The organism is Pedobacter kyungheensis (assembly GCF_000812965.1).
In the GTDB taxonomy this organism is placed as follows: Bacteria; Bacteroidota; Bacteroidia; order Sphingobacteriales; family Sphingobacteriaceae; genus Pedobacter; species Pedobacter kyungheensis.
Genome location: NZ_JSYN01000042.1, coordinates 1 through 57,671 on the forward strand (window position 1 = coordinate 1; position 57,671 = coordinate 57,671).

Annotated in this window: 47 protein-coding genes, 1 tRNA gene and 1 other RNA gene (1 of these 49 running past the window's edge); 20 read left to right on the forward strand and 29 right to left on the reverse strand. The window is 39.2% G+C overall.

Translation table 11 applies throughout. The features are described from left to right. Positions 1-293: 293 nt before the first annotated feature. Both chrA and OC25_RS24910 read right to left on the reverse strand, forming a co-directional pair. Complete coding sequence (gene chrA, locus OC25_RS24905) at positions 294-1,511, reverse strand: chromate efflux transporter (RefSeq protein WP_039482571.1); 1,218 nt, start codon at positions 1,509-1,511, stop codon at positions 294-296. Between the two features lie 35 nt (positions 1,512-1,546). Further along, complete coding sequence (locus OC25_RS24910) at positions 1,547-1,882, reverse strand: tetratricopeptide repeat protein (protein ID WP_039482573.1); 336 nt, start codon at positions 1,880-1,882, stop codon at positions 1,547-1,549. A 62-nt stretch (positions 1,883-1,944) separates the two neighbouring features. On the opposite strand from OC25_RS24910, the gene OC25_RS24915 reads away from it, so the two are divergent. From OC25_RS24915 to OC25_RS24935, 5 genes are all read left to right on the forward strand, one after another. Next, entirely contained in the window at positions 1,945-2,682 is a 738-nt protein-coding gene (locus tag OC25_RS24915) for an electron transfer flavoprotein subunit beta/FixA family protein (RefSeq protein ID WP_039482575.1), read from the forward strand. Positions 2,683-2,781: 99 nt separating this feature from the next. Continuing rightward, positions 2,782-3,750, forward strand: a complete 969-nt coding sequence (locus OC25_RS24920) for an electron transfer flavoprotein subunit alpha/FixB family protein (RefSeq protein ID WP_039482578.1) — start codon at positions 2,782-2,784, stop codon at positions 3,748-3,750. A gap of 56 nt (positions 3,751-3,806) precedes the next feature. After that, positions 3,807-4,421: a bifunctional nuclease family protein gene (locus OC25_RS24925; RefSeq protein WP_039482582.1), complete on the forward strand. Its 615-nt coding sequence runs from the start codon at positions 3,807-3,809 to the stop codon at positions 4,419-4,421. Between the two features lie 172 nt (positions 4,422-4,593). Beyond that, positions 4,594-5,973 (forward strand): nucleoside permease, encoded by a 1,380-nt coding sequence (locus OC25_RS24930; RefSeq protein WP_039482586.1) that lies wholly within the window; start codon positions 4,594-4,596, stop codon positions 5,971-5,973. A 21-nt stretch (positions 5,974-5,994) separates the two neighbouring features. Continuing rightward, positions 5,995-7,125, forward strand: coding sequence for a DUF3667 domain-containing protein (locus tag OC25_RS24935; RefSeq protein ID WP_039482589.1), 1,131 nt, complete (start codon positions 5,995-5,997; stop codon positions 7,123-7,125). Positions 7,126-7,291: 166 nt separating this feature from the next. On the opposite strand, the gene OC25_RS24940 is transcribed toward OC25_RS24935, so the two are convergent. The 12 genes from OC25_RS24940 to OC25_RS24995 all read right to left on the reverse strand — a co-directional run bounded on the left by OC25_RS24940 (position 7,292) and on the right by OC25_RS24995 (position 21,123). Beyond that, a complete protein-coding gene (locus OC25_RS24940) occupies positions 7,292-8,581 on the reverse strand; it encodes a citrate synthase (protein ID WP_039482592.1) in 1,290 nt (429 codons plus the stop codon). Positions 8,582-8,713: 132 nt separating this feature from the next. Continuing rightward, the gene (locus OC25_RS24945) at positions 8,714-9,244 is read right to left on the reverse strand and encodes a DUF3347 domain-containing protein (RefSeq protein WP_039482595.1); all 531 of its coding nucleotides are present in this window, start codon (positions 9,242-9,244) and stop codon (positions 8,714-8,716) included. A 97-nt stretch (positions 9,245-9,341) separates the two neighbouring features. Continuing rightward, complete coding sequence (locus tag OC25_RS24950) at positions 9,342-9,887, reverse strand: porin family protein (protein ID WP_039482598.1); 546 nt, start codon at positions 9,885-9,887, stop codon at positions 9,342-9,344. 150 nt (positions 9,888-10,037) lie between these two features. Then, positions 10,038-10,541 carry a hypothetical protein gene (locus OC25_RS24955; protein WP_039482601.1) on the reverse strand — a complete coding sequence of 168 codons (504 nt, stop codon included), beginning with the start codon at positions 10,539-10,541 and terminating at the stop codon, positions 10,038-10,040. 119 nt (positions 10,542-10,660) lie between these two features. After that, the gene (miaA, locus tag OC25_RS24960) at positions 10,661-11,590 is read right to left on the reverse strand and encodes a tRNA (adenosine(37)-N6)-dimethylallyltransferase MiaA (protein ID WP_052266440.1); all 930 of its coding nucleotides are present in this window, start codon (positions 11,588-11,590) and stop codon (positions 10,661-10,663) included. Continuing rightward, positions 11,590-12,372 (reverse strand): hypothetical protein, encoded by a 783-nt coding sequence (locus tag OC25_RS24965; RefSeq protein ID WP_052266441.1) that lies wholly within the window; start codon positions 12,370-12,372, stop codon positions 11,590-11,592. Before OC25_RS24965 ends, miaA begins: the two co-directional genes overlap by 1 nt. Before the next feature lie 53 nt (positions 12,373-12,425). Continuing rightward, positions 12,426-12,788, reverse strand: a complete 363-nt coding sequence (locus tag OC25_RS24970; protein WP_039482605.1) for a hypothetical protein — start codon at positions 12,786-12,788, stop codon at positions 12,426-12,428. 51 nt (positions 12,789-12,839) lie between these two features. Next, complete coding sequence (locus OC25_RS24975; RefSeq protein WP_039482608.1) at positions 12,840-13,934, reverse strand: MBL fold metallo-hydrolase; 1,095 nt, start codon at positions 13,932-13,934, stop codon at positions 12,840-12,842. A gap of 147 nt (positions 13,935-14,081) precedes the next feature. Continuing rightward, positions 14,082-15,638 (reverse strand): SusD/RagB family nutrient-binding outer membrane lipoprotein, encoded by a 1,557-nt coding sequence (locus tag OC25_RS24980; protein WP_039482611.1) that lies wholly within the window; start codon positions 15,636-15,638, stop codon positions 14,082-14,084. Between the two features lie 26 nt (positions 15,639-15,664). Then, positions 15,665-19,033 carry a SusC/RagA family TonB-linked outer membrane protein gene (locus OC25_RS24985; RefSeq protein ID WP_082018714.1) on the reverse strand — a complete coding sequence of 1,123 codons (3,369 nt, stop codon included), beginning with the start codon at positions 19,031-19,033 and terminating at the stop codon, positions 15,665-15,667. Positions 19,034-19,235: 202 nt separating this feature from the next. After that, entirely contained in the window at positions 19,236-20,390 is a 1,155-nt protein-coding gene (locus OC25_RS24990) for a FecR family protein (RefSeq protein ID WP_039482614.1), read from the reverse strand. 145 nt (positions 20,391-20,535) lie between these two features. Next, positions 20,536-21,123, reverse strand: a complete 588-nt coding sequence (locus OC25_RS24995) for an RNA polymerase sigma factor (RefSeq protein WP_052266442.1) — start codon at positions 21,121-21,123, stop codon at positions 20,536-20,538. A 680-nt stretch (positions 21,124-21,803) separates the two neighbouring features. Between OC25_RS24995 and OC25_RS25000 the strand changes: the two genes are divergently transcribed. Next, positions 21,804-22,820, forward strand: coding sequence for a LacI family DNA-binding transcriptional regulator (locus OC25_RS25000; RefSeq protein ID WP_039482617.1), 1,017 nt, complete (start codon positions 21,804-21,806; stop codon positions 22,818-22,820). Positions 22,821-22,846: 26 nt separating this feature from the next. Here the strand turns inward: OC25_RS25000 and OC25_RS25005 are convergent, their stop codons facing one another. After that, positions 22,847-23,779, reverse strand: coding sequence for a helix-turn-helix transcriptional regulator (locus OC25_RS25005; RefSeq protein WP_039482621.1), 933 nt, complete (start codon positions 23,777-23,779; stop codon positions 22,847-22,849). A gap of 173 nt (positions 23,780-23,952) precedes the next feature. Between OC25_RS25005 and OC25_RS25010 the strand changes: the two genes are divergently transcribed. Together OC25_RS25010 and OC25_RS25015 are read left to right on the forward strand one after the other, a co-directional pair. Beyond that, positions 23,953-26,031, forward strand: coding sequence for a TonB-dependent receptor plug domain-containing protein (locus OC25_RS25010; RefSeq protein ID WP_039482624.1), 2,079 nt, complete (start codon positions 23,953-23,955; stop codon positions 26,029-26,031). A 21-nt stretch (positions 26,032-26,052) separates the two neighbouring features. Beyond that, positions 26,053-27,108 (forward strand): HmuY family protein, encoded by a 1,056-nt coding sequence (locus OC25_RS25015; RefSeq protein WP_082018715.1) that lies wholly within the window; start codon positions 26,053-26,055, stop codon positions 27,106-27,108. Positions 27,109-27,502: 394 nt separating this feature from the next. Here the strand turns inward: OC25_RS25015 and OC25_RS25020 are convergent, their stop codons facing one another. The 4 genes from OC25_RS25020 to OC25_RS25035 form a co-directional block, all read right to left on the reverse strand. Beyond that, complete coding sequence (locus tag OC25_RS25020; protein ID WP_039482627.1) at positions 27,503-27,682, reverse strand: hypothetical protein; 180 nt, start codon at positions 27,680-27,682, stop codon at positions 27,503-27,505. A gap of 184 nt (positions 27,683-27,866) precedes the next feature. After that, positions 27,867-28,451 carry a biliverdin-producing heme oxygenase gene (locus OC25_RS27145; RefSeq protein WP_052266444.1) on the reverse strand — a complete coding sequence of 195 codons (585 nt, stop codon included), beginning with the start codon at positions 28,449-28,451 and terminating at the stop codon, positions 27,867-27,869. A gap of 76 nt (positions 28,452-28,527) precedes the next feature. Then, the gene (locus OC25_RS25030) at positions 28,528-28,947 is read right to left on the reverse strand and encodes a response regulator (RefSeq protein ID WP_039482706.1); all 420 of its coding nucleotides are present in this window, start codon (positions 28,945-28,947) and stop codon (positions 28,528-28,530) included. Position 28,948: 1 nt separating this feature from the next. Beyond that, on the reverse strand, positions 28,949-31,162 hold the full coding sequence (locus OC25_RS25035; protein WP_039482631.1) for an ATP-binding protein: 2,214 nt from the start codon (positions 31,160-31,162) through the stop codon (positions 28,949-28,951). Positions 31,163-31,309: 147 nt separating this feature from the next. On the opposite strand from OC25_RS25035, the gene OC25_RS25040 reads away from it, so the two are divergent. Beyond that, positions 31,310-31,687 (forward strand): response regulator transcription factor, encoded by a 378-nt coding sequence (locus OC25_RS25040; protein WP_039482634.1) that lies wholly within the window; start codon positions 31,310-31,312, stop codon positions 31,685-31,687. On the opposite strand, the gene OC25_RS25045 is transcribed toward OC25_RS25040, so the two are convergent. From OC25_RS25045 to OC25_RS25050, 3 genes are read right to left on the reverse strand one after another with little or no spacing between them, the layout of a single operon-like run. Continuing rightward, positions 31,684-32,490: a mechanosensitive ion channel family protein gene (locus tag OC25_RS25045; RefSeq protein WP_039482637.1), complete on the reverse strand. Its 807-nt coding sequence runs from the start codon at positions 32,488-32,490 to the stop codon at positions 31,684-31,686. The genes OC25_RS25040 and OC25_RS25045 overlap by 4 nt on opposite strands. A gap of 16 nt (positions 32,491-32,506) precedes the next feature. After that, positions 32,507-32,659, reverse strand: a complete 153-nt coding sequence (locus OC25_RS28045; RefSeq protein ID WP_156131577.1) for a hypothetical protein — start codon at positions 32,657-32,659, stop codon at positions 32,507-32,509. A gap of 17 nt (positions 32,660-32,676) precedes the next feature. Beyond that, positions 32,677-33,045, reverse strand: a complete 369-nt coding sequence (locus OC25_RS25050; RefSeq protein ID WP_039482640.1) for a SpoIIAA family protein — start codon at positions 33,043-33,045, stop codon at positions 32,677-32,679. 135 nt (positions 33,046-33,180) lie between these two features. Between OC25_RS25050 and OC25_RS25055 the strand changes: the two genes are divergently transcribed. Next, the gene (locus OC25_RS25055) at positions 33,181-34,299 is read left to right on the forward strand and encodes an alpha/beta hydrolase (RefSeq protein WP_039482642.1); all 1,119 of its coding nucleotides are present in this window, start codon (positions 33,181-33,183) and stop codon (positions 34,297-34,299) included. Between the two features lie 147 nt (positions 34,300-34,446). Beyond that, complete coding sequence (locus OC25_RS25060) at positions 34,447-36,717, forward strand: glycosyltransferase family 4 protein (RefSeq protein WP_039482645.1); 2,271 nt, start codon at positions 34,447-34,449, stop codon at positions 36,715-36,717. A 121-nt stretch (positions 36,718-36,838) separates the two neighbouring features. Here the strand turns inward: OC25_RS25060 and OC25_RS25065 are convergent, their stop codons facing one another. Continuing rightward, positions 36,839-38,305 carry a glycoside hydrolase family 130 protein gene (locus OC25_RS25065; protein ID WP_039482648.1) on the reverse strand — a complete coding sequence of 489 codons (1,467 nt, stop codon included), beginning with the start codon at positions 38,303-38,305 and terminating at the stop codon, positions 36,839-36,841. Between the two features lie 156 nt (positions 38,306-38,461). Between OC25_RS25065 and OC25_RS25070 the strand changes: the two genes are divergently transcribed. Continuing rightward, positions 38,462-39,583, forward strand: a complete 1,122-nt coding sequence (locus OC25_RS25070; RefSeq protein WP_039482651.1) for a sensor histidine kinase — start codon at positions 38,462-38,464, stop codon at positions 39,581-39,583. Here OC25_RS25070 and OC25_RS25075 read toward each other — a convergent pair. Beyond that, the gene (locus OC25_RS25075; RefSeq protein ID WP_039482655.1) at positions 39,569-40,672 is read right to left on the reverse strand and encodes a metallophosphoesterase; all 1,104 of its coding nucleotides are present in this window, start codon (positions 40,670-40,672) and stop codon (positions 39,569-39,571) included. The two genes, OC25_RS25070 and OC25_RS25075, sit on opposite strands and share 15 nt — an antisense overlap. A gap of 151 nt (positions 40,673-40,823) precedes the next feature. On the opposite strand from OC25_RS25075, the gene OC25_RS25080 reads away from it, so the two are divergent. Together OC25_RS25080 and OC25_RS28475 are read left to right on the forward strand one after the other, a co-directional pair. Then, positions 40,824-42,026, forward strand: a complete 1,203-nt coding sequence (locus tag OC25_RS25080) for a DUF763 domain-containing protein (protein ID WP_039482709.1) — start codon at positions 40,824-40,826, stop codon at positions 42,024-42,026. A gap of 400 nt (positions 42,027-42,426) precedes the next feature. Next, positions 42,427-42,561 carry a hypothetical protein gene (locus OC25_RS28475; RefSeq protein WP_280740800.1) on the forward strand — a complete coding sequence of 45 codons (135 nt, stop codon included), beginning with the start codon at positions 42,427-42,429 and terminating at the stop codon, positions 42,559-42,561. Between the two features lie 329 nt (positions 42,562-42,890). On the opposite strand, the gene OC25_RS25085 is transcribed toward OC25_RS28475, so the two are convergent. Next, entirely contained in the window at positions 42,891-44,357 is a 1,467-nt protein-coding gene (locus OC25_RS25085; RefSeq protein WP_039482657.1) for a glutamate synthase subunit beta, read from the reverse strand. A gap of 3 nt (positions 44,358-44,360) precedes the next feature. Then, a complete protein-coding gene (gene gltB / locus OC25_RS25090; protein WP_039482660.1) occupies positions 44,361-48,860 on the reverse strand; it encodes a glutamate synthase large subunit in 4,500 nt (1,499 codons plus the stop codon). A 422-nt stretch (positions 48,861-49,282) separates the two neighbouring features. Between gltB and ffs the strand changes: the two genes are divergently transcribed. Continuing rightward, positions 49,283-49,382: signal recognition particle sRNA small type (ffs, locus tag OC25_RS27730), an RNA gene on the forward strand. Positions 49,383-49,473: 91 nt separating this feature from the next. After that, positions 49,474-50,133 (forward strand): fructose-6-phosphate aldolase, encoded by a 660-nt coding sequence (gene fsa / locus OC25_RS25095; RefSeq protein ID WP_039482663.1) that lies wholly within the window; start codon positions 49,474-49,476, stop codon positions 50,131-50,133. Between the two features lie 160 nt (positions 50,134-50,293). Here fsa and OC25_RS25100 read toward each other — a convergent pair whose 3' ends face one another. From OC25_RS25100 to OC25_RS25110, 3 genes are all read right to left on the reverse strand, one after another. Next, the gene (locus OC25_RS25100; protein ID WP_039482667.1) at positions 50,294-50,800 is read right to left on the reverse strand and encodes a D-glycero-alpha-D-manno-heptose-1,7-bisphosphate 7-phosphatase; all 507 of its coding nucleotides are present in this window, start codon (positions 50,798-50,800) and stop codon (positions 50,294-50,296) included. Positions 50,801-50,966: 166 nt separating this feature from the next. Further along, complete coding sequence (locus OC25_RS25105) at positions 50,967-52,253, reverse strand: sugar MFS transporter (RefSeq protein ID WP_052266445.1); 1,287 nt, start codon at positions 52,251-52,253, stop codon at positions 50,967-50,969. A 102-nt stretch (positions 52,254-52,355) separates the two neighbouring features. Beyond that, positions 52,356-53,474 carry a formylglycine-generating enzyme family protein gene (locus tag OC25_RS25110; RefSeq protein WP_039482670.1) on the reverse strand — a complete coding sequence of 373 codons (1,119 nt, stop codon included), beginning with the start codon at positions 53,472-53,474 and terminating at the stop codon, positions 52,356-52,358. A gap of 183 nt (positions 53,475-53,657) precedes the next feature. On the opposite strand from OC25_RS25110, the gene OC25_RS25115 reads away from it, so the two are divergent. From OC25_RS25115 to OC25_RS25130, 4 genes are all read left to right on the forward strand, one after another. Further along, positions 53,658-53,730: transfer RNA gene (locus OC25_RS25115), tRNA-Lys, on the forward strand. 248 nt (positions 53,731-53,978) lie between these two features. Beyond that, positions 53,979-55,199 carry a site-specific integrase gene (locus OC25_RS25120; RefSeq protein ID WP_039482673.1) on the forward strand — a complete coding sequence of 407 codons (1,221 nt, stop codon included), beginning with the start codon at positions 53,979-53,981 and terminating at the stop codon, positions 55,197-55,199. A 53-nt stretch (positions 55,200-55,252) separates the two neighbouring features. Continuing rightward, positions 55,253-55,789 (forward strand): ORF6N domain-containing protein, encoded by a 537-nt coding sequence (locus OC25_RS25125; protein ID WP_039482678.1) that lies wholly within the window; start codon positions 55,253-55,255, stop codon positions 55,787-55,789. 232 nt (positions 55,790-56,021) lie between these two features. After that, positions 56,022-57,671, forward strand: partial view of an ATP-dependent nuclease gene (locus tag OC25_RS25130; protein WP_039482682.1) — the 5' portion only. 330 nt of this gene lie beyond the right edge of the window; 1,650 of the gene's 1,980 nt are visible here — the first part of the coding sequence; its start codon is at positions 56,022-56,024; its stop codon lies off the right edge, out of view.

Consider the following 57,671-nt stretch of genomic DNA (forward strand, 5'->3'; position numbering starts at 1 on the left):
GAACATATATCATTTGAAAAATAACCTATAATTATTACCTCTGAGACCATAATTATAACCTCAAAGACTATATCATTTACTTAAAAGACTATAATTATCACCTCTGAAACCATAATTATAACCTCGAAGCGTATATCATTTATTCAAAAGACTATAATTATCACCTCTGAGACCATAATTATAACCTCAAAGACTATATCATTTACTTAAAAGACTATAATTATCACCTCTGAAACCATAATTATAACCTCGAAGCGTATATCATTTGAGGCTATTATTAACCTGAAGAACTACTAAAACAAATAGGCCAATAGTATACCAGCCAATACGATAATGGGCGGACTAACCTTTGTAAAATTTAGCAATAAAAACGTAATCAGCATAATCCCTAAAAACAACCAGTTAAACCCCATAGGGATCAGCAGGAGTATAAATGCAGCAATAATAAAACCCACGCTAACCGCATTAATACCAGAAAGGCTGTGTTTAATCCTCGATATTTTTTTTAGGTCATCCCAAAAAGGTACGATAAACAATACCAATATCAATCCCGGCAGGTTAATACCAATTACCCCAATTAAGCCGCCTAAAATCTGCCCCCAAAGGCCATAACCAAAATTCTTCATGCTTAACGCACCAAGGTAGCTGGTAAAAGAGAAAGTTGGTCCGGGCAGTGCCTGTTGCAGTGCAAAGCCTGATAAAAATCCCGTTGCATGCAGATAGTGTTTCATTTCAACAAACTCGGTAAACATCAGGGGCACCAAAACCTGTCCGCCACCAAAAACCAGTATGCCGTTACGGTAAAAATTCTCTAATAAACGGATGGGTAAACTGAATGGCGATGTACGGTTAATGATCGCACCAACCAGGGCAAACAACAATAAGGCACCTAAAAAATAGATCAATTTTTTAGGGTTAACATTCGAAAATAATTTAACCCTCAACTCTGTTTCCTCTTTTGGGGTTTCTATGGCCGATGAGATCATCCCGCCAATTAAAATGGATAACGGAAAAACATAGGCATTTCGTAGTACAAGCGTAGCTATAACCGAAGCAATGGCCAAAAATATCGATACCTGCGAAGAAAGTACCTTTTTACCCAGTTGCCAGGCACCATAAGCCACAATACCGAGGGCAATGGGTTGTATATACTCTAAAATGGAATTAAATTTCTGTTTCTGATCGAGCATAGCATAGCTGATTGCCGCAAAGGTCATCACGCTGGCAGTTGGTAAAATCCAGATCAAAAAGGTTATGATAGCCAGTTTCAGTTTCCCTACTTTCCAGGCTATCCCTACCAGTGTTTGCGTAGAGGCCGGCCCGGGTAATACCTGCGCCAGTGCATTTAACTCTAAAAGCTCCTCTTCCGAGATAAATTTAGTGCTCTGTACAAAATACTTAAGCAATAAAGCCAGGTGCGCCTGTGCCCCACCAAAAGAGGTGAATGTAAAAAAAATAACATTCCGGATAAACAGCCACTGTTTTTTAGCAGCAATAGGTTTCGGTTGCATGAATTAAAACTGATAACTGTTAACTAAAAACTGACCTAGTCATCTTCGTAATCCAATCCGGCTGCAGAGTTGTAAGCTCCTTGCAATTCGGAGAAAGCATGCATATCGCGCTTATTGCGTGCCACTTGCATTCCCTTTTGATAAATTTCGATTGCTTTTTCTTTCTGGTTGTCTTTTTCCAATAACTTGCCCAGATGGTAATAGGTACCTACATAATCGGGATGCTGATCAGTTAACCGAAGGTAAAAAGAATAGGCTTTTTCTTTATCATTTTGTGCGTTATACTCTGTGGCTAAGGCATATAGTATAAACGGATCGTTCGGATCGCTTTCTAAAAAATCTAATAACTTACTTAAACGGGTAGTTGACATTTTATTTCCTTGCTTTTTTAATTAAATTTGCAGAAAGACCTTATATAATAAACATATAACATATGAAAATATTAGTTTGTATCAGTAATGTGCCAGACACAACGACAAAAATAACTTTTACCAACGATAATACCGAATTCAATACTGCAGGTGTACAATATATTGTTAATCCTTACGATGAAATTGCTTTAGCAAGGGCGATTGAGCTAACTGAAGGTGGTAAAGGAACGGTAACCGTTATCAATGTTGGCGAAGCAGCCAACGATCCAACCATCAGAAAAGCACTTGCTATTGGTGCTGATGATGCAGTTAGGGTAAATGCAGCTCCAAGAGATGCTTATTTTGTGGCCAAGCAAATTGCAGAATACGCTAAAGACAAAGATTTCAATGTTATTTTAACCGGTCGCGAATCTATTGATTACAATGGAAACCAGGTTGCTGCCATGGTTGGCGAATTTCTGGATATCCCTTCTGTATCCATCATCAAAAAATTAGATATTGATGGCGATACTGCAACTATCGAAAGAGAAATTGAAGGTGGTAAAGAAGTATTAACCGTTTCGGGTAAGTTTGTAGCCAGCTGCGCAGAAGGTGTGGCAGAGCCAAAAATCCCGAACATGCGCGGTATCATGAGTGCCAGAACCAAACCTTTGGCAGTTGTAGAAGCGGTTGCTATTGATGAAGTAACCAAGGTAACCAAATATGAAACCCCTGCCCCTCGCGGAACGGTTAAATTAATTCCTGCCGATCAGACAGAGCAGTTAATCAACCTGTTACATAGCGAAGCTAAGGTAATCTAATCAGCTGGCAATTAGCAATTTTAAGTTGCTAAGCCTAGCAGAAATAAATCAATAATCATAAATTAAAATACGCCCGCTAAGGGAATTAAGGATAAATATATGTCAGTATTAGTATATGTAGAACAGGCTGAAGGCAAATTTAAGAAATCTGTATTCGAAGCCGTTTCTTATGCCAAAGCCATTGCCGATCAACAAGCTACCAGCTTAACCGCTATTTCAATTGGCGATGTTGCCGAAAGCGAATTAAAAGAACTGGGTAAATATGGTGCAGCTAAAGTTTTAAATGTAAGTGCCGATCAGTTAAAATCTTTTGTTAACCAGGCTTATGCAAGCGTTATCGCTGCTGCAGCCGAAAAAGAAGGCGCTGCTATTGTAGTGTTATCTAACTCCTTCTCAGGTAAAGGTTTGGCGCCACGTATTGCAGTAAAACTTAAAGCCGGATTAGCTGATGGTGCTGTTGAACTGCCAAGTACCGATGGTAAATTTGCCGTTAAGAAAACAGCTTTCTCGGGTAAAGCTTTTGCCATCACCGAGTTAACATCAGCCAACAAAGTAATTGCTTTAAATCCAAATGCTTTTGGCGTTAAAGAAAATGCTACTGATGCCGTTATCGAAAACTTTAGCGCTGATATTAAACAATCAGACCTGGGTACTGTTATTAAAGATATTGTTAGGGCTACCGATAAAGTTTCATTGCCAGATGCTGAACTGGTAGTATCGGCCGGAAGAGGTTTAAAAGGTCCTGAAAACTGGGGAATGATTGAAGAGCTTGCCGGCTTATTAGGTGCAGCAACAGCTTGCTCAAAACCGGTTTCTGATGCAGATTGGAGACCACACTCAGAGCACGTGGGTCAAACTGGTATTGCCATCAGCCCCAATTTATATATTGCCATTGGTATTTCCGGCGCTATCCAGCATTTGGCAGGCGTAAGTTCATCAAAAGTAATCGTAGTAATTAACAAAGATCCGGAAGCGCCTTTCTTCAAAGTGGCCGATTACGGTATTGTTGGTGATGCTTTTGAAGTGGTACCTAAATTAATTGAGGCATTAAAAGCACATAAGGGATAATATAAACCTTCAAACCTCGCAGGTTTTAAAAACCTGCGAGGTTTTGAAAAACAAATATGAAAAAAGTTAAATTAGATATTGTAGGTTTATCTTACAGCCAGACGCAATCTGGTGCTTATGCCCTTGTTTTAGGAGAAGTAAATGGACGCAGGCGCCTTCCCATTATTATTGGTGCCTTCGAAGCCCAGGCTATTGCCATAGAAATTGAAAAAATGACTCCAAGCAGGCCATTAACCCATGATCTGTTTAAATCGATGGCTGATACTTTTCATATCAACATCCAGGAAATCATTATCTATAATCTGGTTGATGGTGTTTTTTATGCCAAACTGATTTGTAGCGACGGGAAAAATACCCACGAGGTTGATGCCCGTACTTCAGACGCCATTGCATTAGCCGTGAGGTTTAATGCGATGATTTATACCTACGAATTTATTCTGGCTTCTGCAGGCATTGTAATCGAAGGAAATGATTTTCTATTCCTCGAGAATATGGATTCGATTGCTAAAGAACCAGAAGCCGATACCTTGCCAACTTCGGGCCAGCAACAAGGCTTTGGCGATCTTACCGTAGAAGAGTTACAGCAAAAATTACAGGAAGCTATAGCCGAAGAAGCTTATGAAAAAGCTGCCCGCTTAAGAGATGAGTTAAATAAACGCGGAACTTCATAGTTTCTGCATTCAGTTATTATCCATAGCCTGATCTTTCAGATTTTTTTCTACAAAATCTCTGCTATAAAAAAGCTAAAGTCCAAAATGAGCCAAATTGTGTAAAATAATTAGGCTCATTTTGGATTATGTTTTAAAATAGTTCTATATTCAGCTTTTAAACTAAACTATTATTATGAACGTTAAGTTTCGCTTAACTATAATGAGTTTCATGCAATTCTTTGTATGGGCTGCCTGGTTAATTACAATTGCAAATTATTGGTTCGGAACCAAACAATGGGATGGTGCAGATTTTGGGATCATTTTCTCTACCATGGGTATTGCCTCGCTGTTTATGCCTACCCTTACCGGTATTTTAGCCGATAAATGGATCAATGCAGAAAAGCTCTATGCCATTTTGCACATCCTATATGCCGCAACTATGTTTTATTTGCCTCAGGTAAATAATCCGCACACCTTTTTCTGGGTAATACTGGTAGCCATGTGTTTTTATATGCCAACCATAGCACTAAGTAACTCGATCAGCTATACCACCTTAAAGAACGGCAATTTCGATGTGGTAAAAGATTTCCCACCTATCCGCGTTTGGGGTACAATTGGTTTTATTGCAGCCATGTGGATTACCAATTTAACCGGTAACAAAGCCAGTGCCAACCAGTTCTATATTGCCGGAATAAGCGCCTTACTTTTAGGTATATACGCCTTTACCTTGCCAGCTTGTAAGCCTCTAAACTTAATCAGCGATAAGAAAACATTTGCACAAAAACTTGGGCTCGAATCTTTTAAGCTTTTTGCTGATTATAAAATGGCCTTGTTTTTTATCTTTTCGATGTTCTTAGGGGCGGCTTTACAGTTAACCAACGCTTATGGTGATGTTTTTTTAGATGAATTTAAATTATTCCCTGTTTTTGCAGAATCGTTTGTAATTAAATATTCTACCATCATTTTATCCATTTCTCAGGTATCAGAAACACTTTTTATCCTGGCTATTCCTTTCTTTTTAAAGCGGTTTGGAATTAAATGGGTAATTGCCATTGCGATGTTTGCCTGGGTATTGCGTTTTGGTTTATTTGCCTACGGTGATCCGTCAACCAACCTCTGGATGATTATCACTTCCTGTATTGTTTACGGCATGGCTTTCGATTTCTTTAACATATCAGGTTCGCTATTTGTAGAAACCTCAACCACCCCAAAAATCCGTTCTTCTGCGCAAGGATTATTTATGATGATGACCAATGGTTTTGGCGCCGTGTTTGGCAGTTTGGTTTCGGGCTGGATGATTAGTCGCTTCTTTACCACTTATTATCACAATATTGGTTCACTATCCAAATACGTAAAAAGCGAAGCAGACAATGTACACCTGCTTAAATTTCTTAAAAATAAAGGTATTGATGTATTACCTAACGGAGATCTGAGCAGAGCCCTGGATGTAAAAGACTGGCACAACATCTGGTTAACTTTTACCATTTACGTACTGGTTATTGCTGTTGTTTTTGTTGTAATATTTAAGCATAAACATACCCGCGCCGAAGTAGAAGCCATTAATCACCTATAATATAATTCCGAATAACCTCTTATGTCAGCTGGTAAGTACAGAAAAGAACACGATTGTTTAAACTGTGGTTCGCATGTAGAATCACATTATTGCAGTAAATGCGGTCAGCCTAATTTAGAGTTGAAAGAAAGTTTCTGGGCTTTTATTAGTCATAGTATTGCCCATTATTTTCATTTCGACAATAAGTTTTTTCAAACGCTAGCCCCACTCCTAACCAAGCCCGGTAAAGTTACACTCGATTATCTGGCCGGTAAAAGAGCAAGATATATCAATCCGGTAAGTATGTACATCTTCGTGTCGATTGTGTACTTCTTAGTGGTTTATTCGCCCAAACATGTAGCAAAGGAGAAGCATGAAGATGATGGTATTACAGTTGAAAAGCAAAACAGCAAGCATGTAACAGACAGTGTAAGTAAAGCACTTAAGCTGGCCGGAATGCCAACCGATAATGAAATTGTCAAAAAGACTGTGCATTCTTTAGATAAGGCCATAAAAACAAAAGAGTTTAAAAAACTGAGTTTCAAAGACCAGGGAGTTGAACTTAACCGGATGAAAGCCGAAAATGTTACACTAAAATCAGATTCGCTTGAAGAGGTTATCGATAATTACAGCGATATCTATATCGAAAGGAACGATAGTACTTATGCGGCTTATCTGGCTCGCCAGCAAAAATTACCTTCGGACCAACAGGACAGCTGGTACGAAAAGTTAATCAAAAAGAGAGCGATTACTATTGGTGAAAAATCAGAAGTTATCCATGAAACTTTAGAGCACAACAGGCCAAAACAATACTTTTTACTGATGCCCCTGCTGGCACTTTTTATCATGTGGAATTTCAGGAAAAATCATATATACTATCTTAACCACCTGATTTTTACCATTCATGGTATGACAGCCTATTTTATTGTACAGATTTTTACTGCTCCAATCATTAAGCACGTACTCGGAGGCAGTGGTTTCTTTACCAAAACTATCGAACTGGCTGTATTGGTTTGGATATGCTGGTACATGTTTAGCGCTTTAAAAGTATTCTATCAGCGTAAAACCGGTAGTATTATCTTCAAAATGTTCTGGATATTCGTACTGTATTGGATTGCGTTTAATGTATCAGAATATATTATGGTTAATTTGATTTATTACGTGGCTACATAATATTTCTCGTCATACTGAAACTTCTGTTCAATCGGTTAGATAGGTATTTCAGCCTATTTTTTGCCAAGCCAGAGACCCTGAATTAAATTCAGGGTGACGATTTTAAAAAGATTACCCCACAAAAAAACCACCCGGATTTCGAGTGGTTTTTTTATGCATTTTAAAATTATTTTCTGTCTTTAATCTCAACAAATTCCCTGTCGGTTTCGCCAACGTAAATCTGACGTGGACGGCCGATTGGCTCTTTGTTTTCGTGCATTTCTTTCCATTGTGCAATCCATCCCGGTAAACGTCCTAAAGCGAATAGAACAGTAAACATTTCTGAAGGGAAACCTAATGCGCGGTAAATAATACCCGAATAGAAATCTACGTTTGGATATAATTTTCTGTCGATGAAATACTGATCAGTTAAGGCAGCTTCTTCCAGTTTTTTAGCAATTTCTAAAATCGGATCATCAATACCTAAATTCTCTAAAATATCATCGCAAGCTTTTTTAATGATTTTCGCTCTTGGATCAAAGTTTTTGTATACCCTGTGCCCAAAGCCCATCATACGGAAAGGATCATTTTTATCTTTGGCTTTTGCAATCCATTTTTCAGTATCACCACCATCAGCTTTAATCAATTCAAGCATATCGATAACAGCTTGGTTTGCACCTCCATGTAATGGCCCCCAAAGTGCAGCAATACCTGCAGAAACCGATGCATATAAATTACAATCAGACGAACCAACAATACGTACGGTAGATGCCGAACAGTTTTGCTCGTGATCTGCATGCAGGATCAACAATTTGTTCATGGCGTTAACCACAATTGGATTTACTTCGTAATCTTCGGTACGCTGGCCAAATGTCATCCAAAGGAAATTGGTAACATAATCGTATTTATTTTTTGGATAAATAAGCGGATGGCCTAAAGATTTTTTATAGATAAACGAAACTATGGTAGGCAGCTTAGCCAATAACTTAATAATGGTTAAGTTTTGTTCCTCAGCAGTTTGGTTTGGCTTTAAACATTCAGGATAAAATGTAGATAAAGAGAAGATTAACGATCCTAACTGACCCATTGGATGAGATCTTGACGGATAACCATCAAAGAATTTCTTCATATCCTCGTGAATCAGCGTGTGTTTGCTGATTTCTTTCTGAAAATCGTCTAATTGCGTTTGTGTAGGAAGATCGCCATAAATAACGAGGTAGGCTACTTCTAAAAAACTCGATTTTTCAGCAAGTTGTTCGATACCATAACCCCTGTATTTTAGAATGCCTTTTTCACCATCTAAAAAAGTGATTTTGCTTTTTGTAGAACCTGTATTTTTAAAACCAGTATCTAAAGTTACCAAACCTGTAAGATCTCTTAATTTTGAAATATCAATGGCCTTTTCGTCTTCTGTTCCTGTAATTACTGGCAATTCTATTGTCTTACCATCAACTTTGATCTCTGCAATATCTGACATATTATTGTATTGTGTTTATAGCTTTCTAAATTATATAAAATTAATATACATGCATAACAAATCTGTTAAATTAATATGAATAATTAGTCAGGAAGACGTAACAATCATGCTTAATAAAACAAATCGTGCCTGTTATTTTGATTTGATTTCTTCTACTACCCTTCCGCACTCCAGCATCTCATTTCCATAATAAGGATTTTTAACTTCCTTTTCTGTTGATAACCAGTCGCCACCATCACCTTTATTGGCCATTGGGCAATGTTGTACATAAATAGTACCTTTTGCTATTTCAGCATTTTTAACCAAAGCAATTAAATCGGCGCTTAAAACGGTAAAATCTTTTCTTTGGGTTACCAGATTATTGGTACCTGCAATTTTACCGGCAACCTCTGCGGTAAGCTCGCATCCTTCGTAGGCCTCCAAACTATTTTTCAAAGCTTCGGCCGTTTTTTGTGCAACCGCAGCATCAGATTTAACCAATGCATTTTTCAGATCGACATATTGAGCAAAAATTACCGATTTTTTTTCGTCTTTTATCGTTACAGCATTTTTAACGCTTACTGAATCTGTTTTTATGGAATCTTTATTTTCAGTTGTCTTTTTTTCTGATTGATTGCAGGCCATTAGTGCGGCTATGATGGCTATTCCGAATATTTTTTTCATTGTATTTGGTTTTCGGCTCAAAATAGCAATTAATATATTAAATCAATAAAAAAAGCCCTGCAAATTGCAGGGCTTTCTCAAATAAATGATATTTTAATTATAATTTAAAATTATAGCCAATCCGGAGGTTATATTGACCGGTTTTCATAAAATACAGATCGGAAGCACTATTGTTTACATATCCTTCGTAACGGGCGCCAATTTCTAATCCGTTGTTCCACTCATAACCTACGCCACCGGTATAGATAAAGTTCATTTGTGCACTTTCTTTAACCGCCAGACCGGTACCCAGGCCTCCGCTTAAATACATCCTGTCGATTACATAGGTTTTAACACCGCCCATTAGCGGGATAAACTGAAAATTTAAAGGACTGCCTTTCCATCTTAAACGGGTGTAGCCAGCCGAAGCAGTAAGGGCAACGTCTTTACTTAAATCATATTGCAGTTTTACATCTGCTCCGTAGCCATAATCCATTTCTGAGCGATCTGGGAAAAATCCGGCATTAACACCTACGCCTATTTTAAAGGCCATGCCATTGGTGCTACTCATTGTCTGTCCCATTTCCTGTGCCTTTAAACTGCTGGTGCTTAATATCGCAAGTGCAGTTAAGGTAGTCGCAAAAAGTTTGGTAATTGTTTTCATTGGTATCGTATTTAAGTTATCAATTAAAGGTTTAAATGATATACGGCAAAATACGATGAGCAGATTTTATATTTTCATTTTTTTCAGAATGTTATGAAATAAAAAAGCCCCCTTTAAGGAAGGAGGCTTTCATTATTATTTGTGAAATGATTACAGACTAAATCCGTAAGCTAATCTAATTCCGGCAAAACCAATACTTCCGTTATTTGAATAACCTTCATATTTGGCTGCTAAATCTAAACCATTACTCCAGGCATAACCAATAGCCGGAGAGTATACAAATGCAGTTCCAGAGCCTTTATTAGTACCAAAACCGGCACCAAGTTCTGCTAAACCATAAGCTCCTGCACCAGAATCGTTAAAGAAATACTTTGCACCTGCTTTAACCGGGATTATACCAAAGCTTCCACCTCCGTACGAGTCTTTAATAGAAAAATTGTTGTAACCTGCTGTCACCGGAATAGATAATTGTTTATCTACGTTAAATTGATATCTGATATCACCACCTATCACTAAACCATATCCAGTTGTCGTTCCCGCTCCTACATTTAATCCAATTCCTAAATTCCGACTCGATTGCGCATTAACATTTGTAGTAAAGAATAAGGCTACAACAGCTGCTGATGTAGCAATAATTTTTGTAATTGTTTTCATGTTTAAGATATTGTTTTTTGAGTTAAACTAATATGCATCTACAAACACAAAGGTTGTGCCAAAAGGGCTTTTTAAGCACTTTTAATAAGATAAAGGAAGCTAAAATGGAGTATTTTGAATTAATTAAACGATGCTGAAACTTTTTGTAATACCAGCTGTTTTAATTGGTTGACAGAAAGTGAAGCATCAAGCCAAATGATGTTTACACTGTCCTTTTCCATCTTCCTGAAAAATGTATTTTGCCTTTTGGCATACTGGCAAATGGCAATACCTAACCTAAGCTTTAATTCTGCTAACGTAAGCTGCCCATCCAGGTAATTTACAATAAATTTATATTCCAGTCCGTAGAAAATGAGCATTTCTTTGTCGATGCCCGATTGGAGCAATTGCTGCACTTCTTCTATTAAACCTGCATTAAAACGCGCTTCCAATCGTTCAAGTATTTTTGCCCTGGTCACTTCAACTTCGTTCTTTAAACCAAAAATAAGTGGCTTCAGTACGGGCCGATTAATTGTTTCCAGTTCATTTTCTTTTAAATAGGCGGCAATTTCTAAAGCTCTGATTAAACGTTTTTTCGAAGACAAATTTACGTGTTGTGTATTTTGGTCTGTATCGCTTTGTAATTGCAAAACCAATTCTTCTTTAGTAAGCAGATCTAACTCATCTCTTAGCACCTGGTTAACCGGAATAGCCGTAAAAGCCTGGTTCTGCAGCAGACTGTGCATATACATGCCTGTACCACCACAAAGTACAGGCAACTTACCATGCTTGCTGATTTCATCAAAAGCCTGGTAAAAATCATTTTTAAAAGCATCTACATGATAACGTTCGCCTGGCTCTAAAATGTCAATCAGGTGGTAAGGAATGGTTGTTTCTTCGATAGTATACTCCTGTAAATCTTTACCCGTGCCAATATCCATCCTTTTAAAAACCTGGCGGCTATCTGCACTAATGATTTCGCCATTTAATGCATGCGCCACCTGAACAGCCAATTTGGTTTTGCCCGATGCTGTTGCACCCAAAATAATGATGAGGTTGTGCTGATCCATTAAAATTTGAGGATAAATTTTAAACTTCCGGTATTAAATATTTGTGCCGTTACAGTTTCTGCATCTTTTATTAATAGGCGCTGAAGCTGCTCATTTAACTGATAATATTGAGGGGCGATGATGGCAGTCTGTAAAAAGTTAAGCCTCAAATAGGCCTCTCCAGCCGACCAATCGCGATCTGCATAAGTCATTAAATCGTTAGGCTGATGTAATTCGGCAAAATACGAAATGAGTTTGCTTAAACCACCGGTAATGGAATATCCCGCTTTTACCGCAAACCGGATCAGCTCTGCTGACTTGTAATTTTCGGTGTGGTTCATTTTACGAAGGGCAGAAAAAGTAGCTACAGCAAGCAGTTCGTCCTTTTCGAACAAACCAACCTTGTAACGGCTACTCACCGTACCTTGTAAATGATTTTCGTTTAAAAAAGTATCGGCAATGGGTTTAGCGATTTTATGAACTTTTGTTTTGCGGCCATGAATGCGTTTATTCTTCCCGAGCAATGAGGTAAGCCTCGCCAATACCTGATTGGACTTTGAGTGCCAAATGTCTTCCCAAAGGTGAATGAGTTTAATGTGCTTTGTTGCATACTTTTCCTGCAGCTCAATTAAATCCTGAGGGTTGAATGGATTATTTAAACTTACCAGATTAATACTTAGCTGATCAGTTAACTTTAACAGTTGAAACGGACCTTCGAAAAAGGGCTCGCCATTTACCTCACAAGCGGCAAGGGCCTTTATTAATTCATCATGCCAGTTGCTATCGGAAGTTAAAATACTCAATCACCAGAAATTTAGTTCAGAAAAAAATCAGGTGCAAATTTAGCATCAAATTGTTAAATCCACTCTTTTTCTTTGAAGTTAGTGTGTATAATTTCAATAAGGGTTTCGACTTCGCGGAGTTTTGTTTCGTCGAGACTGGTATTTTTCAATCCAGCTTTATTTTCGCCAAAATCCGTTAAATGTTGGTTCGTGGTAGAAAACTCATCAGTGTTAACTTTCAGCTCTACCTGATTACCGTTGATATAAACGCCGGCAAAAAAACGCTCAGTTATTTTTTCGCCATTAACTGTTATATTTTTTTCACTGTACAAGTCATAACCTGTTTCAGAATTTTCGTGAACGGTATAGCCGAGTGTAGCGTAAGGCTGCAGGCCAGCCCTTATGGTTTGAAAAATTTCTACAAGATCAGTTTTCATGGCGGTATTTATTTCTGAATTAAACACCGCGATCTAATTATTGTTTAGTTTTTATGCTTCGAGCCACCAGTTTTTTGTAGGCATGTACTCATTTAAAATTACCGTTTCGCCCAAAGCTGGGGTAACCAATGGTAAATTTTTAAGCGCAGCTGCTGCTACTACCCTTTTAACGGGCTCGTTCCAGGGGTGCATGGCCAGACTAAATTTCCCCCAGTGTACGGGCATTAAAACTTTAGCTTTTAAATCAATAGCAGCCTGAACGGTATCTTCTGGAAACATGTGTATGTAAGGCCAATAGGCATTATACTGCCCGCATTCTAATAAAGCCAGATCAAACGGCCCGTAAGTTTCGCCAATTTGCATGAAATGCGAATCGTAGCCCGAATCGCCACCTAAGAACAATTTACAGCTCACAGTTTTCAGTACGAAGGCCGACCATAGGGTTTGATTGCGTTTAAATTTCCTTCCGGTAAAATGCCTTGCCGGAACGGCGGTTAATTCGAGGCTATTAAATAATGTGATCGATTCATTCCAGGCCAATTCGGTAATTTTATCAGTGTTAATTCCCCATTTTTCTAAATGTTCACCCACACCAAGCGAAGTAACTATCGTTTTTACTCCCGGTGCAATGGTTAATATACTTTGGTAGTCTAAATGGTCGTAATGATCGTGGGTAATTACCAGGACATCAATATTTTTAAAATCAGCCGCTTTAACCACGTCTGTTCCTGGAAAAGCCTTACTGCCAATGAAAGAAAATGGCGATGGTGCTTTGCTAAAAACCGGATCAACTAAAATCCTTAACCCATCAACTTTAATCAGGTAAGATGAATGCCCAAACCAGATAATCTCCGGTGCACTGCTTTTGGCCTGACTATCTAAATCCGGTTGATTAAAAGGAAGTGGTCTGTCCGGTATTTTTCCCGGATGTTTCTCGAAAAAGAAAGCCTTTAATATGGTAAAAAAACTTACACCTTCAGGTTGCATGGGTGTAACAGAAAGATTTTGTAAGGCTCCGTTACTGTAATTGGACAATTGCTGTGTTTTGGCTAACCTTAATCCTCTTGGTAAACGGCCAAAAACAGGTAAATTGGTGATGACCAGAAATGCGGCAACAATAAAAAGTATTACGTATAGGGCTATCATGTTATTGATTAATTGGAGCAAAATATGAATATGCTTTTATAAAAATAACATGCTTTGGAGATATGACGTATGGATTACTTGTGCTTTAAAGCAAAAAAGTTCTCCGGTATTAACGCGGAGAACTTTTTCAAATGTTTAGAGAGCGAATTATTTTAAAAGCCACATGGCCTGGTTTACATCATCACTCCCGCCGTACTGGCTGGCAACCGCAGCCGAAAGGTTGGCCGAATTGTAACTCAGTTCGTTTGAAGGATATAACCACCTTAATGGAAAATTAGTAGATGGCGAATTTAAATTTGTAGTCGAATTCAGTTTAAATACCGGATAACCAGTTCTTCTGTTCTCGAACCAGGCCTGGTATTTGCTTCCTTGCAAAAAGCTGGCAACGTATTTTTGTGTAATTACCTGCGCTATTTGCTGCTCTATTGAGCCCGCTAAGGCAACGGTAGCTGGGAAAGCATCAATATAAGCCGCGTCCATTTTCATGTTGTGGTTATAATCAGCCAAATCAGGAGTGTACTGCGCGATAAACTTCATCGAGTTGGTAATGCCATTGGCATAATAGGTTTGTGCCGGTGTACCGGTTATCCAACCACGAATGGTAGCTTCGGCCAGGATAAACTGCAAATCCCAATAATTAAAAACACCAACTGGCTCGGCATTTACCAGATTTACGTAGCGGGCATTGATATCGGCATAATCTTTATTTACCCTTCTGGTTTGCAAACTAGAAAACGAATCGGAAGGCTCAACACCTGGATAAGCTGCAAAATCTGTTTGCGAAACCCCTGCGGTAATTTTAACCGGCGATGGTTTTGCATAGTAGAAAAGCCTTTTATCGTTAGTTGCCTTTAAAGGATCGAGCAGCACATTGGTAAGCATGGTGTAATTCGATTTAACGAATGAGTTACCTGATCCGGCAGGCACATCGCTCCACGGATAGTTCTGTCCGGCAGTTGCATTGTAAGCCAATGCAAAATTATCGTTGTAATCGCGCATTAAAGGACGATTGGCTACAATATCCTTAAAACGTTCAATCACTTTCAAATCAGCATCGCCTGTTTTTTTATAGAGATTGATTAATACATGCAACTCAAAACTGTTGGTTAACCTTCGCCATTTATCGGTGCTACCAGCAAAAATAGGATCGCCTTCAAAAGTAGCTCCCGAGGCGAATAAGGTATTTGCCTGATCGAGTTCGCTTAAAATACCCAAAAAAACTGCTTTTTGACTATCGTATTTAGGTTGTAATATGGCATCAGACTCACCTTTAACGGCATCAGTATACGGAATATCGCCAACCTGCATAGTAGTCATAAAAAACTGCCAGGCCCTGATAAAATGCCCCAGTGCCTGATAAGATTTCTTTAGTGCATCACTTGTGGCATAATTTTCCATTGGCGTAATATTGCGCAACAGGGTTATACGGCTAAAATCTGTCCGGCTAATTTTGTTGTATTGAAAGTTTTCCTGACCCTCGCCCCAGGTAAGGTATTTACCTAATAAGTAAGGCTGCATAAAAGACTTGGTACTGCTGATATCTCCACGGGTAATATTTAGTATCATACCAGTGGCCAGCATAGCAGAGTTTACCTGTGTAGTTGCATTTGGGTTGGTATTAATATCATCGAACTTGCTGCAACCATTAGTTAATAGTGCTAATGCAGGCAGCAATAAACTATATTTTAAAAATTTACTTTTCATAAAATCTTCTTTAAAAACAATAATTACTAGAAACCTACCTTAAGGTTAAAACCTACCATGCGCATTGATGGCGAGTTTAGGTTCTCGGTATCAACATCCGGATCTGAGTATTTGAAATTAGTCCACATGAACAGGTTCTGGCCGGTTAAAGAGAAAGCTGCGTTCTTTAAACCCAGTTTACCTGCGATTTTTGACGGCAAACGGTAGCCCAGTGAAACTTCCCGCAGCTTAACAAACGATTCGTTCTGCACTCTTGCATCGCCACCACGGTACCATTGTGCATAATCCTGATAGCCAATTGGCACATCATTTACTGCGTATTTACGGGTATCGCTGGTAATCTGACCATACTTATCGTAAGTAACAGTACCTGATACTACTTTAACACCCTGGCCTACGTAGTTATTCTGCCCAAGCACTACCTGGTTGTAACGGTATTCGTTATCTGTTTCCGGAGCAGTACCCGAATCGAACATTTTATCGTAAACGTAATTGTACATTAAGCCACCTATTCGGCCATCGATATTAATGCCGAGCGACCAGTTTTTGTACGTGAAATTATTGATAAAACCGAAACTGAAATCAGGTTCGCCATAACCTAATTTTTTAACATAATCGCTCCAAACGGGTAAGCCGCTCTCGTGAATTACATTGCCCTGCGGATCTTTAACCCAGTAGTTATCGGTATAAGTATCTAATCGCTCTCCTTTTTTAACCCATAAGTTATCGGCAGAATATACCGGATCGAGGTTTACATAGTAACGGTGCTGATTAGACCAGTTGATGGTAGAATACCATTCGAAATCTTTATTTCTGATCACAGAACCATCTACAGTAATTTCAAGACCTCTTCTTTCATAGGTTTCCTGGGTATTAACCAAAGTAGATGAGAAACCTGATGAAGCAGGAATGGAAGTACTTACTTGTTGGTTGTAATAATATTTGTTAAAATAAGCGACATCAAAATGCAGGCGCTTCTTAAACAAATAACCCGCAGCTCCAATTTCGTAAGTTCTTTGCGCACTTGGCAGTAAGCTGTTACCCAATAACGATGACGGATAACTAGCAGAATTTAAAGTATTCCATGCGGCTGTCGTTGTACCGAAGGTTCTGTTTGTAGCGTATACCCCTAAAGCTGTTTTAAATACCGCCCATGAACCACGGATTTTGAACATATCGATTACTTTAGGCAATTTCACCAACTCTGAAACTACGATACTCGAACCGATTGATGGATAAAAATAAGAACGAGATGCTTTTGGTTGAGCAGAGTTCCAGTCGTTTCTTCCTGTAAAATCAAGGAAAATGGCATCATTATAGCCAATAGAAGCCCTGCTGTACAAACTGTTGATTTGTCTGGTGCTATACCCTTGCGATACCGTTGGTGGCTCTACCGAACCGGCTAACGAATAAAAAGTTGGTGAAATTAATCCGTTTTTAGTTGTTCCGCTTAACGATTCGTCAATGAAATAGTAAACTGTTCCACCAGCCAAAGCATCGATGCTAAATTTATTCAGTTTCTTCTTATAGCTTAAAATTACATCATCATTGGTACTGAAACCTTTAGCATCCTGAATAGAATACATCCCTTTTGCATTCCATCCGCTACCATTTACAGCGCCTCCTCGGGTTGAAAAGATATTTGCTGTCGGGTTGCGAAAAGTAGTTTTATTGTTATAGTTATCATAACCTAAACGTATCAATAAATTAAAATCCTGGTTAATCTGGTAATTTGCCGTAACATTAGCATTTACCGTATTGGTTTGGATACCATTTAATTTTTCGTTGGCAATTAAATACGGGTTATCATACCAGTTGGTATACATCCAGTTTTGGGTTTTGTAAGGTACTTTCCAGTAATCCTGATAATCGCGAATATCATATTCAGTACCTGTCCACATAATTAACTGGTACAAATAACCCTGGTTGTTATAACCACCGCCCCAAATCTGATCGGCCCAGCGGCGACTTACGCCCATATGGCCTTCCAGCTTAAATTTATCGCTCAGCTTCATCTCTCCTGCCATGGTTAAATTTACCATGTTCAGGTTTTGGTTCGGAAACTGTCCTTTGTTATAAATATCGTTTAAGCCAATTCTGAAGCTACCTTTATCGCTGGTTTGTGCAATACTGATGTTGTTATTTAAAATAATACCGGTAGACATAAAGTTCTTCAGGTTGTCTTTTCCTTTCGACACCAGTGGCATATTATCTTCAAACTGCTTGGTAACAGGATTCCAGTCTCTTGCAGTTTTACCAATATCCAGTTTAGGCCCCCAAACATAATCGTTATCAATTACGCCGTTTTGCCCGCGGCCGTATGAGCTTTGCACTTCAGGTATGGCCAGAAATCCTAATGAAGCCATGGTATTGCTGTTCACATCGATTGAAAAACCTTTATCAGCTGCCCCTTTTTTAGTGGTGATTAACATTACACCACCAGCTGCCCTCGAACCATACAATGCCGATGCAGTAGGACCTTTAAGAATATCTACACTTTCGATATCATCGGTAGGTACATCCCTTAACGACATGTTGCCGTAAGGCACACCATCAATAACTAGCAAAGCACCTTCACCACGTAGCTCAATAGTTGGCCTGGCGTTAAATTCTGTTGAGTTTTTAATCACCAAACCAGAAACCCTGCCCGTTAATGAGGTAGCTACATCAACTCCTTTAACAGTTTGCAGTTCCTTACCGGCTACTTTTTGTACGGCATAACCCAGCGATTTTTCTGAACGTTTAATACCAAGGGCAGTAACTACCACGTCTGTTAATTCGGTTGTGGCGGCTTGCAAAGAAATACTATAATCGCGCTTGCTGTCGATGATAATTTCTTTGCTGTTGTAACCAATAAAAGAGACAATTAATGTTGTACCCACATTGGCATTAATGGAAAAATAACCATTGGCATCAGTTCTGGTTACAGCTTTCGTTTCTTTTACCATGATACTTGCCCCAACAATTGGCAAACCATTTTCATCCAAAACTTTACCACTAATGGTTTCGAAAAAGGGATTGGATATCAGCTCAGTTTTTTTCCTGAGTACAATTGTTTTATCGAATATTTTGTAGCTCAACAACTGATTTTTTAAACATAAACTCAGCACCTGTTCCAGTGGTGCATTTTTAACGTCAATACTTACATTGTGGGCATTTTGCAGTTCGAGGTTATCATAAAGAAAAACGTATTCGGTCTGTTTCTCTATCGATTTAAATATCACTTCCATCGAAACATTTTTTTGTTTCAATGTGATGTTCTGACTATAAACACTTGCGCTTACCTGGCACAGACATGCGAATAAAAATAGTGCGGTTAGCTTCATCACCAATATTAATTGTGTGGGCTTACGCCGGATTAATGCTCCGGGCGCAAAAAAATTACTAAAATTCATGATTGAATTTGGGTTTAAAACATAATTGCTTAGATAACTTATTGTGTCCCTGCTGCAGATTAGCTGGCGCAGGTTGTTAATCCTCTTTCGCAAATAAATTGGTACGAACAATTGAATTGCTTTTTAAAGGGAATTAAAATCGAATGTCTGGAGTATTATATCTTCATATGCTGCGCTTTATAGTTTGATTTGGTTTGGTTATTTATTTAGGGTTTATTGTAATCTGGTTGTATTCTACCTTGCAACGAATACCATTCCAAGCCAGCATTTCCACCAATTTTTCGATACTTACGTTTCTTTGTGCTTTTCCGGATAATTGTTTTGCCGGAATTTTGCCATTGTAAATGACTTCAGCATCGTACCAGCGTGATACCTGGCGCATTACAGACGGGAGATCAGATTTTTCGAACTGGAAATAACCATTCTTCCAGGCAATAACTTCAGAAAGATCTTCAATTTCATTTATTTTAATACCGTCAGATTTAGCATTCAAACTGGCCTGCTGACCGGGTTTTAGAAGCGCTTTTTTAGCGCCCCGTTTAATTTCTACGCTTCCCTCTAGCAAGGTCGTGCGCTCATATTCTTCATCAGCATAAGTATTTACGTTGAAATGTGTGCCCAGTACCCGGATATCAGATTGATCGGTATGCACAATAAAAGGTTTGGTTTTATTTTTAGCGACCTCGAAATATACCTCGCCTGTAACTTCTACTCTCCGTTCGTTACCCACAAAAGCAGTAGGAAATTTAACTGAAGAACTTGCATTTAACCACACTTCGGTACCATCAACCAGAATTAAATGATATTGCCCTCCCCTTGGTGTACTTACGGTATTAATGGCCGCAGCCTTTGCTGTTGCATTGCCCGTGAACCGATAAAGTAACTCGCCACTTTTGGTTTTAATTACCTGAACACCGGATTGGCTCGCCACCTGCCCGTCAGAAGTATTGTTAAGAATGATCTGAGAACCATCTGCCAGCAACAATACTGCATTATTTCCTCCAGGAACAATTGTTCTCTTATTTGTTTTAACGGTGGCCGTTTGAATACGCGAAGAATTGGTTTGGCTAAAATAGATATATGTGCCCCCGATTAATGCAATTAAAATAGCTGCTGCTTTAAAAAACAAGCCATAATTTAATCTGATGCGTTTAGCTTTAGGCCCTGGAATATTTTGTATGCCTGCAGTTACGCGACTTAAAATCTGCTGCTTAACTTTAGCATCTTCGAGAGAATTTTGCTCTAAATTTGCACCATCAATACGGTCGTACCACTCCTCTACCAGCTTTTTTTCTTCTGGCGTAGTGGTTTGGTTGTTATACTTTTCGATTAAATATTTGAGCTCGTTCGTATTCAAAATAGTGGCTTTTATAGATGTATACGGTTACCCGGTATAAAGTACCATGGCATTTTTACTTTTTTTTTAAAAAATTAATTACTAAATCTGTTAAAGGCTAGCAAAACCTTTATTTATAGCGCATTGTGATGATAAGAAAGGAAAATTATAAGTGTTTGGCTATAAACAGGGCCAATAGCGCCAGTGAAGAATCATAATCTTTAATGCGGCTACGCAAGCGCTGGTAAGCCATTTGGAGCTGGTTTTTCACCGTTTGTTCGGATAAAGAAAGGTCCTGGGCAATTTGTTTGATAGAAAGGTCGTCTTCGCGTTTAAGCAAGTAAATTTCTTTCATGCGCAAAGGCATCTTTTCTACTTCGGCATCAATAATGGTTTTCAGTTCTTTTTCGAGGATGGCATTTTGCGAATGTACATCGGATGGGGCAACGCTGGCCGTTACACTTACGGCATACTTTAAGCGTACGCTGTCTTTTTCATAAAGTTTCAGAATCTTGTTGCGGAGGATGGCAAACAAATAAGCCAGCACACTCCCCTCGGCATCCAGTAGTTCGATTTTATCCCACAAGCTTACAAATACATCCTGAACAAGATCTTGTGCCAAATCGGTACAGTGTACCTTTTTATAGGCCTGTTTGTAAAGCGCGCTCCAATAGGCATCGAACACCAGGTTAAATGCTTTGTTTTTGTCTAATTTGACCAGAAGAAAAAAGTTACTTTCTAATTCTTTGTACATAAACAATCGGGGATGACGATTAAGGTTTTTAAAGTGCGCCAAAGAAATAACATCATTATTAACCTAATGTTAAATTTATTAAATTATTTGGTACAGTGCTGTTAAATTAAAAATGTGTTTGCTAAAAAAAAGGACAATTGATCTAACGGAATGTGACTGTTTGTTGTAAAACGGGCTTCTACCTATCCTTATTACTGTGCTGATTATCTATTTGGTTAAAAATGTTTGGCTTTGCAAGATAGCATTTCTCACAACAAATTTACCTGTTAAAAAAACACTTAAATTTTATACCTTTGAAAAGGGTTAACATATAGCTTAGATAACTTATTGTTTCCTGCATGCAGGAATAAACCCGCTTTAACGGGAAGTGGTACGAACACTTCTCGTTTTTTTTAAAATACCCCTCATTACAAGGGGCATTTATGTTAATCATTGGGGGTGTTTCTTTATCCGCGCAAAAACCAATAATGTGCTAAAATCATTTTTTTAGTCTCCGGTAATTGCTTTCTATCTATAAATTTTATATTATTAAGTATTAATCAAACCACGGGTTTTGTGGCCCGAATGTATCGATATTTAATGCTTTGAAGAAAAGATTTGAAAGAAAAAAACAACGCAAACGTTTGATTAATTTTGTATTATTACATATTGAAGAAATTTAATGTAGTTTAGCAGTTAGAATGCAATCGAAACCAACAACCATAAAGGAAATAGCCAGAATTTTAAACATCTCGCCCTCTAGTGTATCGAGAGGACTGCATGACCATCCAAGCATTGGAGCAGTAACCCGTGAAAAAATTAAACAACTGGCCAAGTCTCTGAACTATGAGCCTAACAATGCGGCTATACTTTTTCAAAAAGGTAAAACTTATACCATTGGTGTAATTTTACCAGAACTTTCTGAGCACTTTTTCTCCATTGCCATTTCGGCAATTGAAGATGAAGCCATTAAGAAAAACTATACGGTAATCTTTGCCCAGTCGCACGATAACTACGAGCAGGAAGTTAAACTGGTAGAGAAAATGAAAAATCAACGGGTAGATGGTTTACTGGTATCCATCAGTAAAGACACCTCAAAGTTTGATCATTTTGAGAAATTAAACTCTTTCAACATTCCCGTAGTATTTTTTGACCGGATCCCTCCCTTTAAAAATGTGCACTACGTGGCCTGCAGTCTGGAAAGCGCAACCATTAAAGCCGTAAACTACCTGCTTAAAAAAGGACATCGCAGTATTGGTATGATTAATGGCCCGAGCACACTTTATGCCAGCGAAGAACGTAAAGATGGTTACATGCAAGCCATTACTTTTAACCGGTTAAAGTTCGACCCATCTTTGGTAGTAAACTGCGATTTAACCGAAGAAGGTACCATCGAAGCTGCCGAACAGTTTTTAAACCACAAAAGAAAACCAACAGCCATAGTTGCATTTAACGATTATGTGGCCTTGTTTTTAATTAAATACTTTAAAAAGTTAAACGTAATTAACGATTTCGATGTAGTGAGTTATGCCAACCTGCCCATAATCAGTTACCTGGATAATTCGCCGGTTGCCTCTGTAGAACAATACCCTTATTTACAAGGACAAAAAGCGGCTAATATCCTGCTGGATCTGATTCATAGTCCAGTTCCCGAAAACCAGGCTTATTATAATACTATTGTAGAATCTGACCTGATTATTAACGAGGTTAAGGAATAGTACATGCAAACGTTTGTGCTGAAATATTAATGCTTATTTAAACTTCCCGGCAAAACCTCATATTGTTTTTTAAATGCAGCGATAAAATGCTGTGCGTTTTTATAGCCAACAAGAAAAGCGACCTCATTAACGGCTCGCTTTTCTTTTGAAAGGTAATAATGTGCTTTTTCCATCCTGATTTTATACAGATAGCCAAATACCGTATGGCCGGTTAATACTTTAAAACCTTTTTTAAGTTTAAAATCGTTAATTCCGGCTTTACGCGAAAGTTCAATTAAAGAGCTTGGCTTCTGTAAATCGCGCTCTACCAATTGCCGGGCATAAATAATCTTTTTTAAATCTTCTTCCTTTAAAAGGATTCTCTGTTTATCCGGTTTTTGGTTACTGTGAATTACAATCAGATCGAGTATACGGGCTTCTACAAACAGGCGCTTTAGCCTACCCGAATGATTATCAAGACTAAGACTTTGCAAAATTGAATTAATTTCAGGGCTTATCGGTTCTCTTAATGGTAGAAGTGCATTGTGCTCGAAATCGCATCCCATTGCTTTTTGAAAATAAGCTTCGGTAAGCTGAATATACACGTAACTCGTTTTTTCCTGTACCCTTAAAGTAAGGCTATTTACCTTACCCAAATTAAGGTTTTGCTCGTTTCTGGTTAAGGATAAAAAATTTTGCTCCGTTTCATTGGTCGCTATCAGGCTTCCATCTAAGCAAAACAACAAACCAATGTGCGCTTGTGAAGATTCAAAGTGTAAATCTTCAGGTAAATTGTTTTCCAGGTTAACAACGCTGATGTGGATGCCTTCAAACCACATTTCTGTAATATATAAATGCGTATGTTCAGTTTTAACTGCTACAGTTGCTTCCGCGATATCCTGTACGCCTGCAAAATTTGCAGGATAAGTATTTTGATAGGCAACCGTTCCGTTTGCCTGTACCGAGAGTTTAATTTTCATTGATAAGCGGTTTTATTTCGTTTTCAAGGAGCATCTTTCCCCCTTCCCATTAACATAATTGCTAATTGCTATTCCATTTAATCCGTTTCGCGGCATTAATTATCCGTTTAACGTTATCTCCTTTTGGTGATAATGCACAAATTTGCACAATTATTTATAATTAGTCTAAATAAATGAGGATATATTTATCAATTGCCTTATCGCTTTGTGGATTTGTAACTGTGGCTCAAGAAATTAAAGTTGATACCGCAAAGGCAAATGATTTAAAAGATGTGGTTGTAACGGGTCAGTATGGCCCCAAAACGTTACGCAATTCTGTTTACAATGTACGTACTATTAATGCCGAACGGATAAAACTTAGGGCAGCCGCCAATGTGCAACAAATATTAAATACAGAATTAGGCTTTAGGTTTAGTAACGATTTAACGCTCGGCACCACTGATATACAATTAATGGGCATGACTGGTAGAAATGTTAAGATATTGTTGGATGGTGTGCCCATGGTAGATAGATCTGATACCCGCGAGAGTTTAAATCAAATCGATATTAATACGATTGAACGCATTGAGATTGTTGAGGGACCAATGTCGGTAGTTTATGGTGCAGATGCGCTTGCAGGTGTAATCAACATCATTACCAAAAATCCGGGCAAACCATTGCTAAACTTATCTGCAAGAATACAGGAAGAAACTGCAGGCAATGAATATGAAGCGATTTCGGGCAAAGGCAATCACATACAGCATATCGGTGCCAACTGGAAAAACAACAATTGGAGTGTACTGGCAGGTTTTACCCACAATGATTTTGGTGGCTGGAATTTAGCGTCCAAAACGGCAACAATAGAAGAAGTTAATGCCGTTACCAACCGTTGGAAACCAAAGGAACAGTTTTTGGGTAATGCCAAGATAGGCTACCGTTACAATAACTTTAATATCTGGTATAGGTTAGATGCCTTAAAAGAAGATATTGATGTGCGCTATGGGCTAAACCCAAACAATTATAAAGGCGTATTGCAAACTTACACCACACACAGGTATACACAGCAACTTCAATCGGAATACAAAATAAGCAACAGCTTACAATTGTCTGCCATTGCGGGCTTTACTAAACTCGACCGTGCAACCAAAACCGTGATCCATGACTTTACAAACAATACTGAAGAACTGAGCACTGGTGCCGGCGAACAGGATATTGCCAAATTTAACGCCATCAATTTTAGGGCTACAGCCATTTACACACTCAATAAAGCTGTTTCCTTTCAACCGGGTATAGAGTATAGCAGAGATGCCGCCAGCGGGCAACGCATTAAAGGATCGCCGGTGATTAATGACTACGCTGCTTTTGTTACGGCAGAAATTAAGTTAGCTGATGTTATTAATATCAGACCGGGATTAAGGTTTATCAAAAACTCCATTTACAGTGCACCACCTGTAATTCCATCATTAAATGCCAAGCTAGTACTTACAAGCGACCTGGATTTGCGTCTTGCTTATGCAAAAGGTTTCCGCTCACCAGCATTGCGGGAGCTATATTATGATTTTGTTGATGCCAGTCATAACATTTTGGGTAATCCTGATTTAAAGGCCGAAGAATCCAATAGTTTTAATGGTTCTTTAGTATGGTCTGGCATTCATGAAAATGATGTTGAATTCCGTTCTACTCTAACGGGTTTTTATAACCTGGTTAAGAACAGGATTGATTTTGGCCTTTCTCCCACCAATAATTCGGTAACCACGCTGATTAATGTGGCCCGGTACAAAACTACAGGAGGTACGCTGGATAATGTGTTCCGGTTTAAGAAGAACCTTCAGGCAAGTCTTGGCCTGTCTTATATAGGCCGATACAATGCTTTAAGTGAGGATATTAATCTTTCGACGCCAGAATTTGCCTGGGCAACGGAAGTAAATTCGAACATTACCTACACCTTACCAAAAATCAGGGGAAGCATTAGCCTGTTTTATAAATACACAGGTAGTTTACCGAGCTACCAGCTGAGCACAGAAAACAATGTATCTACAGCAAAACTGGTAAAAATCGGGGCCTTTCATACAGCAGATTTAATGTTTAACAAAAACCTGTTTAAATCGCTAACCATTAACGCGGGGATCAAAAACCTTTTCAATGTTACACAACTCACCAACAGCTCAACCGCAAGTAGTGGTGCACACAGTACAGGTGGTGCAACTGTACCTTATAGCTATGGCCGTTCTTACCTGTTAGGTTTAAGTTATAACTGGGATAAACTAAAATAAAAACAAATAATCATATACAACATGAATAAATTAAACTCAATGATTGCCATCGCTTTTTTAGCGGTAACCTTTACAGCTTGTAAAAAAGACACTGAAGAACCAATAGTTGTAGTGCCACCTTCAGATGGAAGTACTTTAACGCTTAACGGAATAGTTGGTGCAGAGGCAGTAAGTGCTGCCGGAAACAGTGTTTATGTAGATTTTAGTGCTGATAAACAAACTGCCGTTGAAAGAGATAGCTGGGATTTAGGTTTTTATTCAGGAGCAGATTTTAAAGTAATATTAAACTCAACCAATGGTGCTTCTGCTTTGGTGATTAATAAAACAGATTTAAACGCTGTAACCACTGCCGATTTTGATCCTAATGCTTTAAAAGTTGGTCAGGGACAGGATAATTTTACCATAGTAGACGATGGCAGGGAAGCTAACATTTTAAACAAAACAGCCATTGCAGCTATTTCTGCTACCGATGCCGAAAACAAAGTTTATATCATTAATAGAAAAGGCGGTGCTGCAACTGTTTTAGCTAACGATGAGCTTTACAAAATCAGGGTAATCAGAAAAGGTACAACAGGTTATACTTTGCAGTATGCGAAGGTTACTGAAACTACTTTTAAAACTTTTGATGTTACCAAAAATGCTGATGCCAACTTCCAGTTTACCTCTTTAATAAAAGGAACGGCTGTTTCTGTTGAACCTGCAAAAGCCAGCTGGGATATTGTATGGACTTACAGCATGTACTGGACTGCTACTTTCCCTTATGCATTTTCTGATTTAGTTTTCATTAACAGCTTAGGTGGAACATCAGCTGCTACTGTTGCAGTTACCGATACAAAAACTTATGCATCGTTTTCTGAAGCCGACATTGCAAGTGCGACATTTTCAACCAGCAGAGATGTAATTGGAGCAGGCTGGAGAAGCACACAACCTGCTACAGGTGCCAATGCCAAGATTTTCTATATCATTAAAGATGCCTCAGGAAATTACTATAAACTAAAATTTGTTTCGATGGGTGCGGGTGATGCAGGTACACGTGGTAAACCGGTAATTGAATATAAGCTGATTAAAAAAGGATAATCTTGAGTAAACGCTCAATCAAATAAAAAAATATGTTTTGTTAGTTGGATAGATGCTCTCCGCGATGGGGAGCTTTATCTTTTTATGGGGAGTACCTGTTAGCTAAAATCAAAATAATATGCGTCTTGCTGAACTTGTTTCAGCATCTCTAAAATAATAACCAAGAGTTCCTGAAACTCCTTTATAAATCGCCAGGTATTTAATCACATTATAAAGCTTACCAATAAGAGGTCCTGAAACAAGTTCAGGAAGACGATCTAAGCCGTACACGCCGGCGTGCCGGCAAACTTTACGAAGTCTGCCCCCGCACAGCGCCTGTTAGACTTCGTAAGGGGCTTAAACGCAAAAAGGGTTCCGGAATACCAGAACCCTTTTTGTTTCTACTCGCGAAATATTATTTGCCAGCGTTTTTCTTGTCAGTTACTTCTGCACGGATTTCTTGTGCTAAAACTTTAAGATCTTGCATTGCTTTACGCACACGAGTACCAGCAGCTGCATTGCCAGCATTATAAAATTTTTCTACATCTGCTTCAATCGCAGCAACAGCAGCTTTAACTTTTGAGAATTTTTCCATCGCTAATTGATGTTTTTAAGGTTTAAAAAATTTATTTTTTTCAATTATACATATTTACCTTGAATTTACAACAGAAAGCAAATATTAATTTAAAATAAGTTTTGCACATTTACACAAATCAAAAAAATGCCCTGGCACTATTGCAGACGTATTTTTTCAATTTTCGTAATTAAAATTCAGCAACTTAGTTAAGTTGTCTGGCCAGGTTAATGAGATTATTGAAGGTAAGATTTGCACTTTTCACACAGGCTTCGTAATCGGCCTCTGCAACGCGTTTATTGAGCACAGAAACAAAAGTTTTCCATTTTTCGCTCAATTCTTCGCCATAAACACCATAGTAATTTAAACCGGCTTCATGGCCTTCAAAATGCTTGTTGGCTAAAATATGTCGCTTAATAACATTTCCGCCCAGTGTGGCCCCTTCAAGCACATACAAGGCACCTAAAACCTCGCCCGTATTTTTTTGCGGAACAAAAAGCTCAAAATCCAAACCGGGTAAGGTTAGGCTATCAATTTGCCAGTACTCCATATCCTTTTCCAGCGCTGCAAGTTTTAATCTGCTGTTCATATCCAGCTCTTCAGCAATTCCGGCATCAAGCATGTTGCTGAGCTCATTTTCCAGCTTCTGGTGAATGATGTAATTTATGGTCAGTAATTTTTTGTATTGATCGATGCTTAAAGTGTGGTTCATGATTTCGTTAACAAACATTAACGATTCGAGGGTTTTGTGATTTTCGGAAGTTTCGGTTCTTAATAAATTGGCAATCATATAGGGTATTTAATTAATCGGAATAAAAAAGAAAAGATCCGGATTTCAAAGCCGAATCTTTTGATATGGGTTTGTATTAATTTAACCTGAGGTGCTGGTTAAACCAAAAATCATGCACGGAGTGCACACATTTTACCAGGTTATCGTAGCCACTGGGTTTTGTTAAATAGGCATTAGCCCCAAACTCTGCTGCTGCTTTAACATCTTCGGGATTATCGGATGTAGAAAATAAAATTACCGGAATGGATTTTAAGTAAGGAATATCTCTTATAAATTTCAACAAATCCAATCCTGATAAGCCCGGCAGATTTAAATCGAGCAAAATCAACTTGGGTTTAATTTTACTATCTACAAAATGTTGTAACTTCAGCAGGGCCTCACTCCCATCTTCTACAATAGTGAGATTGAGCGTATCCTTAACCTCCTGCACTGCACTCTGCATAAAGAATGCATAATCTATATCGTCTTCTACGTAAAATATATCTGGTGTTTTCATTTTACCTGTTTTTAAATGCCACATAAAAAGTAGAGCCTACGTTAAGCTTGCTGTCAAACCAAACCCTTCCGTTGTGCCGTTCTACAACTCTTTTTACAATAGCTAATCCTACTCCTGTTCCTTCTATCTCCTTCACATTATCCATGCGTTTAAACAGTTCAAATACCCTGTCATAATACCGGTTATCAATCCCTATGCCATTGTCTTTAATGGCATAAATGATTTCTTCACCATCAACATGGCCAGAGATTTCAATTCTGGGTTTCTTAACCGTTGATGAATATTTTACCGCATTACCAATCAGGTTAGTGAACACTTGTGCAATCATTGTTCTATCACCCTTTAAATTAGGCAATTGACCTAAAAACAATTCGGTTTTGTCTGCTTTAAAAGCATTCCAAACTTCGCTTTCTATTTCCTTTAACAACAAAGGCATATCAACTGTTTCAAAATTTATATCCGAACGGCCTACCCTCGCCAGATTTAAAATTTCCTTAATCAGAAAATTCATTTTATTCGCACCATGTAAAATGCGATCGAGCATCTTTTTGCCGTTTTCATCAATGCTTTTATTCTTAAGCAATAATTCGGTATAGGTCTTGATTGATGTTAAAGGCGTTCTTAAATCGTGCGAAACGGTATAGCTAAAGGTATCGAGCTCTTCGTAGGCGGCTTGTAATTTCTCATTAAGCAGCCTGATTTCGTTAGCTTTTTTATTGATATCGGTAATAATGATCTCGCGTATACGTAAAACAGAAGAAATTTCTTCAGAACGCCATTTCTCTGAGGTATTATTTACCACCTGCGACCAGATTTCGAAAGATTTTCTTGGCGAAAGGCTTAATAAGCCATTTTCATCAGGAGTTACCGGTTTCTCCGGATTACCCGCCCAGTTTACCGTGGTAATTAGCTCGGGTTTAAACCAGATAATCATTTCGCCCAGTTCTTTATTTAAAGTACAGGACAACATACCCGAGGCGATTTTTTTATACTTCTTTGCCGGGGTATATATTTCCGATAACCGGTGGGTATAATAAATAGATTCGTCGGTAGTTTGCTTTAACCACTCTGCCAATTCGCGGATATCCTCATCTGCAGGCACATCGCCAATGGTTTTCAGTTCGTTTTCGAAAATAATGGCTACGCCTGATGCAGTTGTAGCGTTTAAAATCGTTCTTTTATGCCCGGTTATGGCCTCAATTAAATACTTATCGCGGGTTAAATGCTCTGAAAGTACATTCGCCGTATCTTTAAAGAGCTCAACTATTTCTGCTTCTTCTTCATCCTGACGGTATTCTAATGCCGACGACAGGATTTGTCCGATAAGCTTAGAGCCTTCACGGGCTTTGTAATCGATAAATTTCGGGCTATAGTTATGGCAGGCAATGAGCCCCCACAACTCGCCATGCGAAATAAGCGAAATGCTGAAACTCGATTGAACGCCCATGTTTTTTAAATACTGGATGTGGATGGGCGAAACAGCCCTTAGGCCCCCATTGGTTAAATCGAGCGGTTCATTCTCTTTAAAGGTGATGATGGGTGCATCGGGTTGATTTACATCTGCTATTAAACGGGTAAGGTTAAGTTTATAAAGCTCCCGGGCTTGTTTAGGAATATCGGAAGCAGGGTAATGCAAGCCAAAAAAAGGTTCTAATTCAGGTTCTTTTTCTTCTGCAACTACCTCGCCATGCCCATCATCTAAAAACTTATAAATCATAATCCTGTCGTAATTGATCAGTTTCTTAACTTCAAGCGCAGCACCACTTAGCAAAGCAGAAACGTTTTTGCCCTGAAGCATGGCTGATGCTGACCGGCCAATTGAACTTTGTATATCGAATTGCAGGGTTACCGGCTCAAACTCCAGTAACCAATCGTTTACGGAAGCAGAAATGATGAGATAAAAAGGATTGCCATTCAGCTCTACCGGGTGCGGACTAATGGCATCGAAATTATTACGGATAATCCCCAGTTTAAGGAGATCTTCGATATTAAACTCAGGATCTTGTTGCCTGATGTAAGCATTAACCGTTGCAAGCGGTTTATTTAATAAGTTTTTAGGCTGCTCATTCAAAAAATCTCCTGCATTTTCGCTGATATAGTTTATCGCAAGATTTTGTTTATCAACGGCTATCAGAAAACCATGCGACTGAATTTTACCAGGAATGTGAATGGGCTCTTTATCACAATTGGTTAAGTCGACAGAAAATTTATTCATATGTAAGAGATAAGACAAGAAATTTGAATTTACGAATTAACAAATATTAAGTTTATTTTCGGCATGTAGTAGGAATTAGATAAATTCAGTTTTAAGGATTGTTTTTTATCCTATATTTGTTCCGACTTATTAAAAACTATCCCAACTTTGGCAAAAAAAAACATATTGGTTATCGAAGATAACCATGCAATCCTTGATGTTATTACCCTGATTTTAGAAAGCGAAGCTTTTAACGTAGCCGGTTTAAACAAAGGCGCAGACTTCATCAGTCACGTACACGATTTCAATCCCGATGTGATTATTATGGACATTATGTTGCCAGATACCGATGGAAGGCTACTTTTGAAAGAAATTAAGGCTACATCAACCACACAGCATATTCCGGTTTTAATGATTTCGGCACGTTACAATGCTACCAATTATAGCCTCGATGATGTAACTGCTGATGATTTTATGGCCAAACCTTTTAACATCGATGATTTGATGGATAAAATTTACGCCTTACTCAAAAAAGGAATAAACTAATCAGACATACCCGGTAATTTTATTCCACCTAGTTTTAAGTTTTTCATCAACTCCTCCTGAAAAGATAATTTTGTATCGGTAAACCCATGTGCATTTACCCAAATATTGAAAATTACCTTAAAACCACTTTCCTCTAAAACGGATACACCTATCCGCCGTTCGGGTGTTTTTAAACAGGCTTTAAATTCATCGACCGTTTTGTTAAAAACTGCCACAATTTTATCGTAATCTATACCATAACTAAATTTCATTTCTATATCTACGCGCCTGCTGCCTTCCCTGCTGATATTGATGATCACTTCGTTTGATAATTTACCATTTGGAATAACCACCGTGCGGTTATCGAATGTTTTAACTATGGTGTAAAAAATCTGGATGGATGTTACCGTACCTTCCTGCCCCTGTGCAATAATGTTATCGCCTACCACAAAAGGTTTCAACAATAAAATAAGTACGCCGCTGGCAAAATTCTGTAACGTACCCGATAGTGCCAAACCTGCAGCTACACCAATACCGCCAATTAATACAGTTAAGAAAGTAAGCTGAACGCCAATTATCTGCATTACGGTTAATACCAGTAAAATACGCAGGGTAATTAAAATTAAGCTGCTAAGAAAAGGGCGAAGTGATGGGTTTATATTTTTACGGAGCATTCCCTTTTCCATCCATCTTCCCAGCAGCTTAATGAGCCATAATCCCAAAATAAGTATGGCAATGCCCAATATTACCGAGGGGCCTTTGGTTATAATCCAATCGTAAGCTTTATTGTAAAACCGGTTGAGGTTATCGGTATCTAAAGTCATAAACTGATGCTAAAAATTATGGTTTCTTATGTTTTACCGGAGCGTTTTTAGTTACCTCTACTTTTTTGGCATCTTTGGCTGATGTTACTTTTTCATCAGCTCCTTTCGCTTTTGCATGTTTCGGCGCGGTAGCCTTGCTACTTTCGGCCGGGGTTTTAGTATTTTTCATAGGTATAATGTATAATATCAATCGTTGCTGATTAACCAATCTTTGGCAGTTTCAATTTCATCGGGTTTAAAACCTTTAGAAGCGCCGGGGGTAGCCACAGTAAAAATATCGGTAAACCACTCTACCCCTTTTTCGGCAGTTACAACCGCTATTTTTTTCCATTTGGTAAAATTTTGCAAGCCTGCTTTGGCATCCTGTATCCATGCACCCGCTGTAAAATTTTTAACATCGGTATCCAACACCAGCAGGTACCTGATTTCTTTAAATTTGTCGGCTGTACGTTTAAGCCCCGGCAACAATACGTGCTTAATATCCTCACTGGTAACTTCGCCTGTTGCCCTTACCCCAAAAACCTGATCGGGTAAGCCTGTTATTTCTGCTAACATAATTTCAATTTGTAATAAGAACACCTCAAAAGTTAAAGATGTTTGAATTTTGATCAGATTCTACGAGGTTGTAAGGCTGTAAAAACCGTTAACTGCTTCTTTCTGTTATAGAAACGACACTAATAAATTTAACTCATGAAAATCAGACTACTGAAAAACACCGCTTTTTTACTCACCGGAACCATGCTGTTGTTCGCTTGTAACAGCAATACCAAAACAACCGTTACGAGCGACACTACCCTGACCGATTCTACTGCTGCTGCCAGCTTAAAGCCTGCGGGTCCGCCACCCGAATGGGGTAAAACCATAAAACCAGAAATGCAGGCGGTTATCGAAAAATTAAGCAGTTATGGCGATAAACCTATCGAAACACTCAGTGCAACCGAGGCGCGTAGAAACCATACCCCAACCAATGCAGTTATGGATTTGATTGAAGAAAACCGAATCACCATACCCGCACCGATGGTTGATACTACAGGAAAAGATATCGCTGTTAATGGTGGCAAAATACACCTGCGGATTTATACCCCAAAAACAGGAAACGGTCCATTTCCGCTTATTGTTTACTACCATGGCGGAGGTTTTGTAATTGCAAACCTCGATGTTTATAATGCTTCGGCACAAGCTTTGGCAGAGCAGGTTGGCGCAATAGTTGTTTCTGTAGCTTATCGTCTGGCACCCGAAAACAAATTCCCTATAGCCCATAACGATGCTTTTGCTGCTTACGAGTGGGTGATTAAAAATGCTTTTGATTTAAAAGGCGATCCGGGAAAAATTGCCGTAGCAGGTGAAAGTGCCGGCGGAAATTTAGCTGCAAATGTATCGGTAATGGCCCGCGATAAGCAGATTATGATCCCCGTACATCAGCTCCTGGTTTACCCCATTGCCCAGGCCGATATGAATACGCTTTCTTACAAAACCTACGAAAAAGCTAAACCTTTAAACAAGGCCATGATGGGCTGGTTTACAGAAAAATATTTGAATACGATGATTGAGGCACAGGATCCTAAAATTTCGCTGGTAAATGCCAATTTAAAGAGCTTGCCTCCAACAACCATCATTACTGCCGAAATAGATCCGCTGCATGATGATGGTGTTATGCTGGCCGATAAACTTAAAGCTGCCGGCGTAAAGGTATACAGTAAAAATTACGAAGGTGTAACCCATGAGTTCTTCGGCATGGCCGCTGTTGTACCAGAAGCAAAAGCGGCACAAGCTTATGCTGCCGATCAGTTAAAAACGGCTTTTAAGTAAATTATAAGATAATGGAGCGGGATTACAACTCCGCTCCACATCGTTATCAAGCTCGATATCGCTTAAGCATATTTTATTCAATTGCTAAAAACACAAACTATTTGAGTTTAACAATGTTGTTTAAATACTAATCTACCCGAAATACCTATGAAAATTGCCTATATTTCTACCTGTCCCCCTCGCGAATGCGGCTTAGCAACATTTAACCATAACTTAGCTACTGCTTTAAATTTAAACGCAGACTACAACCCTGAAAAAAGTTTTGTGGTTGCGCTTAACGAATCAGATGACATTCATGAACATGATTATGGCAAGGAGGTTAAATTTGTTATCAGGCAACAAAACCAGCAGGATTATATTGAGGCAGCCGATTTCATTAATAACAGTGAGGTCGACACCTGTATTATAGAGCACGAGTTTGGCATATATGGCGGCAATAGCGGGGTATTTTTACTATCGTTGGTTAACAGGTTAAAGAAACCTTTTATTATCATTTTACATACTGTTTTAAAGGAGCCGAACTATATGCAGCTTACCATTTTAAAGCAGCTTGCATTAAAGGCTGCTAAAATTGTGGTAATGAGCAAAAAGGCCGTGATGTTTTTAACCAGTATCTACCATATTCCAAAAACGGCTATCCGCTTAATTGAACATGGCGTGCCGGATTTAGAACCCATCGTTAATAATGAGATTGCTAAAAGCAACTTATTTAAAGGCCGTAAGGTATTGTTTACTTTCGGTTTAATTAGCCGTAATAAAGGTTTGGAAACAGTTATCAAAGCACTTCCTACTATTGTAGCACAGCACCCAGAGGCTTTGTACGTAATTCTGGGTAATACCCATCCGGGTGTGGTTAAACACAATGGCGAAGAGTATCGTGATAGTTTAAAAGCCCTTGCAAAAGAATTGGGCGTAGAAAATAATATCGCTTTCGTAAACAAATTTGTATCAGAAAACGAATTGCACCAGTATTTAACCGCCTGTAGCTTGTACATTACCCCCTATTTAAACGAAGCGCAGATTACCAGCGGAACATTATCATATGCCATTGGCGCTGGTGCAGCAGTGGTATCAACCCCTTACTGGCATGCCAAGGAGCTGCTGGCAGATAACCGCGGCCGGTTATTTGATTTTAAAGATGATGCACACCTGGCCAACATTGTAAACGAACTGCTCAGCGATAAAGATACCTACAGGCAACTTAAGCAAAATGCCTATAACTATGGCTTGAATTTACGCTGGCCTGCTATTGGCCGTGTATATCTTGAAACTTTACGAGAAGCATTAACAGCCAAAAAAAAACCGGAAAGAACTATTCCACCAATTATAGATGTAGAGCAAATGCCTGCACTTAACCTCAGTCATATTGCCTTGCTGACAGATGATACCGGAATTATCCAGCACGCCCGTTTTGGAATACCCAACCTGAAAGAAGGTTATTGTATTGATGATAATGCAAGGGCACTAATTATGTCGCTGATGGCTTGTGAGTATGACAAAAACCCTTATGCCTTAAAATTTATGCCTGTTTACCTCAGCTTTATCCAGTATATGCAGGTTGAGGATGGCAATTTCCGTAACTTTTTAAGTTTTAACAGGCAATACCTGGATGAAATTGGCTCGGAAGACTCGTTTGGACGCACAATCTGGGCACTTGGTCAATTAATTTGTAGTGCCCCTAATAATTCTTACCGCGAGTTTGGACGCGAGCTTTTCTGGCATGCAGTTCCACATTTTAAAAAATTAAATTATATCCGCGGAAAAGCCAATACGCTTATTGGTTTGGCTTACTACCTGTGTGCACATCCGGGCGATGAACTGATTGTAAATGAAATTAATCAATTGGCCAACTCTTTAATTTCGTCGTACCAGCAAAATAAAGATGGAGACTGGCACTGGTTTGAAGATATTTTAACTTATGATAATGCTATTTTACCTTTGGCTCTGCTGCATCATTACGAAGTAACCGGGCATGCAGCATCATACCAAACAGCGATGGAAAGCATCGCATTCTTAAATACATTTTCTTTTCAAAACGGATACCTTAATCCGGTAGGAAATGCAGGCTGGCTAAAAAAGCATGGTAAAAATCCTGTTTACGATCAGCAGGCCATTGAAACTATGGCCATGGTATTACTTTATGCCAAAACCTTCGAGATTACCAAAAACAATCATTACCTGAGTTTAATGCATACGAGTTACGAATGGTTTTTGGGTAAAAACAGCCTGCACATTCCGTTGTATGATTTTGAAACCAATGGATGTGCCGATGGATTGCAGTTTAACAGTGTAAACAGAAACCAGGGCGCCGAAAGTACATTGGCTTATTTTATTTCGCATTTGGCCATACTTAAAGCTGCAGAGGCAGAGTACGAAACTTTATCGTCGCCTTTGGTAGAGGTTGATAAGTTTAGTTAGGCTTATTTACTATCAATCTTGTGCTTGCAAAACCAATCTCCTATGCAGATTGCTTCAGCTCGCACAGCCCTGCTTCGCAATGACGGGTTTTTCTTGTCTTGGGTTACCACGATGGATAATTTTAATTATTCTCCAGTAACCGGTTTAGCAATAATTCTAAATTCACGGTAGCAAATGATGAACTGTAATCTGATAATCCGTAAGGAATAATCAATTCGCCATTGCTGATTATTGAACCACAAGAGTAAACTACATTGGGTACATAACCTTCGCGTTCATCGCCATTCGGGATAATTAACGGTTCTTTTAAATGACCAATTTCTATTCGTGGATCTTCCAGATCGAGCAAGCTTGCGCCGATGCAGTAGCGTCGCATAGGCCCTACTCCATGTGTAATTACAATCCAGCCTTTTTCTGTCTCGATAGGCGAACCACAGTTGCCAATTTGTACCAGTTCCCAATCATAACGTGGCTGTTTTAATAAGATCGGGTTCTCCCAAACATTAATCTTATCCGAAAACATCAGGTAATTGTTCCAGCCATCAATCCGGCTCATCATCACAAACTTCCCATTAATTTTTCTTGGAAATAATCCCAGATTCTTGTTCTGGGCACCGTCTCCATATAATGGAATAACTTTAAATTCATAAAAATCTACTGTCTGCACCAACTTGGGGATTATCAGTGAGCCATCAAAAGCTGTGTAGGTAGCATAATAAACTATCTTACCGTCGTCTTTAACAAATTTTACAAAGCGTGCATCTTCAATGCCTTTGCGTTCAAATTCAGAAATCGGAAAAATAACGCGGTCAGAAATGTCGGTATCTTTTGAAAAACTGATCGTATGGTAAGTATCAGAAAGCCAAAGTACTTTATCGTATTCAATCAGCCGTGTTGGGTTTTCTTTATGCAGGCTTTTAGAATCTTTAATGATATTACTCAGACTGGTGTACTCAAATTTATCATCCAGTTTGGCTTCAATTTCTTCCAGAACGGAAGGATCGATCTGCGCATAAGCCGCTTTCTTTAAAAAGAGCTTTTTAGCGTAAATGGCATTTTTAACCACTTCGGCCTCATCTACATAATTACCTACCGGTAAAACCTGAATATTATTGTTTTTATCAATTAAGGCCCTGCGAAAAACAATAGATGAAATATGCCCCTCACCCACAGCTCTAAAACTTATGATTACCCTTTTTTCTCCCTCAACCAAATCAGTTTGGTCGGGATCTTCTACAATACTGGGATTAAAAAAAGCAGCCGATTCGATTGAATATTCGTGCGTAAAATAAGCACCAATTAATAAACGGGTATATTCATCAATATGCTCTAAAGATACACCAAGTGCGGTAAACTGTCTTTTTAACTTTTTACAATGCCGCAATAAAATTTTGGTAATATTACGGTGCCTTTTAGAATATTCCTGTAAAATTGGGGAGATGAGCGAAAAAACTTTTTCATCTGAAAACAACAGTACTTTCTTAATTACTTCAAGGGCACGTTCTTCTCCGTTATAAAAAAATCTGGCAATTACTCTTTTGGTATCGGGGTTTACCTTAACTGGCTTACGTTCAATATATAATCTCATTACCTAATTAATTTGGTGATCGTTAAACTCTTATCATCACTCATCTGCAACTTTATATTAACTAATTTGGCCACTTAATTGTTTATAAAATTTACCGGTTTTAATCATAATCTTTACCTTTATCGCACAATCCCTTAACTCAAAACAATCCCGGCGATGCATAGTGAAAAAGTAATTGAAAATACCAATCCCCAATACGAAGCACTGCGCTTAGCTAAACTTACACAATACGAAATTTTGAATACTACAGCTGAGCACGCTTTCGATAAGATAGCACAGCTGGCTGCCGGTATATTTAATGCCCCTGGCGCAGGGATCTGTTTTGAAGGCGCCGAGTCAGTCTTTCAGAAATCAACAATTGGTAATCCGCCCGTTAAGCCACAATTGCCACTCTACGATATTTTTAAGGTTATAACTGAAACCAATGCCACACTTGTTACAGCTCCACTGCATTCACCAGAGGGCTATCTGTTAGGCGTAATTTATGTTTCAACTCCTGAAACCTTACAACCAAACGAAACGCAGATCAATATGCTCAAGCTGCTGGCCGAAATGGTAATGGAAAAAATGGAATTGAGAATGTCGACGCGCAATGCTTTCAGGGCTTATGATGACCGCTTGCATGTCCTTATTCACGATCTGAAAAACCCGATGACTACCATTTCCCTCCAATCAGAGCTAATGGGCAGAATTCCTGCTATTGATGAAAAAGCGGTATTAATTGCAGGTAAAATCAATGCACAATCGAAAAAGATGGTTGATAGTTTAAATGAAATTTTAAGTCCGGCAAAGAAAGCAGCGATAGCCTATAAGCCGGAGAAAGTTAAGATTGATTTAAAAACAGTAATAGAAACGGCAAAACAGAACTTCGATAGACAGTTAAAAATCAAAAATCAATCAATATCGATCCTTATTGATGAGCCTTTGGTATTGTTTGGAGATACAAATAAACTGAGTGTAATTTTTAGCCAGCTGCTGGATAATGCCATCAAATTTTCTCCTATTGGCACAGAAATAACCATTTCACATCAGCTTAACCCTACGGAGCTTACTATTGCGATAAAAGATCAGGGCGTAGGTTTGACTAAGGAGGATCTGGAGAAGATTTTCATCAAATTTGCATCATTAAGTGCTAAGCCAACACATCAGGAAAGTGCCAATGGTTTGGGCTTAATTACAGCCAGTGCATTTGCAGATATGCATAAAGGAAAAATCTGGGCCGAAAGCGAAGGTAAAAACCTGGGCACTACCTTTTATTTACAACTACCGCTTAGGTAAATCTGTTTCAACCAGCAGATCCAGCTTCATTTCTTCGAGCACAATCCTTTCTGAATGAGCTGTTTTATGGCACGACCACTTAATTAAGCGGATTAAACCGTTTTCAATCTCAATACCGGTAATATCGCCATCGTTAAAACAACAGCAGCCACTGTTAAAGTAATTGGGCTTGTATTTTCTAAACCTCGGAGGTTTATCACCGGCTCGTGTTTGCTTAACCAGTTCAGCGTTTAAAGCGGCAATAGCTTCCTGGTTATTATCTCTTTTGGCTTGCTGCAGTTTGAGATAAATTCTTTCTAAATGCGTTAAGGAGGCAAAAACCGCCTGGTGGGTATGGCCGGTAATCAGCACCTTATTGGTTTGGCTAACCACCCAGCTATACATCATAATGTTATGTGCAGTTTTAAGCTGATTATCGTAAGCGGGTGTATTGGGATTAATTCGAAGGTAGGCCTGCAGTGGAGCCCATATGGTGCTCACAAACCATTTGCTAAACCAGTTTCCATCGCTTTGCAAATCGCCCTGATGACCATGTGTAAGAAAAATATCAAGCAATTGAGCGCCTATGGGCATGCGCAATATGGCGCCTTCATAAATCGGTATTTTTTTTCCGTAAATACGGTTTAAATTAAAGCCAGCCAATGGATCGTTATCCCAGTACAGATCGTGGTTACCAAATATTTTGGTAAACATGCCTTTGTTTATAAAAATCTTTTCCGCTTCGAATGTCTTTTTATTATGTCTGATCACTGATTCCATTAAATTTTTCCAAAGCTCTTCGCTATCACCTAAATTGATGTAATGGAAATCGTTTATAGCATAATGTTCAAGTGCTTTGAGATAGTTCTCTTCAGCCAGGGTAAAATCGTCGGCAAAATCGCGGGCACCTTTATGCTGGTCTGAAAGAATGATAAACCTATCAGCCGCTGTTATGTCCAAAATTGGACCACGCTTACCCGGCGTTTTAACAATGGTTTTGAAAAGCTTGTTTAAAGCACCGTGTATGCGCCTGCGATTGGGTCGCGAGCTGTATTTATTAGACATACGGATAATCCAATTGCTTAATAAACGTTGAAGAAATTTGCGCATCTGCTGGGTTAATTATAGGCCTCCGGTTGAAGATAACAAAATATAAGACCAATCGTTTAGCAGGCAACGAAGTTTTTGATTTCTGTGACTTCTGTGTATCCGTGGCAAAAACGACAACTTTTCTTAAATATTTTTACTAAATTTGTTAGCATTGAAAAGATCAGGAAGCGCAGATTTACCTTTACACTATGGCCACGTTCCGCCCTGGCTGGCGCAGCGTATGGCCAAACTGGGCCTTGCTATTACCGAAGCTATTTTAGCAGAATACGGCAAGGCAGAAGTGATACGCCGCTTAAGCAGTCCGTTTTGGTTTCAAAGCCTGGGTGCGGTAATGGGCATGGACTGGCATTCATCAGGCATAACCACTTCAGTTATGGGGGCTTTAAAAAAAGCGATTAATCCGCTTTCTAAAGAGCTGGGCATTTACATCTGCGGCGGCAAAGGGAAATTAAGCAGAGAAACACCTAACGAGCTTTTGCGCATAGCTGAAAAAACCGGACTCGATGGCCAAATGCTGGTAAGATCGAGCAAGCTCAGTGCAAAAGTTGATAATACTGCAATTCAGGATGGTTTTCAGCTTTACCTGCATAACTTTATTTTAAGCAGTGAGGGCGATTGGGCAGTGGTGCAGCAAGGTATGAGCGATTTTAGCAGTACAGCCAGGCGATACCATTGGCATTCTGAAAATTTAAAGTCTTTTGTAGAAGAGCCACACACCGGAATTTGTGGCATTAACCAGGGAAAAATATTAAACCTCACCGCCACCGGGGCAAATCCCACACGTGAAGCCATGATGGACTTAACCAGCGAAACCCCTTCCAGGATGATGGCCGAAATACAAAAACTGGTACTCCCCAATCATCATGAGGTAAAAGCCAAAGATGTTGATTTAAAAAGATTGGGTAGCATTTTGTGGCTGGCACAAGAGAAAAGGCCTGATAATTTTGAAGAGCTACTTTTATTGGAAGGCATGGGACCGCGCACCTTACAATCAATGGCTTTGGTTAGCGAAGTTATTTATGGTACCCCCTCCCGTTTTACTGATCCGGCCCGGTTTTCTTTTGCACATGGAGGCAAAGATGGTCACCCTTTTCCTGTTCCGGTAAATGTTTATGATGAAACGATAGGCTTTTTACGCCAGGCTGTAGAAAAAGCAAAAATTGGAAATACAGATAAACAGGAAGCCATAAAATCTTTGCACCGAATTGCCAGCCAAGCAGAAAAGGACTTTACACCCAATATGGATTTTGAAAAAGTGATTGAGCAGGAAAGAAAAGACAGCTGGAAGTATGGTGGTAGAACAGTTTTTGGAAAAGAGCAACCGCCGAAGAATGATCAGCTGAGCTTGTTTTAGATGAGATAACAATAATAGCCACGGAGACCAGAATACACGGAAAATATCTTTATTTCGCCTAAGTCTACTGGTCGGTGTCCTCACCGACCAACTTTCAACATCTGTTTGCCTGATAAAAATACCAATCGATAACATTCCGTGATAATCTGTGCATCCGTGGCAGGAATTAATGCTATTTCGGTTGGTGCAGACACCAACCGATAGGATGACAATGGTGGCCACTGCGTGCTGAAAACATAGGAAGTATTATCTATCTCGCCTACTGGTCGGTGCCCTCACCGACCAGCTTTTAACACCTATTTGCCTGATAAAAACACCAATCGATAGCACTCCGTGATAATCTGTGCATCCGTGGCAAGAAATAATGCTATTTCGGTTGGTGCGGACACCAACCGATAGGATGAAGGACTTTACACCCAATATGGATTTTGAAAAAGTGATTAAACAGGAAAGAAAAGACAGCTGGAAATATGGTGGTAGAACAGTTTTTGGGAAAGAGCAACCGCCCAAGAATGATCAGTTGAGCTTGTTTTAGGGGTTCATTGTTTGCTGAGATACCACCGCATAAATTAACAATTTGTTTGGTGAGTCACACAACATGGAATTAGGATAAAAACAATAGCCACGGAGACTCAGAATGCACGGAAAACACCTTTCGTCTACTGCTAGATGTCCTCACCGACCAGCTTTTAACACCTATTTGCCTGATAAAAACACCAATCGATAGCACTCCGTGATAATCTGTGCATCCGTGGCAAGAAATAACTATTTCGGTTGGTGCGGACACCAACCGACAGCAATCTCTTTAAACAAAAAAGGTCGTGGTTTGCACCACGACCTTAAAAATATAGAATTTAAAACCTACTAAGCATAAGCAATTGCATCTCTCGATGCCAGTTTGGTTGCTCCCATTAAGTATTCATCTACTTTACGGGCAGCTTCCCTACCTTCTGAAATGGCCCAAACTACTAAAGATTGTCCGCGACGAACGTCGCCAGCTGCGAAAATCTTAGCAATATTGGTTTGATAAGTGTGCTCAGATGCCTTCACGTTTCCGCGGCTATCTAATTCAACACCTAATTTTTCAATTAATCCCTCTTTTTGTGGATATAAGAAACCCATTGCCAGAAGCACCAATTCGCAAGGTAATTCTTTTTCTGATCCAGGAACTTCTTTAAAAGTAACCGGACGACCGTTAGCATCAATCTCCCATTCTACATCTACCACCTTTAATGCTTTCAGGTTTCCGTTTTCGTCGGCAATAAAGTTTTTGGTATTTACTGACCATGCTCTTTGCGCACCTTCCTCATGCGATGAAGTATTTTTCAATAACATCGGATAAGTTGGCCAAGGCATATTTTCGCTGCGCGTTTGTGGCGGCATCGGCATAATTTCGAACTGGGTTACCGATTTTGCACCATGACGGTTTGAAGTTCCGATACAATCTGAACCGGTATCACCACCACCAATCACAATCACATTTTTACCGGTAGCCATAATATCTTCGCTATCTACCTTACGGTTAGCCACACGCTTATTTTGCTGTTTTAAGAAATCCATTGCAAAATGAACGCCTTTAGCCGAACGGCCATCAATTGGCAAATCGCGCGGAATGGTTGAGCCTCCAGCCAAAACAATGGCATTAAAATCTCTCAATAAAGTACCAATCTCTACGTTCTCGCCAACATTGGCATTGCATTTAAAGATAATTCCTTCTTCTTTCATTAAATCGATACGGCGATCGACTACATTTTTCTGAAGTTTAAAATCAGGAATACCGTATCTCAATAAACCACCTGGTGCATCATCACGTTCGAAAACGGTTACTTCATGACCAACCTTATTTAATTGAGCAGCAGCGGCTAATCCTGCCGGACCTGAACCAATAACTGCAACCTTTTTACCAGTTCTGATTAATGGAGCTTTTGCTTTGATAAATCCTTTTTCGAAAGCAATTTCGATAATGTGTTTCTCAATTTCCTCAATAGAAACCGGCGGACGGTTAATACCCAGTACGCATGCCGACTCGCAAGGTGCCGGACAAATCCTGCCGGTAAACTCAGGGAAATTGTTGGTGCTTAACAAAATGTTGGCAGCCTGCTCCCATTTGCCCTGATAAACGGCATCGTTAAATTCAGGTATTACGTTACCCAGCGGGCAACCCGATTGGCAAAAAGGTACGCCGCAATCCATGCAGCGTGCAGCCTGGTTGTTTAATTCTTGTGCGGGTAATTCATTTAAAAATTCCCCATAGTGTTTTACACGCGTTACAGCCTCTTCTCTTGTGGGCGCAACTCTATCGTATTCTTGAAATCCTGTTACTTTTCCCATGGCTTAGTGTGTTTTTACTTGTTGGTTACGTTTTGCTAAAACTGCTTTGTATTCTTTAGGGAATACTTTTACAAAATGCGCTGATTGTGTTTTCCAATCGCTTAAGATAAACTCAGCTACTTTACTGTCTGTTAAGCGAATATGCGACTTAAGTAAAGCTAAAATACGCTCTTCATCTTCAGCTTGTAACGGATCTAAATCAACCATTTCTTTATTGCATTTGCGGGCAAAAGTTCCGTTTGCATCGTAAATCCACGCTACACCACCGCTCATACCTGCAGCAAAGTTACTTCCGGTATCACCAAGAATTAACACCTCACCACCAGTCATGTACTCGCAACCGTGATCGCCAACTCCTTCTACAACGGCGGTTGCACCAGAGTTACGTACAGCAAAACGTTCACCAGCTTTACCACGTGCAAACAACTCGCCCGAAGTAGCACCATAAAGCGCAACGTTACCAATAATGATATTTTGCTCAGGTACAAAAGTCGAATTAGCGAAAGGATAAACTGCTAATCTCGCACCCGATAATCCTTTACCTACGTAATCGTTAGCCTCACCTTCAAGCGATAAAGTAACCCCACGGGTACTGAATGCACCAAAACTTTGTCCGGCAGAACCTACAAACTTAAAGTTAATGGTATCAGGCGGCAAACCTGCGCTTAAATGTACTTTAGAGATTTCGTTAGATAACATGGTACCTAAAGAACGGTCGGTATTTTTAACTTCGAAACTTGCAAAAACAGGTTCGTTATTATCAATAGCCGATTGTGCAGCGGCGATTAGTTTATGATCTAAAACGTGATCCAAGCCATGATCCTGCGCTTCAGTATTAAATAAAGGCAAGCCATTTTCTTCTGCTTTAAATAAAATAGGCGACAAATCAAGGTGTTTCAATTTCCAGTCGCTTGCAGGCAATTCACGTACCTTTAAAATATCAGCCTGACCAATCATTTCGTGAATGGTTCTGAAACCTAATTCAGCCATAATCTCACGTAACTCCTCAGCAAGAAAATAGAATAGGTTTACAACGTGATCTGCATCACCGGTAAATAATTTCCTTAATTCAGGATCCTGCGTAGCTACACCAACCGGACAAGTGTTCAGGTGGCATTTACGCATCATGATACAGCCAGAAGTAACCAATGCAGCAGTAGCTACACCCCACTCTTCAGCTCCTAGTAATGCTGCAATAGCAATATCTCTACCTGTTTTTAGCTGACCATCTGTTTGCAAAATGATCCGGTTACGTAATTTGTTTTTAACCAAAGTCTGGTGTGCTTCTGCCAAACCAAGTTCCCAAGGTAAACCAGCGTGCTGGATAGAGGTTAACGGCGAAGCACCAGTACCACCATCAAAACCTGATACCAGAATTACATCAGCGTGTGCTTTAGCCACACCCGCTGCAATTGTACCAACACCTGCTTTAGACACCAGTTTAACGTTGATCCTGGCTGCCCGGTTGGCATTTTTCAGGTCGTAAATTAACTGGGCTAAATCCTCAATCGAGTAAATATCGTGGTGTGGAGGAGGCGAAATTAAACCTACACCTGGGGTAGAGTGACGAACTTTTGCAATCCAGTCGTCTACCTTGTGACCAGGTAACTGACCACCTTCACCCGGTTTTGCACCCTGAGCCATTTTAATCTGCAACTCATCAGCATTGGTTAAGTAATAACTAGTTACCCCAAAACGGGCAGATGCTACTTGTTTAATAGCCGAACGCATACTATCGCCATTTGGCAATTTAGTATAACGCATCTCATCTTCACCACCCTCACCTGTATTGCTCTTTCCGCCAATGCGGTTCATGGCAATAGCTAAAGTAGAGTGTGCCTCGTGCGAGATCGATCCGAACGACATTGCCCCTGTTGCAAATCTCTTTAAGATTGCCTCAGTAGATTCAACTTCATTTAAAGGAACCGCCGGACGGCTATAATTAAACTCAAACAAACCTCTGATGGTATAAGCCTGTTGTGTTTGCTCATTTACCAGTTTAGAATATTGTTTAAAAATGTTGTAATCATTTTTACGCGTTGCATTTTGCAACAAGTGGATGGTTTGCGGATTAAACAAATGCGCTTCACCTCTGCGACGGTATTTATAGGTACCACCGGCAGGCAATAAATTTTCGGTCTGCGTTGCAGGACCAAAACTGCGGTGATGTTTAATTAAGGTTTCTTTTGCAATTTCATCTAAACCTAAACCACCAATACGCGAAACCGCACCAGTGAAATAAGTATTAACTACCTGTTTGTTTAAACCTAAAATTTCGAAAATCTGCGCACCCTGGTATGATTGCAAGGTTGAGATTCCCATTTTAGAGAAGATTTTTAACAAACCACTGTTTACGGCGTAGATATAATTTTTAGTCAGTTGCTCTGCAGATAAGCCCGATTCTTCCTGGAAACCGCCGATGGTTTCTAATGCCAGATAAGGGTTAATTGCAGTAACACCAAAGCCCAATAAAGTAGCAAAATGGTGTACTTCCCAAATGTCACCAGCCTCGATAACGATACCCACAGCACCACGGTAACCTTTACGGATTAAGTGATGGTGTACCGCAGAAACTGCTAACAACGAAGGCATTGCAGCATGCTCAGAATCGATAGCCCTGTCGCTTAATACAATTACCTGGAAACCATCTTCAACTGCATCAACAGCATAACGACATAAGCGGTCTAAAGCTTTCGACATAGCACCCGGCTTGCCATCAGCCCTGAAATAAGTTTGTAAAGTTTTAGCCTGGAAAACACCGGTATCGATACTTCTCAGTTTTTCTAATTCCTGATTGGTTAAAATTGGGTGTTTAATGGCTACACAGTGTGCCTGACGAGGGTTCTCATCTAACAAGTTACCATTGCTACCCATAAAACTAGCTAAACTCATTACTACTTTTTCCCTAATCGGATCGATAGGCGGATTGGTAACCTGAGCAAAAAGCTGCTTAAAGTATGACGATAAATGTTGCGGACGTTGTGATAAAATAGCAAGCGGCGTATCGGTACCCATCGAACCAATAGGCTCTTTACCTTCAATAGCCATTGGTTTAAGCAAAAGATCTACATCTTCCCTGCTGTAACCAAAAACCTGCTGATATTTAAAAATAGACTCTGCCGATAAGCCGGTAAACATTAAACGCGGCTCGGGCAACTCTTCTAAACGGATCTGATATTGATTAATCCAGTCTGCATACGGACTTCCGCCGCAAACCTGTGTTTTAATTTCCTCATCACTGATGATGCGCCCCTGCTCCATATCCACTACGAACATTTTACCAGGAGTTAAACGGCCTTTTTCGATAATGGTACTTTGATCAATAGCTAATGCACCAGCCTCAGAACCCATAATTACACGGTCATCAGAAGTGATGGCGTAACGGGAAGGACGTAAACCGTTACGATCTAAAGTAGCTCCAATTAATTTACCATCGGTAAAAGCAATTGCCGCTGGTCCATCCCATGGCTCCATTAATGTTGCGTGGAATTCGTAGAAGGCTTTTTTAACCGGATCCATATCATCGTTACCATCCCATGCTTCAGGCACTAACATCATTAAAACATGAGGCAAGGTTCTGCCAGCGTGAAATAACAATTCGATTACGTTATCCAAACAACCAGAATCAGAGTTGGTTTCATCAATAACAGGTAAAAGCATATCCAGCTCTTCAGGCGTAAAATGCGAAGAAGCCAGTGATTTAACACCTGCCCTGAACCAGTTTAAATTTCCTTGTAAGGTATTAATCTCTCCGTTATGTGCGATAAAACGGAAAGGTTGTGCCAGTCTCCACGACGGGAATGTATTGGTTGCGAAACGTGAGTGCACCAAACCTAAGGCCGAAACCACACGTTTATCGCTTAAATCACTAAAATAAGTACGAACTTGCAAAGAAGTAAGCTGACCTTTATATATAATAGTTTGCGCAGATAACGAAACAATATAAAAATCTTTACCGCCATGTACGGTATTCACAATCAGCTTAATCAGGTAATTCTTGAAAATATAAAGCTTACGCTCAAAATCTGCACCTGGCGCCACATCATACGGACGGGCAATAAATACCTGCTCTATTTCCGGCTCAACAGAAAGCGCCATGCTACCTATATCTGTTGTATTTACATCAACCTTTCTGAAACCTAAAATCTCCAGGCCAAGTTTTTCTGCAGCACGGTAAATCAGCTCTCTGCACTCTTCTCTTGATCTGATATCTTTTGGCATAAATAACATACCCACACCATAGTTATTGGTTTCTGGTAAGCTAAAGCCAGCTTTTAAACATTCATCATAAAAAAATTCGTGAGGAATCTGAATCATAATCCCAGCGCCGTCGCCGGTATTCGGTTCTGCTCCACTTGCCCCTCTATGGTCTAGATTCTCTAAAATAGTAAGTGCATCGGAGATGATTTGATGCGATTTTCGCCCTTTCACATGTGCAACGAACCCAATACCGCAGGCATCGTGTTCAAATTGCGCATCGTACAATCCACTGTTTGGTTCCATTCTTTGCTCGTTAGTTGTTAGTGTATAGGAAACACTAAGATATAAAAAATTTCCGGTAAATTACAGAGTTGACATAATTTTTTGAAAAATTTTATCCCTTATTCAATTAAAAGGATTTAAATTAAAATATTTATAATTTAAACTATATATAATTACAAATATAATAATGATAAGATTGTACAATAAATAGGCTTTTTTTGATAAAATTAATCCTAAAACGATTTAATTAATACTTCATATATAAAAACAACACTTATATATAAACAATTAGGATGCTTTGCCCATATTTCCGCTTTTATATCGCTTACTTAAAAGTACGCATTTAAATTTTATTAATTTACTAATCAGTCAGATAGCAATAATCTACAAAAAATTAAAGAAATGGGTTTTGCAAAACAACTTCTTTTTCTACCTTTGTGGCCGGGCAAGTCTTTTACGACCAGCTCCCTTTGAACTCCCCCAGGATGGGAACATAGCAAGGGTAGAAGGTTGTAGCGGTGCGATAGAAGGTGCTTGCCCTTTTTTTACCCCCTTAATCCCCTGAAGGGGGGATACTAAATTCTTCAGGGCTTCTAACAGCAGAACCTAATAATCACTTTAAGAATTTATAAACATGAAATTTTTTATTGACACCGCGAATCTTGATCAAATCAAAGAAGCGCAAGATCTTGGCATTTTAGATGGCGTAACTACCAACCCTAGCTTAATGGCTAAAGAAGGTATTACCGGCGATGAAAATGTAATTAACCACTACAAAGCTATCTGCGATATCGTTGATGATAACGTAAGTGCTGAAGTTATTTCGACCACTTTCGAAGAAATCATCAAAGAAGGTGAAGCATTAGCAGCTTTAAACCCTAAAATTGTGGTTAAAGTTCCGATGATTAAAGACGGTGTTAAAGCCATCAAATATTTCTCATCAAAAGGAATTAAAACCAACTGTACTTTAATTTTCTCTGCTGGTCAGGCTTTATTGGCTGCAAAAGCCGGAGCAACTTATGTATCTCCTTTCTTAGGTCGTTTAGATGATATTTCGAGCGACGGCTTGGTTTTAATCGAAGATATCAGAACTATTTTTGATAACTACGGTTACGAAACACAAATCTTGGCAGCATCAATCCGCGGACCATTGCACATTGTAAACTGCGCTAAATTAGGTGCCGATGTAATTACAGCTCCTTTAGCTGCAATTGTAGGTTTATTAAAACACCCGTTAACTGATACTGGTTTAGCTACTTTCTTAGCCGATCACGCTAAAGCGGCAGGTAAATAAGTTTGGAGTCTGGAGATCTGAGTTCAGAGTCAAAACCCATACCCTAAAAATAAAGTCCTGAGTCTTGAGTCGGTTTTCGACTTAAAGCTCAGGACTTTTTCGTTATTAAATGAATATATAAGGATTAGGCTGTTCCAAACTCCCAACCTAAAACTCCAAACTAAACCAAAGACTCACGACTAAGGACTTCTTTAACCTGCTCGTAATTAATCTGCTCATCCGGTTCAATCAGAATGCCCTTCACTCCTGCTCCATTAGCGGCTTCTACATCACGTGGTTTATCGCCAATCATAACCGATTGTTTTGGGTCAATATCGTACATATCGATAGCATCCAGAATCATACCTGAAGCTGGTTTACGGCATTTGCATTCGCCACCTACCGTTGGGTGATGCGGGCAATAGTAGAAACCTGCAATATCGGCTCCTTTAGCTACAAAAGCATTGCGCAACATCTGGTGCATAATGGCCAGCTCCTGCTCGCTGTAGCGCTTTAAGGCAATACCACCCTGATTGGTGATCACTATTAAAAGGTAACCTTCGTCAAAAAAGCGTTTTAATACCGGAATCTGATAATCAAGGATTTTAAAATCTTCAACGCGTGTAATGTAATCGTGTATTTCGTGGTTAAGCACGCCGTCACGGTCGAGAAAAATAGCTTTATTCATTATTGGTTTTAGTATCGGGATTTAGTTTTAGTATCAAGATTTGAGTATCAAGGTTTGAAATAAGGCCTGATACTGTTATAATTTGGGCAAAATAACTGAAAATAAAGGACAAAAGAAAGCCCAATCTTCTCAGACCGGGCTTCTCATAAAATTTATTTGGTTTGGGTTATTTTATATTTAATCCGGCTTTATGTCCTTTTATTGCGAAATAAAGAATATACAAATAACAAGGCAATACCGTTAAAAGATAAGCCAGCTGAAAGTGAATATGTAATTTTTCATTCAGGAAAGCATATAATAAAGGCATTAAAGCCCCACCTGCAATACCCATAATCATAATAGCCGAACCTATTTTGGTAAATTTACCCAAATGGCTAATGCCTAGCGGGAAAATTGCCGGCCACATTAACGAGTTAGCCAAACCTAGCAGTGCCACAAAGATAACGGCGAACCAGGTAGATATCGCGAAAGATAAAATGGCAAAGGCGATACCTAAAATAGCACAAATCCGCAATGCTTTTTGCTGTGAAATGTATTTTGGAATGGCAATAATCCCTACAATATAACCGATTAACATACTAAAAAGGGTAATAGATGTTAATTTTCCGCTGATTTCGGGGCTAATCCCTAACTCACGACCGTAAATCCCGATAATATCTCCGGCCATTACCTCAGCACCTACATATACAAAAATACACAGGGCACCTAAAAACAAGTGTGGAAACTGGAAAATGCTTTTGTGCTTTACCACTTCGCCTTTGGTTTCGTCAACCACATCTTCTTCAACCTCTACTTCAGGTAAATCGGTAAATTTAATTACTACAGCAAAAAGACAAAAAACAATGGCCAGTACAATATAAGGCATGTTAACACGGCCTAAAACCTCGTTCAATAACTGTTCGTGTGCTGCACCTGTTGCAGCCTGGATCTGTTTTTCAACCTCCGAAGCATTTTTCAAGAACAGACTACCCATAATCAAAGGCACAATCATACCTGCAAATTTATTGCAGATACCCGCCATGCTGATCCTTTTTGCAGCACTTTCTATTGGGCCAATAATGGTTAAATATGGGTTAGAAGCCGTTTGAAGCAAAGCTAAAGCCGCTCCCTGAACAAAAATACCGGTTAAGAAAAGACCGAAAGTACGGGTTTGAGCTGCCGGTATAAAGATTAGTGAACCTAAGCCCAAAATAACCAAACCTAAAACAATTCCGTTTTTAAAACCTACTTTTTTAAGTATCCACGATGATGGTAAGGCTAAAAAGAAGTAAGCCATATACGAGGCAAAGGTTACAAAGAATGCCTGTAAATTGGATAAGCCAAAAGATAACTTAAAGAAAGGAATTAAGGTTCCGTTTGCCCAGGTTACAAAGCCAAAAATAAAGAATAAGGCACATATAATAATGAGCGGTTTTGGCCCCTGCGTTTGGCCTGGTTTTGTTGTTTGTTGCATAAATATTCGGTTCGGTTTAATTTGATTGTGCCAAACTAAACAAATAATTCAATAATTTAGATAACAAACGTTTGCGTGATTTTCAATTTAACAAGCTTCAGCTTAATTGGAGCTTACACACCTGAAACCGGTATGCTCAAGCCCGGTATCTGCTGAAGTTTTCATCCTGGAAGTTACCCGGTAACCTTTGCAATAAGAAGCATTACACATAAACGAACCTCCCCTAACCACGCGCTTTGGAACCGTTGGCTCCATCGGGTCGTAACTATCGGCTGGTCCTTTTGGGTTATCGGTAATCCCCGAAAGTTTGGCATAATAATCCGGGCGGTACCAATCGCTGCACCACTCCCAAACATTACCAGCCATATCGTAAAGACCATATCCATTGGCTTTAAAGCGTTTTACCGCTGCAAGGCCATTGTAACCATCCCAATCGGTATTTTTTACCGGGAAACTCCCCTGCCAGGTATTGGCTTTAGGCTTGCCTTTTTCTATGTCTTCGTTACCCCATGGGTATTTTTCATTTTTTAAACCTCCACGGGCTGCAAATTCCCATTCGGCTTCTGTGGGTAAGCGCTTACCCGACCATTTGCAGTAAGCCATGGCATCATCCCAGGAAATATGTACCACAGGATAATTCTCTTTGCCTTTAATACTGCTTTTAGGCCCATGTGGGTGTTTCCAATCTGCACCTTTAATCCATGCCCACCATTGCGAAGCATCGTTTAAGCTGGTAACGCTTTTCGGTTGATAAAAAACCAGCGAAGCAGCAACAAAAACGCTATCGGGTGGTTTAGGTGTTCCGGCAGGCAACTGCTTCTTCATTTCTTCCCAATCTGGTTTGCGCTCGGCGGTGGTTACATAACCCGTAGCATTTACAAATTCCTGAAAACTGGCATTGGTAACTTCGGTAACATCCATCCAAAAAGAAGCTACTTTAACCTGGTGTTGCGGATATTCGTCTTCCCTGCCCTCTTTATCGCCAGCCCCCATTGCAAACTCACCAGCAGGAATTAAAACCATCCCTTCATGACTCAATGCTTTACCGGCGAAACTGGAAGTATCTTTTACTGCGCCGAAACGGCTGGGCATATTTTTCTCGCACGAAGCCAGCGAATCTTGTTTGTGTTTGGCCTGTGCCGCTTCATCAGATGAATTGGACTGGCAGGAAAATAAGCAGAGCGAAGGCAGGAAAAAGAGTAAACGGAAAGATTTGTGCATGTTGGGAATTAAATATTGAGCGATAAAAATATCAATTCTATTTAAAAAAGAGAAGGTAAATAATTAATTCACCTATAAATCAATACAGTTAGCAGTTTTAACGATTTTTTATTTGCAGGAAATAGGTTAGAACCCTATATTTGCACCACTTTAAAGGAAACGGATAACGTTTTAAATAAAGAAGATTCCGTAGCTCAGCTGGTAGAGCATTACACTTTTAATGTAGTGGTCCTGGGTTCGAATCCCAGCGGGATCACAGAAGATAGTATCAAAACTACGTAAAAGCTTGCAAATTAAATGATTGCAAGCTTTTTTGTTTTACCGGAAAACCCAAAATATGCAATAAATCGCATAAAAAAAGTGAGTGATTCGGTGAGTAGTTTTACAGGTTGGTATACTCACTAAAAACGATGTAAGCTTCTGACTTACAGGAAGTTCAATCACTGAACGACTTGATACGATTAGACTGCAAGGCTAACTTTGTTAACTTTAAATCAGTCGATTATGAAAACTAATTTCAGTCTGCTCTTCTACCTGAAGAAACCAAAAAACTATCTTAAAGGTGCTGTTCCTGTTTATTTAAGGATTACCGTTGACGGAAAACCTGTGGAAATGTCCGCCAGTAGAAAATGTGAACCGGAATTGTGGAACACCAAAGCGGGTCACATGATAGGCACAAAAGAAGATGCCAAAACCTTAAATTCCTATCTCGACAAAATGAAAGCGGGCGTTACTGCTGCCCATACTGCTTTATGCGTAGAAGATGCAGAGATATCCGCTGAAGGGGTTAAATGCAAGTATCTGGACAAGGCAGAAAAAGCACACACCATTATGGAGGCCATTAAAATCCATAATAAAAACATGGCCGCACTTGTAGAAAAGGAAGATTATGCGGAAGGCACTTTGAGACGGTTTAAGGTGCTTGAAAAGCACGTTAAAGAATATCTTTTATTCAAATATCAAACAGGTGACCTCAACGTCCGAAATATAGACCATGAGTTTATTGATGGTTTCGATTTCTACCTGCACACCTCGAAGGATAATGATACCAATACCGCAAGTAAGCACCTTAAAAATCTCGGGAAAATCGTACGTATATGTCTTAGGAACAAATGGATCATCACTGATCCCTTCTTTGGTTATAAGCTGAAATCAAAGCTTGTACAAAGGGAGTACCTTACTGCGGAAGAACTGCAAAACATTGCTGGCAAAAAATACAGTACCGCAAGACTTACACAAGTTCGGGACTTCTTCCTGTTTAGCTGTTACACGGGGCTGTCTTATGCCGATGTGCAAAAACTCAAACAAACTGACATACGTATAGGTATTGACGGGGAAAAGTGGCTGTTTAGCTATCGCAAAAAAACAGGTACGCCTCTAGCTGTCCCGCTTATCCCAGTAGCCGCGGATATTCTGGAAAGGTATAAAGATCACCCTTTCTGTGTCAATCAGAACAGGGCGCTGCCGATTTCCAGCAATCAAAAAATGAACGAGTATCTGGTGGAGATTGCCGCCCTGTCGGGCATCGTAAAAACACTGGGCAACCGGATCGCCAAGCGTACTTTTGCCACTACAGTTACCCTGCTGAACGGCGTACCTATTGAAAGCGTATCAAAAATGATGGGTCATACTAATATCCGCACCACCCAACTTTATGCAAAAATGCTGGATGAAAGGGTAAGCAGTGACATGGCACCTTTAAGACAAATATTCGCCTCAATTTAATCATTTCGGTCGGCAGCTCATGTGCCGACCGCTTTTAAATACACGATAAAATAATGGAAACAAAGATCAAAATTTCTGATGAACTGGTTATGAACCAGATTTATATAATAAGAGGACATAAAGTGATGTTGGATTCCGATCTAGCTGAACTATATGGAGTGGAAACCAAACAGCTAAAGCGGCAGGTAAAAAGGAATGTGGAACGTTTCCCCGAAGATTTCATGTTTGAGTTGAATACGGAGGAACAGAAAATCTTAAGGAGCCAATTTGGCACCTTAAGACACGGGGCGCACTCGAAATATAACATCATGGCCTTTACCGAACAGGGCGTGGCAATGCTTTCCAGTGTGCTAAACAGTACAAGGGCTATTGAGGTAAATATCCAGATCATCCGCATTTTTACCAAAATGCGCCATGTGCTGTCTGAGAATACAGAGATCAGGCTGGAAATTGAGAGGATTAAAGGAAAACTGGATAACCAAGACAAAAACATGGAGATTGTTTTCCGCTACTTAGACGAACTGCTGGAAAAACAGGAACGGCCAACGACGAAAAGGAAACGAATTGGGTTCAAACCCGACGAACTGTAGTTTTCTGTTACTGTCTTCTCCGTATATGCCCAAAGCGGGAACAGCAACGGCCAAGAGCGGAGCCGTTCCGCAGGCCGCAAATGAGCGGGGGATTATCAGTTTATAACGAAATGAGTAAGAAATGTAGGTAGATGAATTAATTGCTGTGTTATTGAAATAATATAGTTAATTGGAAAGCAGGTTTTTATGTGTAATTTTATTCAACATAAATTAAATACTATACCAACTCTAAATGTACCTCTCAAGATTATACATAGAAAACTACCGGTCTATACAAAAAACAGATTTGAAATTTGAACGGGGAAAAAATGTAATTGTTGGCAGAAACAATAGTGGAAAAAGTAACATACTGAAGGCTATTGATTTGGTTTTAGGCGAATACTCACCTACTTATTCTAAGTCTGACAATATTTCTGAAAATGATTTTTATGGTCAACTAAATAAACCCATTTTTATTTGGTGCGAAATACAGAGAGAAAATAACAATGGAGTGCTAGAAAGCATTAATTATACCGAAGTATTGAAATCAACGTTCTTTCGAATGTACCATGATAAGGAACAATCAGATCAGTTGAGAGTCAAAATAACTGATTTTGCGAAAGGTGAAAAATTAGCTTTGTTCAAATTTACCACTGAAGCTGGCCAGGCGGAAATTGACGGGGGCGGATATTTTAAAAAATGGATTGGCGGAAAAACATACTGCAAAGGCTGGGGTTTTGAACAGGAATTTGTAGATAAGGAAAATTTCGCACTGGCATTTTTGGCGTATAAGACAAAAGAAGATGTTCTTAAAAAAGAACTAGTATTCCTATATCGTGAAAACCGAAATAGTGATTGGATAATAGGATTTAATTGCAACCTTCGAAACTGCATTATTCAGAGTGCGATCATTCCAGCCTTCAGAGACCCAAAGGATCAGCTTAGAATCAGTTCGTATTCTTGGTTTGGAAAATTATTAAAAGCCTACGTAAAGACCGATAGTGTAGAATTAAATGCTGCTTTCGATTCAGTGAAAGATGCTTCAGATGGATTGTTCCGGCAACTAAAAGACAAAATTTCAGAAAAGGAGATAGAAATTGCCTTTCCAAACACGTCAATATCCTTTCAGTTCAATCCAAATTCAAAACAAGATATCCATAAAAGTACCTTAATATATGTAAATGATGGCTTTGATAGTGAACTTAAAGATAAAGGTGCAGGTATACAAAGCGCTGTGACCATTAGTTTATATGATTTTTATGTTAGAAATATCGTACATACTGGAAGCTCCCTTCTCGCTGTTGAGGAACCTGAATTATATCTTCACCCACATGGTCGACGGGTGATCTCCAATAGGCTTTCACGATTCGTAGATGGAGGAAAAAATCAAGTCATCCTTACAACACATACTTCAGAGTTTTTATCAAACATATATGAATCGCAAAATATAATCTGTGTCCAGAAAATAAATACTTCAACTACTGCCAAGAACATCTATTTTAATACACCAAAACGTAAACAAATTTTAATTAAGAAGCAGAATGCTGAACTATTTTTCGCTGATTCTGTTATCTTAACTGAAGGTGCAGACAAATATTTTATAGAGGAGGCTGCACGTTGTTTTGCGAGAAGTAATAAATTTCTGACTGAAGATTATGAAATTGTTTCAATAAGTGAAGATTGGATAAATGATTTCAATATCTCTATAATTAACTGTGGTGGTAAACATGAGTTATGGAAATATGCTGAAATCCTTAACGAGCTAGAGATAAAATTTATTACCACCGCTGATTTTGACTTTTTACGGGATGGTCTGAATGAATATTTTACCAACTTAAAATTTGAAAAAAAACATTCTGATAAGCTTAATAAGCTAAAATCAAAAATAAATAGCAAATCCAAA

What these genes read in the sequence shown, in the direction of transcription:
- OC25_RS24925 (WP_039482582.1), top strand. Translation starts at nt 3,807, where the DNA reads ATGAAAAAAGTTAAATTAGATATTGTAGGTTTATCTTACAGCCAGACG.
- OC25_RS25045 (WP_039482637.1), bottom strand. Translation starts at nt 32,490, where the DNA reads ATGACTTTAGATACCGATAACCTCAACCGGTTTTACAATAAAGCTTAC.
- OC25_RS25105 (WP_052266445.1), bottom strand. Translation starts at nt 52,253, where the DNA reads ATGCAACAAACAACAAAACCAGGCCAAACGCAGGGGCCAAAACCGCTC.
- OC25_RS24980 (WP_039482611.1), bottom strand. Translation starts at nt 15,638, where the DNA reads ATGAAAAGTAAATTTTTAAAATATAGTTTATTGCTGCCTGCATTAGCA.
- OC25_RS25000 (WP_039482617.1), top strand. Translation starts at nt 21,804, where the DNA reads ATGCAATCGAAACCAACAACCATAAAGGAAATAGCCAGAATTTTAAAC.
- OC25_RS27145 (WP_052266444.1), bottom strand. Translation starts at nt 28,451, where the DNA reads ATGATTGCCAATTTATTAAGAACCGAAACTTCCGAAAATCACAAAACC.
- OC25_RS24945 (WP_039482595.1), bottom strand. Translation starts at nt 9,244, where the DNA reads ATGAAAAAAATATTCGGAATAGCCATCATAGCCGCACTAATGGCCTGC.
- OC25_RS25085 (WP_039482657.1), bottom strand. Translation starts at nt 44,357, where the DNA reads ATGGGAAAAGTAACAGGATTTCAAGAATACGATAGAGTTGCGCCCACA.
- chrA (WP_039482571.1), bottom strand. Translation starts at nt 1,511, where the DNA reads ATGCAACCGAAACCTATTGCTGCTAAAAAACAGTGGCTGTTTATCCGG.
- OC25_RS25110 (WP_039482670.1), bottom strand. Translation starts at nt 53,474, where the DNA reads ATGCACAAATCTTTCCGTTTACTCTTTTTCCTGCCTTCGCTCTGCTTA.
- OC25_RS24955 (WP_039482601.1), bottom strand. Translation starts at nt 10,541, where the DNA reads ATGAAAACAATTACAAAAATTATTGCTACATCAGCAGCTGTTGTAGCC.
- fsa (WP_039482663.1), top strand. Translation starts at nt 49,474, where the DNA reads ATGAAATTTTTTATTGACACCGCGAATCTTGATCAAATCAAAGAAGCG.
- OC25_RS24950 (WP_039482598.1), bottom strand. Translation starts at nt 9,887, where the DNA reads ATGAAAACAATTACCAAACTTTTTGCGACTACCTTAACTGCACTTGCG.
- OC25_RS24915 (WP_039482575.1), top strand. Translation starts at nt 1,945, where the DNA reads ATGAAAATATTAGTTTGTATCAGTAATGTGCCAGACACAACGACAAAA.
- OC25_RS24970 (WP_039482605.1), bottom strand. Translation starts at nt 12,788, where the DNA reads ATGAAAACTGATCTTGTAGAAATTTTTCAAACCATAAGGGCTGGCCTG.
- OC25_RS25065 (WP_039482648.1), bottom strand. Translation starts at nt 38,305, where the DNA reads ATGAGATTATATATTGAACGTAAGCCAGTTAAGGTAAACCCCGATACC.
- OC25_RS25010 (WP_039482624.1), top strand. Translation starts at nt 23,953, where the DNA reads ATGAGGATATATTTATCAATTGCCTTATCGCTTTGTGGATTTGTAACT.
- OC25_RS24985 (WP_082018714.1), bottom strand. Translation starts at nt 19,033, where the DNA reads ATGAATTTTAGTAATTTTTTTGCGCCCGGAGCATTAATCCGGCGTAAG.
- OC25_RS25030 (WP_039482706.1), bottom strand. Translation starts at nt 28,947, where the DNA reads ATGAAAACACCAGATATATTTTACGTAGAAGACGATATAGATTATGCA.
- OC25_RS24975 (WP_039482608.1), bottom strand. Translation starts at nt 13,934, where the DNA reads ATGATAGCCCTATACGTAATACTTTTTATTGTTGCCGCATTTCTGGTC.
- OC25_RS25075 (WP_039482655.1), bottom strand. Translation starts at nt 40,672, where the DNA reads ATGCGCAAATTTCTTCAACGTTTATTAAGCAATTGGATTATCCGTATG.
- OC25_RS25120 (WP_039482673.1), top strand. Translation starts at nt 53,979, where the DNA reads ATGAAAACTAATTTCAGTCTGCTCTTCTACCTGAAGAAACCAAAAAAC.
- OC25_RS28475 (WP_280740800.1), top strand. Translation starts at nt 42,427, where the DNA reads ATGAAGGACTTTACACCCAATATGGATTTTGAAAAAGTGATTAAACAG.
- OC25_RS28045 (WP_156131577.1), bottom strand. Translation starts at nt 32,659, where the DNA reads ATGAAAAATACTAAAACCCCGGCCGAAAGTAGCAAGGCTACCGCGCCG.
- OC25_RS25070 (WP_039482651.1), top strand. Translation starts at nt 38,462, where the DNA reads ATGCATAGTGAAAAAGTAATTGAAAATACCAATCCCCAATACGAAGCA.
- OC25_RS25015 (WP_082018715.1), top strand. Translation starts at nt 26,053, where the DNA reads ATGAATAAATTAAACTCAATGATTGCCATCGCTTTTTTAGCGGTAACC.
- OC25_RS25020 (WP_039482627.1), bottom strand. Translation starts at nt 27,682, where the DNA reads ATGGAAAAATTCTCAAAAGTTAAAGCTGCTGTTGCTGCGATTGAAGCA.
- OC25_RS25035 (WP_039482631.1), bottom strand. Translation starts at nt 31,162, where the DNA reads ATGAATAAATTTTCTGTCGACTTAACCAATTGTGATAAAGAGCCCATT.
- OC25_RS25005 (WP_039482621.1), bottom strand. Translation starts at nt 23,779, where the DNA reads ATGAAAATTAAACTCTCGGTACAGGCAAACGGAACGGTTGCCTATCAA.
- OC25_RS24935 (WP_039482589.1), top strand. Translation starts at nt 5,995, where the DNA reads ATGTCAGCTGGTAAGTACAGAAAAGAACACGATTGTTTAAACTGTGGT.
- OC25_RS25060 (WP_039482645.1), top strand. Translation starts at nt 34,447, where the DNA reads ATGAAAATTGCCTATATTTCTACCTGTCCCCCTCGCGAATGCGGCTTA.
- OC25_RS25055 (WP_039482642.1), top strand. Translation starts at nt 33,181, where the DNA reads ATGAAAATCAGACTACTGAAAAACACCGCTTTTTTACTCACCGGAACC.
- OC25_RS25100 (WP_039482667.1), bottom strand. Translation starts at nt 50,800, where the DNA reads ATGAATAAAGCTATTTTTCTCGACCGTGACGGCGTGCTTAACCACGAA.
- OC25_RS24910 (WP_039482573.1), bottom strand. Translation starts at nt 1,882, where the DNA reads ATGTCAACTACCCGTTTAAGTAAGTTATTAGATTTTTTAGAAAGCGAT.
- OC25_RS25050 (WP_039482640.1), bottom strand. Translation starts at nt 33,045, where the DNA reads ATGTTAGCAGAAATAACAGGCTTACCCGATCAGGTTTTTGGGGTAAGG.
- miaA (WP_052266440.1), bottom strand. Translation starts at nt 11,590, where the DNA reads ATGGATCAGCACAACCTCATCATTATTTTGGGTGCAACAGCATCGGGC.
- OC25_RS24995 (WP_052266442.1), bottom strand. Translation starts at nt 21,123, where the DNA reads ATGTACAAAGAATTAGAAAGTAACTTTTTTCTTCTGGTCAAATTAGAC.
- OC25_RS24920 (WP_039482578.1), top strand. Translation starts at nt 2,782, where the DNA reads ATGTCAGTATTAGTATATGTAGAACAGGCTGAAGGCAAATTTAAGAAA.
- OC25_RS24940 (WP_039482592.1), bottom strand. Translation starts at nt 8,581, where the DNA reads ATGTCAGATATTGCAGAGATCAAAGTTGATGGTAAGACAATAGAATTG.
- OC25_RS24930 (WP_039482586.1), top strand. Translation starts at nt 4,594, where the DNA reads ATGAACGTTAAGTTTCGCTTAACTATAATGAGTTTCATGCAATTCTTT.
- OC25_RS25125 (WP_039482678.1), top strand. Translation starts at nt 55,253, where the DNA reads ATGGAAACAAAGATCAAAATTTCTGATGAACTGGTTATGAACCAGATT.
- gltB (WP_039482660.1), bottom strand. Translation starts at nt 48,860, where the DNA reads ATGGAACCAAACAGTGGATTGTACGATGCGCAATTTGAACACGATGCC.